The following is a 57,356-nucleotide window of genomic DNA, read 5'->3' as shown; positions in this document are numbered from 1 at the left end:
GCTTTCCGCCTCCGAGATCGGCGAGGCCGTTGCCGAGGCGGGCTACATGGTGGTGGCCAACGAGGCCTGAACAGCACCCCGCCACCAGCCGGAACCCCCACCGGGCACGCCACCAGGACAAGGAAAAACCGTGAGTAACGAGCAACTGCTGGACCAGCCCGGAGGCCGGGTGATCGAACTCGATATCGAGGGCATGACCTGCGCGTCCTGCGTCAGCAGGGTCGAACGCAAACTCGGAAAGCTCGACGGCGTCGAGGCCTCGGTCAACCTTCCCTTGGAGTCCGCCCACGTCACCGTCCCCGCGGGCGTCACCGACGAACAAGTCACGGCCACAGTAGCCGCCGCCGGCTACAAGGCCACAGTCCGTCCCAGCCGCAACCCCGCCCCTGTAACCGAGCCGGGCGAAACACGCACCAGCGCCGGGGCGTCGAGCGCCTCAAGCACCGGCGCAGACCACCTGGCCCACGGCGGAACTGCAGCCAGGCTCCGCCCGCGGCTCATCGTCGCCGCCGTCCTCACCATCCCGGTCTTGCTGATGTCGATGTTCCCGGCGTTCCAGTTCGCGAACTGGGGCTGGGCCGCCGGTGCCCTCGCACTGCCGGTGGTCAGCTGGGCTGCGTGGCCGTTCCACCGGGCCGCCGCCGTCAACGCCCGGCACTTTGCGTCCACAATGGACACCTTGGTGTCCATCGGTGTGACCGCCGCGTACATCTTTTCGGCCTGGCAGCTGCTCGCGGACCCGCGGATGACCGACCACCTGCCACGTATCGCCAGTATGGAGATGGGTTCAGGCGGGCTGTACTTCGAGGTCGCATCCGTTGTCACCACGTTTCTGCTGCTGGGCCGCTATCTGGAGGCCAACGCCAAGAGCAAGGCCGGCGACGCCCTGAAGGCCCTGCTGAACCTGGGCGCGAAGGATGCCACGGTCCTCCGCGACGGCAGCGAACACAAGATCCCCGCGGACCAACTTGAGGTGGGCGACGTGATCGTGGTCCGCCCCGGCGAGAAGATCGCCACCGACGGCGTCGTCGTCGATGGCTCCTCCGCCGTGGACGCCTCCCTCGTGACCGGCGAATCGGTACCGGTGGAGGTCGGCCCGGACAGCCTCGTCACCGGCGCCACCATCAACACCTCCGGCCGGATCCTGGTCCGCGCCACCCGGGTCGGCTCGGAGACAACCCTGGCCCAGATGGGCCGGCTGGTCTCCCAGGCACAGACCGGGAAGGCTCCGATCGCGCGCCTCGCGGACCGCATCAGCTCCGTGTTCGTGCCTGTCGTCCTGGCCATCGCCGCCATCACCTTCGCCGCATGGCTGCTCAGCGCCGGACCGGCCATCAGCGACGCCGAGCTCCGCGCCGCTTTCACGGCAGCTGTTGCCGTACTGGTCATCGCCTGCCCCTGCGCCCTGGGCCTCGCCACGCCCGTCGGACTCCTCACGGGCACCGGCCGGGGCGCCCAGCTGGGGATCCTCATCAAGGGTCCGCAGGTTCTGGAGGACACGCGGACCGTGGACACCATCGTGCTGGACAAGACCGGCACCGTGACCACCGGCCGCCTCGCCGTGGACCGCACCAGGTCGTTTTCCCCCTTCAGCCAGGCCGACGTCCTGCGCCTGGCCGGGGCCGTCGAGGCCGCGTCCGAACACCCCATCGCCCGTGCCATTGCGGCAGCGGCGCTTTCGGCGGAGCGGCAGAACGACGACGGCGGCCGGCTGCCCGCCGTCGTCGGCTTCCAATCCGCCCCGGGCGGCGGTGTCCAGGGCACCGTCAACGGTCGGCTGATCACCGCCGGCCGGACGGGCTGGCTGCAGGAAAACGGGGTCACCATCACGCCCGGGCAGCAGGACCTCCTCCGCGAGGCCGAGGAAGCCGGCGCCACCGCCATCTGGCTCGCCGTGGACGGCGAAGCGGCCGGCATCATCAGCCTGCGCGATACGCTCCGGCGCGGTTCCGCGGCGGCGATCGCCAGGCTCCGGGAACTCGGGCTGCGGCCGATCCTGCTGACCGGAGACAACGCCGCGGTGGCTGCCCAGGTGGCGGCCGCCGTCGGGATCAGCCCGGAAGACGTCTTTGCGGGCGTGCTTCCGGAAGGCAAGGTCGAGGCGGTGCGGAAGCTGCAGGCAGGAGGCGCCACCGTGGCCATGGCCGGAGACGGCGTGAACGACGCCGCGGCGTTGGCACAGGCGGACCTGGGCATCGCGATGGGCTCGGGCACCGACGTCGCCATCGAGGCCGCCGACCTCACCGTCATGGGCAACGAACTCGGGCAGGTGGCCCAGGCCATCGAGCTGTCCCGGCGGACCCTGGCCACCATCAAGACCAACCTCTTCTGGGCCTTCTTCTACAACGCCGTCGGCATCCCGGTGGCTGCCCTGGGCCTGCTCAACCCGATGATCGCAGGCGCCGCGATGGCCGCCAGCTCCGTGCTGGTGGTGGCCAACTCATTGCGGCTGCGCAGCTTCGGCAGGTAGGTCGGACTTCGCGCAGGCGCCCTCCCTCAGGCCGCGCCGAAACGGACGGCAGCTCTGGCCTTCGCCTTGGCGGCTTCCTCCGCGCGGTCCTTTGCCGGGGCGTGGGTCACCAGGGAGTCGAGCAGGTGCTGCGTGGCGTGGGCAATCTCATGCACAGCCCGATTGAAGGCCTCTTCGTTGGCCTTGGACGGCGTGGTGCTGCCGCTGATCTTGCGCACGTATTGCAGTGCGGCAGCCTCCACCTCGGCGCTGGTGGCGTGGGGTTCAAAATTGTGGAGGGTCCGGATATTTCGGCACATATCTCCATGCTAGGTGCCTTCGCGCCCGGGATCGAGGGCCCTGAGTGCGAATGGCACTGCCCCAGAGGAACCGGAACCAAACCCGTTGCCCTATCAGTTGTGGTTGCTTCCGGGCCCTGATAGGGACCGCAACTGATAGGGCATCGGGGTGGGGATGGGAGGGGTGCCCATCGACAGGTTTCGGCGGGGCCGTTCGTTTAAGTGCCGCTTAGGGAACCGGTTCGACGTCGTTCGCGTGGACCAGCGCCGCCGGCAGCGCAGCCGCACCGGCGATGGGCGGGGTCTTGAGCTCGTCCAGCCTGACCAGCAGCACGCCGCCGACAATCAGCAGCCCGCCCAGGAGCTGGATGGGTCCGGGCAGTTCGCCGAGCAACAGCCACGCCCAGATGACGGCGAACAGCACCTCCGTGAGCGAGACAAAAGACGCCACCTTGGATCCGAGCGCCCGCGCGGCGACTATGCCCGCGACATAGGCCAGAACGGTGGCCATCAACACGAGGCCGCCCAGCGCCACCCACCAGGGGGTGACCCAGGGGCCCAGCCGGGTGTCGGCGGTGCTGAAAGCCATCGGCAGCAGGCCGGTTGCCGCGGCGAGCCACATGACAACTGCACCCACCATGAGCCCGCCGGAGGCCAGGACAATGGGCGGCAGGGTGTCGTTCTCCTTGGCCGTGATGAAGAAGTAGATGGCCAGGCAGACGGCGGCCGCCATCCCCCACAGCACGCCGATGAGGTCGATTTTGACGGCTCCGGTGAGATCCAGGACCAGGGCCAGGCCACCCAGGGACAGCAGCGTACCGGCGATGGTCAGCGGGCTCGGCCGTTTCCGGCTGGCAGCCCAGAGCCAGAGCACAATGAGCACGGGGGCCAGGTATTCCAGCAGCAGGGCGACGCCGACCGAGAGCCGTGCCACCGCATTGAAGTAGAACAGCTGGCAGGCGGCGACGCCGATGAGGCCGAACAGCACTATGGTCAGCCAGTTGTCCCGGAGCTGGTGCCAGCGTCCGCGGAGGGCGGGAATGGCGGGGATTGCCAGGATCAGCGCCGCCCCCGTGAGGCGGGCCGTGACCGCGGCGCCGGGGGTCCAGCCCGTTTCCAGGAGCGCCTTTGCGAACGATCCGGAGAGTCCGAACACGGCAGAGGAAAACAGGGCAACTCCCAGTCCCGAGGCCATGAACCCTGAAGCTGCGCCGGCCGCCAGCTGGCCGCTTTTTCCGGGAGTGCGCGTTCCGGCGCCGTGGATATCCGCGGGATTCTGGACCGGTGCATCGGCGGAGCGGCGTGCGGCAGACACGGGCTGCCTCCTGTCAGGAGTAAAGTAGGGTTATGGTCATGACAGTACGCCAAGCGGCCGTAAGGAGTCAAGATGGTTTTTGCCCCTGACACGGAGGTTGCGCTGCGTTCCGTGGTCGACCTCATCAACACCTGCGCCAACGGCGACGAGCAGCTGGCCACGCCTGCGGACCTGGACCGCTTCCTGGCAGCCGAGGGCTTCACGGGCTCCCGGACCCGGGACGCCGCCGAACTGGCCAGTGTGCACCGGCTCCGCGGGGAACTCGCCGAGCTCTGGCTCGCCGGCGAGTCCGCGGCCGTGGAGACGCTGAACAGGCTCCTGCGGGAGGCCCGGGCGCTCCCCCAGCTGGTCAGGCACGATGAGTGGGACTGGCACCTTCACGCCACCACGCCGGAGGCTCCGCTGGCGGACCGGATGAGCACAGAGGCCGCGATGGCCCTGGTCGACGTGATCCGCAGCAAGGAGATGGACCGGCTGCTGGTCTGCGCCGCCGAGGACTGCGACGCCGTCGTTCTGGATCTCAGCCGGAACCGCTCAAAGCGGTACTGCGACACCGGAAACTGTGCCAACAGGGCGCATGTGGCCGCCTACCGGGCGCGCAAAGCAGCATCCTGAACCTCGACCGGCTCAGGACGCCAGGCGTGACGGGCTTGCTAGCGGGGGTCGTCCCGGGGCGTGCCGCCGGAGCTTTCGTCCGGGTCGTCGGAACCCGGCTGTGCACGGTAGCCGCCGTGGCCGGAAGCGGACTTCCTGGAGCTGAGGTTCACGCCGGATCCCTTGCCGAGGTCCTCGGCATTCTCCTTGTGGCTCATCGAAAGCATGGCGGCCAGGACCAGGGTGACGATGAAGGCGATGCCTGCGCCCGTGAAGGCCAGATCAAACCGGGGTGTTTTGGCGCTGCCGCCGGAGGCGAAGATCAGGACGGCGAAGAAGGCCAGCACTGCCCAGAATGTGGAGAACATGAGGGGTCCCTTGACCGAGGTCCGCAGGCTGCGCGGTTCGCCGGATTTCTGCTGTGCCAAGGTGCTTTCCTCCTGCTGCCGACGCGGGCCGGCGTGGCAGTTTTGATACCGCAATTGTTCTACGCAGGGTAGAACCTGTCCGTACTAGTTTACGGCCTCCGTGGAATCGCCCCGCGCATCGTGCCGCAGCGTCAGGCCGGCCAGCATCCACAGCACGCCGCTGATGATGGCTCCGCCGCCGGCGACGCCCAGGAGCGCGTGTGGTCCCAGCTCGATGAAGAAGGGAAGTGCCGCCGCCGTGCCGAGCCCGATCACGCCGGAGGCGATCCAGTCCCGGGCCAGCGCTGTGTGGCCCCGCCCGGTGAGGCCGAGGTAGAGTTCCGCGGCGCCGGCCAGACCGAGCCCGAGCGTCGCGATGACTGCGAACACGAGGCTGCCGGAGATCAGCCCGACGGCGGCGCCGGTTCCGGCCAGCACCGACCCCGCGGCGGAAAGGACCTTGCCGGAGCCGGCGCCGCCCCGGAATTCCGTCTTCTTGACGCTCCAGATCAGCACCGCTCCGGTGGCCAGCAGGTAGAGTCCGCCGGCCCAGCCCATTCCGGCGTCGGAGGGGGAGGCCCAGAAGACGGTCAGCGCACCGAAGCCGAGCGCGACGGCGGCCCGGACAAGCACCGGCTTCCAGAGGTCCGCGGCGGCGGGCAGGGCGGTGGACGCGTCAGGGCTTGCGGGGAGAGTCACGCATCCAGTTTAGTGCGAAGCGCCGAGCACCATCCACCGGTCCGTCCGCGCGCGCAGGCCCAGCGTGAGCGCCCGGGCCAGCATGTAGCCCAGCGAGAACGCCGCCCACAGCCAGAGCAGCCCCGCTCCGCCGTCGGCCCCGGACAACCGGACCGCGAACAAGAGCGGCAGGTAGAGGGCCAGATTCACGACGCCGGCGATCGCCAGGTATTTCGCGTCCCCCGCCCCGATCAGCACCCCGTCCAGCACGAAGACGTAGCCGGCGACGGGCTGGCCGGCCGCCAGCACCCACAGGGCGAGCGTGAGCGCGGCCTGGACGCCCGGGTCGGAGGTGAACAGCAGGCCCGCCCAGGGGGCGGCGGCGGCCAGCAGGACGCCGGTGAGCACCCCGAAGCCGAGTCCCCAGCGGACCATGGTGCGGGTGAGTTCGCGCGCCGCGGCAGGATGGGCCGCGCCAAGCTCCTTGCCGATCAGGGCCTGCGCCGCGATGGCCAGGGCGTCCAGGGCGAACGCCAGGAAGGTGAAGACCGTCATCGAAAGCTGGTGGGCAGCCAGATTGACCGGCCCCTGGGCTGTGGCCACCACGACGGTGGCCAGGATCGCGATGCGCAGGCTCAGCGTCCGCAGCATCAGCCACGAGCCCACCTTGGTCATGGCACGGATGCCGCGCCAGTCCGGCAGCAGCGGCACGCCGTGGCTACGGGCGTTGCGCCGGACCATCAGCACGTAGACCAGCGCCATGGCCCACTGCGCAATACTGGTGCCGATCGCGGAGCCGGCGACGGAGAGCTGCAGCCCGTAGACGAGGAAGAGATTCAGCCCGATGTTCAGCGTGAACCCGGCGGCGGCGACCGCGAGGGGGGTCCGGGTGTCCTGCAGCCCCCGGAGGACTCCGGTGCCCGCGAAGATCAGCAGCATCGCGACGAGTCCGGGCATCGACCAGCGCAGGTAGTCCACGGCGAAGGTCAGCACCTCGCCGCGGGCCCCCATCAGCTCCAGGAGCGGGCCGGCGGCAAGGAATCCGGCCAGGGCGAGGATGCTCCCGAGCAGCAGGGCCAGCCAGACGCCGTCGCGCCCGGCCGCGAGGGCCTTGGGCAGCTGGCCGTTACCGATCGCCCGCGCCACGGCCGGGGTGGTCGAGTAGGCAAGGAAGACCATCAGGCCCACCGCCGTATGCAGCACCGCGGAGGCCAGCCCGACGCCGGCGAGCTGGGCCACGCCGAGGTGTCCGACAATCGCCGAATCCGCGAGCAGGAACAACGGCTCGGCGATCAGGGCCCCGAAGGCCGGGACGGCAAGGCGGAGGATTTCCCGTCGCCGGAAGGCCGGAGACGGCAGCGTGGCGGGAGATGGGGACGAGGCGTACACGGAACAACCCTAACGGGACGCTTGCATCACACCGGTCGACATTTAGTTGACTTTTCAACTAAATGTCGCGAGACTTGAAGTTGAACCTTCAACTGATGTGTGGACGGCAACGCCCGCCCACCCCGACACGAAACGGCACCCACATGAATCAGCCCGCCCTCACCACCTCGGCCCGCACGATCCTGCGCATCGTCACCGGCTTCCTTTTCGCCGCCCACGGCTGGCAGAAATTCAATGAATTCACAATCGCCGGCACTCAGGCTGCCTTCACCCAGATGGGTGTTCCGGCCGCGGAACTGGCCGCGCCCGTTGTCGCCACCCTTGAACTGGCCGGCGGCGTCGCGCTGATCCTGGGCGTGCTGACCCGCATCTTCGCCGTCCTCCTGGCGGCGGACGTGCTGGGTGCGCTGTTCCTGGTCCACGCCCCGGCGGGAATCTTTGCCGCCAACGGCGGCTACGAGCTGGTGCTGCTGCTGGCTGCCGCCGCACTGGCCGTGGCCCTCGTCGGTGCGGGCAAAGTTTCCGTGGACAAGGTGCTGTTCGGCCGCCGCGGCTCAAAGCTCAGCGTCCTCGCCTAGAGAATCTCCGCAAAGAATCTTTGCGCCATCAGGCATGCGACGGCGGGCGGTCACCTCAGGTGGCCGCCCGCCGTCGTTCCTGCCCCTTTTATGGCGTCCCGGACTTATGGCGTCCCGGACGGCGTTTGTGTCGGCGCCCGCGACGGTTCCGCAGCCTGTCAGTAAACTCACAGCATGAGTGAGACTGCCGCCAATTCCGTGACCCTGCGCTTCCTTGCAGCCCCCACCGACGTGGGCCACAGCGGCTCGGTCGACGCCGGCACCGTGCTGGAGTGGGTGGACAAGGCGGCCTATGCCGCCGCCGTCGGCTGGTCGAAGTCCTATTGCGTGACGGCGTATGTGGGTAACATCCATTTCGCAGATCCGGTCAACAGCGGCGACATGGTGGAAGTGGAGGCCACCATCGTCTACACGGGGCGCTCCTCCATGCACATCCGCACCGTCGTGTCCTCGGGCGACCCGAAGGGCGGGGCCGCGACGATGCGCAGCCAGTGCATGGTGATCTTTGTGGCAGTGGGCGTGGACGGCAAACCCATACCGGTGCCGCAGTTTGAACCGGTGACGGCGGAACAGATCGAGCAGCGCGACCACGCGCTGGCGCGGATCAAGGTCCGCGAGGACATCGTCCGGGCCATGAGCGCCCAGGAATATACCGACGCCGGCACCGCCGAACGCGTGGTCCTGCGGTTCATGGCCGCCCCCACGGATGTGAACTGGGGCGGCAAGGTGCATGGCGGGATCGTCATGAAGTGGATCGACGAGGCGGCCTACGTCTGCGCCTCCCGCTACTGCGGGAAGGACACGGTGGCCGTCTTTTCCGGCGGCGTGCGGTTTTACCGGCCGCTGCTGATCGGCCACGTGGTGGAGGTGGAGGCCCGGCTGGTCTACACCGGCACCAAGGGCATGCACATCGCCGTTCATGTCCGCTCGGGGGATCCCAGGGGACGCGAACTGAACCTCACGACCTACTGCCTGACCGTGATGGTGGCCCGCGACGAGCACGGCACCTCGGTCCCGATCCCGCAATGGGTGCCGGTGTCCGAGGAAGACAAGCGGCTGCACGCCCACGCCCGCGAGCTGCTGGAGATCCGGGGGATGGCACCCGGAAACCGGCTGCCCAACCATCTGCTCCCGGCCGGCGGCCTGTAGCGGCCCAACACTGGCCTTCTACCCCCGGGCGGCTTGCCGCTGGAGGCCGGCTAGAATCCGCCTCCAGCGCCTCCGGCGTCGGCCGCCATGTTCGCAAACCGCGAGTAGTGGCCCTGGAACGCCACCACAATGTCCTTGGTCGGGCCGTTACGGTGCTTGGCGATGAGGATGTCCGCTTCACCGGCGCGTGGGGATTCCTTGTCGTAGACGTCCTCGCGGTGCAGCAGGATGACCATGTCGGCGTCCTGCTCGATGGAACCGGACTCACGGAGGTCAGAGACCATGGGGCGCTTGTCCTGGCGCTGCTCGGAGCCACGGTTCAGCTGCGAGAGCGCAATCACGGGCACCTGCAGTTCCTTGGCGAGCAGCTTCAGCGCACGCGAGAACTCGGAGACCTCCTGCTGGCGTGACTCCACTTTCTTGCCCGAGCTCATGAGCTGCAGGTAGTCGAGGATCACGAGTTTGAGGTCATGCTGCTGCTTCAGACGGCGGCATTTGGCGCGGATTTCCGTCAGCGACATGTTGGGGCTGTCATCGATGAACAGCGGGGCATCGTTCATCCGTCCCATGGTCGTGGCGATCTTGGACCATTGCTCGTCCTTGATGGTCCCCTTGCGGAGGTCTTGAAGGCCGATTGTGGCCTCAGCCGACAGCAGGCGCATGGCGATCTCGTTCCGGCCCATTTCCAGGGAGAACATAACGGTGGCGAGGTTGTTCTTGATGGCTGCGGAACGGGCGAAGTCCAGCGCGAAGGTGGACTTACCCACGGCCGGGCGGGCCGCGATGACGATCATCTGGCCCGGGTGCAGGCCGTGGGTCAGTTCGTCCAGCTCGTAGAAGCCGGTGGGCACGCCGGTCAGTCCTTCTCCGCGGTGGCCTGAGGCCTCGATCTCGTCGACCGTGGATTCCATGACGTCCTTGAGGACGACGTAGTCCTCGGCGGTGCGGCGTTCGGCGACGGCATAGATCTCGGCTTGCGCCTGGTTCACCAGGTCCTCGACCTCGCCGTCCGCGCCGTAGCCGAGCTGGACGATCTTGGTGCCCGCATTGACCAGGCGGCGCAGGACCGCGCGTTCGGCGACGATCTCGGCGTAATAGCCTGCGTTGGCCGCGGTCGGGACGGTCTGGATCAGCTCGTGCAGGTAGGCGGGACCGCCGATGCGGTTGATCTCTCCGCGCTTCGTCAGCTCATCAGAGACGGTGACGGCGTCGGCGGGTTCGCCGCGGCCGTAGAGGTCGATGACGGCCTCGTAAATCGTCTCGTGCGCGGGGCGGTAGAAATCCTGGCCACGCAGGATTTCGACGACGTCGGCAATGGCATCCTTGGACAGCATCATGCCACCCAGGACGGACTGCTCCGCGGGTATGTCCTGCGGCGGCTTGCGGCTTCCTTCGGATCCCCGCGTGCCCTCGACTGAGTCCAGATGCGTAACTGACAAAACTGCCGTCCTCCATTGTGTGCCGCGGCGGATATCCGTTCGCCGGCGACGCGTAAGCCATGTGCCTTGATGCCCACATGCTTTAACTGCCCGTGACGTTAACTGCTCGTGACGTCAACTGCTTGTGGCGTCCATCCCGGCGTATGCCGATTGGTTTAGTCCTATCAGCCGGCTCCGACAGTTTGCCTGCCGTCCTGCGCTGCCGTTATCCACAGCGTCGATGCCGGCGGGGCGCCGTTCTGAATTTGCGGAAGGCGTCGTTCGGCGATCATCCGATTTCCGTATCCACGGCTCCATATCCCGCTACGTTATCCCCCCATCGGGCAGGCACCAACCCGGCAGGACGGCGCCCCTGTGGATAAGCTGTGCACTACCGTCCCCTGCTTGTGCACAGCCTGTGGGAACAGCTGTGGATAGAAAATTTGTTGCCTCGGTAATGTGCCGCTGACCTGCGGAAACACAGGGTTCACCTTGTGGACACAAAACTAATTTCCGCAAGCTTCATCCACAGCTTGCACTCTGTGGCTGGGGATACACCGCGGGGCGGGTGCCACATTTGGGGCAAAATAGTCGCATTTCGTGAGGGGCATCACGGCGTCGACAGGATATTGACGCCTTAATCGGCCCACCGTCTGAGTCGTGCGGAATATGCTGTGGATAACCGCAATCTGGCATAAGCTCTAAGCATGGGCGATGTATTGCTGGTCATACTGCCTGCCCTCATCCTGGCGGCAGTCCTCTGGGCGTTCGTTACGGCCCTCAAACCACGGGATTTCGGCATGTCGGACGCGGAGCGATATCAGCTCGAGCTGTCCGTCCGCTCCCAGGCGCACTACGCGGCGCAGGTCCAGGCCGCCACCGCGGCGCGGGCACGGGTTAACGCCGTCACCCGGCCCAGCCAGAACGAACAGCAGCAGTCCCAGCAGGCCGACCACGCCCGCGCAGCCCTGCGCGCCCAGTCCGGCTCCGCGCCGGCCGTGGGACAGCCCGGCTACCAAGGGTCCGTGTTGCCGGGCGGACAGCTGAATCCCCAGTTCGCCCTCCAGCTGCAGTCGCTGGCCCGGAACGGCAAGAAGATCCAGGCCATCAGGCTGCTGCGCCAGGCAACCCATTCAGATCCCTTGACCGCCAAGAATTATGTAGATCGGCTGTAGTACATGGAATCCCTGATCATCCCCATTCTGATTCTGGCAATCGTCGGGGCCAGCGTGTTGCTGATAGCCCGCGCGCTCGCCCGGCGCGGGGCCGGGGCCCAGGCCCGGCCCGGGTCGGCCGCACCGCAGCCCGGTCGCGATCCCGTCGAGCGCGATCCCGTCGAGCTGGCCCGCACGGCGGCGGCCAAGCTGAGCCAGGAACAGCACCGCCGCCTGTACGCGCTGATCGCGCAGGGTCAGGCGATGGCTGCTATCAAGCTCTACTTCGACAGCACCGGCGATGGCCTGCGGGCCTCCCGCGACGCCGTCGGGGCGCTTGCAGCCCACCCCCAGCCGTTCCGGCCGGCACCCGCGCAGCAAGCCCCCCGGGACGAGGAAGACGACACACCGCAGCGTTTCCCGTACCGCTACCGGGCGATCGCCAGCAAGGGCGACGTGACCCGCGAGGTCAGCAGCAACATGCTCAACGATGAGATCTACGGCAGGATCCGCACGCTCGCCAAGAGCGGCGACGCCGAAGCGGCAGCGACCGCCCTGACCCGGCACTCGGACATCTCCATGAAGCAGGCCCGCGAGTTCATCGCTCTGCTTGACGACTGACTTCCCGACGGTCCCGGCGGGCGGCCGGAATCGTTCGGGCGCCCCGCTCGGCGCCCCGGGCTACTGTCCGCGGGAAATCCCCGCGAGCAGCTGTTCGAAAGGCAGCGACTCCAGCGCCGCCGGCTTCTGCTGCGGCTGGGTGCCCTGAAGCAGACGGGCAAACTCGGCCGCTGCGCGGTCGATCCGCGCGGAGAGGGGCGAGCCGCCGTCGTCGTTGGTTCCCCAATCCTGGGGACCCGCGAAGACCGCGGTGGCGGCAACCCGGGTGCGCAGGTAGGTGAACAGCGGCCGCATGGCGAAGTCCAGCACCATCTGGTGCCGGTCCGTGCCGGCGGTGGCACCCAGCAGGACAGCCTTGCCCTCCAGCGACTTCGGGTCCAGCACGTCGATGAACGACTTGAACAGACCGCTGTAGGACGCACTGAAGACGGGGCTGACGGCAATGATGCCATCGGAGCCCTCGACGCCAGCGATCACCTCGGCCAGCCGCGGGGCCGCGTAGCCGGTCACGAAGTTGTTGGCGATGTCCACGGCGAGGTCCCGCAGTTCCACGATGTCCACAGTCACGGCGTGGCCGGACGCCGCGAGCTGCCGTTCAGCCGAGGCTGCCAGCTGGTCCGCCAGCAGACGGCTCGACGAGGGGACGCCGAGTCCGGCGGAGAGGACGGTGATGCGGCGGGTTTCCACAGAGTGCTCCTTGGGTGAGATTGGTCCGTCAGACCGTACTACATGCGTTTGCATCTACCTTTAGAAGCAGCAGGCCGCACCGTTTATTCCCGCCCTCCGTTTGCGCTATCACTTTTGGGCCCCAAGGGGACGGAATGGCAACCACAACTGATAGGGCAACGGAGCCAGCCGATCCCCTGCCTCAGAGCGTGACGCTGCCCTCGATGCAGCTCACGGAGTCTCCGCCGACCCAGATGTCGTCCCCCTCGGCATCGATGTGGACCCGGCCGGCACGGCCCAGCACGGTTCCCTGCGCCGCGACGTAGGATTCCGGTGCCCGGCCGCTGCGGATCAGCCACTGGGCGGCTCCGGCGTTGAAGCTTCCGGTCACGGGGTCCTCGGCCGCGGCGTCGCCCGGGATGAAGGTGCGGACCTCGTAGTCGACGGCGGATCCGGCGGCGTGCGGAGCAATCACCCCGACCTTGAGTCCGGCCATGGCCGCGTAGTCGGGCCTGATGGCGAGCACCTGCGCGGCCGACTCCAGCAGCACCCCGATCCAGTCCGGCCCGTTGACCAGCCAGGAAGCATCCAGCAGCGCTTCCCGCGGCATCCCCAGGCCTGCGGCGATGAGGCCGAGGTCCTCCCCCGCCACCGGGCCGGAGCGGGTCAGCGGCGGGGCCGCAAAGGCCAGCCGGCCGCCGTCGCGCTTCACCCTGACCAGACCCGCCGCACACTCCTGGACCAGCAGTCCGTCCCGTTTGGGGATGCCGCCGGCCTCAAGCCAGGCATGCGCCGAGCCAAGGGTCGGGTGGCCGGCAAAGGGGAACTCCTCGCTGCCGGTGAAGATCCGGACCCGGTAGTCAGCGTCAGGGTGCGTGGGCGGCAGCAGGAAGGTGGTCTCCGAGAGGTTGGTCCAGTTGGCGAAGTGCTGCATCCGGTCCGCCGCGAGGCCTTCGGCGTCGACCACGACGGCCAGCGGGTTGCCGAGGTAGTGCTCGGCGGAGAACACGTCCACTTGCGTGAAGGGGCGGGGGCGAGGTTCGGGGGCTGGATTCGGAGTCACCGCAGCAGGCTATCACCGGCGCGCGCCGAGGCTGACATGGCGTCCGGCGTCTGCCAGACTGCCGTCATGACGGAAAACAAGACCCAGAACAAGATGCAGGCCATCCGGGCATCCGTGGAGGAGTTCCTTGCCGCCGTGGAGCATCCGGTCCGCCGTCAGGATGGTTACCGCCTGCTGGAACTGATGACGGGCATTACGGGCCAGGAGGCGGAAATGTGGGGGCCGACGATCGTTGGATTCGGCCAGTATCACTACAAGTACGGCAGCGGACGCGAGGGCGACTCCCCTGCCGTCGGGTTCTCGCCTCGGAAGGCAAGCCTCTCGCTCTACGGCCTGACATACGGTCCAGAAGCGGCCGAACTGCTGGTCAGGCTGGGCAAGCACAAGACCGGCGCGGGCTGCCTCTACGTCAACAAACTCGGCGACGTCGACGAAAGCGTCCTGGCCGAACTGATCCGGCTGGGCTACCGGCACGTGACCACGGTCCTGCACCACGGCTGATCCCCGGCGCAGTCCCGCAATGCGGGGTCACTTCTGGCCCGTCCCGGGGCCGAAATGGGCGGGGAGTGACCCCCGTTGGAGTTAACGGCAGAAGGCCCCCGTTTCCGGTTCCTCAGAGGAAACCGTAGGCGGGGGCCTTCCAGCAGTTCAGGACTGCATGGCCGGTAAGGGCTACTTGCCTGCGACTACGTCGAGTTCGATCACAGCGGCAACGTCGGCGTGCAGACGGACGTTGGCCTGGTAGGAACCAACCGACTTGATGTGTGCCGGCAGTTCGACCTTGCGCTTGTCGATCTTGCCAAGGCCAGCGGCCTCAACAGCGTCGGCTACGTCGCCCTGCTTGACGGTGCCGAACAGACGTCCGGTCTCGCCAGCCTTGACGACGAGCTTGACCGGCTTGGCGGAGAGTGCAGCAGCCTGCTTCTGAGCGTCTTCCAGGGAAGCGTGCTCGCGGGCAGCGCGGGCAGTCTTGATGGACTCAACCTGCTTCTCGCCACCCTTGGACCAGGTCAGAGCGAAGTTGCGGGGCAGCAGGTAGTTACGCGCGTAACCGTCCTTGACCTCGACAACATCGCCAGCAGCACCGAGACCGGTTACTTCGTGGGTCAGAATGAGCTTTGCCATGTTAGTTAATCCCTTCCTTAGCCGCGGCCAGCGCCGGAGTAAGGCAGCAGAGCAACTTCGCGGGCGTTCTTGATTGCCTGGGCGATCTTGCGCTGTTCCTGCACCGTGACGCCAGTGACGCGACGGGCGCGGATCTTTCCGCGGTCGGAGATGAACTTGCGCAGCAATGCTACGTCCTTGTAGTCGATGACAGTGATGTCAGCGGCCTTCAAGGGGTTGGACTTTGGTTTGGGCTTACGGAGTTCAGCCTTAGCCATCGTGGAGCTCCTATTCGATGGAGCCCGTGGATATTGATCCACGGGATGGTGGTGACCCGACGTCGGTCTGCACCCTTCCGCCTTGAGGCGTTCCGGCGGGTTCCGTCGTCGAACCTTAAATGTTGTTTAGAAGGGAGGTTCGGAATCCGGGCCGTTGCCCCAGGTGCCGCCTGCATTGCTGACACCGGGCGTGGCCCAGGGGTCATCCTGCTGTGCGGGCTGGTTGCCGCCCCAGGTTCCGCCGGAGTTGCCGCCCTGGTTTCCACCAGAGCCGCCACCGAAGCCGCCGCCGCTGTTGCCGCCGCCGAAGCCACCCTGGGCACCGTTGCCGGCACCCCCACCGCCGGAGCGCTGGGTGCGGTTGACCTTGGCGTTGGCGTAGCGCAGGCTCGGGCCGATTTCGTCGACCTCAAGCTCGATGACGGTGCGCTTCTCGCCTTCTTTTGTTTCGTAGGAACGGCTCTTCAGGCGGCCGGAAACGATCACGCGCATGCCCTTTGTCAGGGATTCGGCGACGTTTTCGGCTGCTTCACGCCATACCGACGCGCGGAGGAACAGGGTTTCCCCGTCCTTCCACTCATTGGACTGGCGGTCGAAGGTGCGGGGCGTAGAAGCGATGGTGAAATTCGCTACTGCCGAACCTGACGGTGTGAACCTCAGTTCGGGGTCATTGGTGAGATTACCGATGACCGTAATAGTGGTTTCGCCTGCCATCTACTGCCTCCTTGTTCGTTCCTGCGGGGATGAAGAGTGAAAATCGGGAGCTGAAATTACTCAGCAACAACCTTCTGTACTTCGGGGCGGGTGATCTTGGTGCGCATGATGGTCTCATTGAGACTCAGCTGGCGGTCAAGTTCCTTGGCGGTAGCCGGCTCGGCGGTGAAGTTCACCACGGCGTAGATACCTTCAGACTTCTTCTGGATTTCGTAAGCCAGGCGACGACGGCCCCAGATGTCAACCTTTTCGATGGTTCCACCATCGTTGGTGATGACACTCAGGAACTTCTGAAGCGTTGGCTCAACGGTACGCTCTTCGACCTCGGGGTCGATGATTACCATCAATTCATAAGGACGCATATGTGAACCCACCTCCTTTGGGCTAAGCGGTTACGGCATTTCCGTAACAGGAGGTTCATTTGCGGTGCCATGCGCCTCGCAACACCCCCGGAACGGAGGCAGGGCGCAGCACAGACTTCAATAGCTTAGTGCATCCGGGCCGGATTTCGCGATTCCGTGTCCCCACCATAAGGCCCCGCAACAGGCGGCGGAAGGGCACCGGCGGCCATGTGGACAACCGCCGGGACGGGGTGGGCGCCGGCGGCATGCCATGATCGGGGAATGAACACCGGATCCCCGTCCCGCGCTGTCCGCACCATCCGGCGCAGCCGTCTGCGTTTCGCCGTCATGCTGCTGGCCGGACTCCTTGCCGCGACGGCCGCCGGCCTGGCCGGGCACTGGGTGCAGGCTCCGGCAATCGGCTGGAGCAGTGCGGCGCTGACTTACATGGTCTGGATCTGGCTGGTGATCGGGCGGCTGGGATCCGCGGAGACCCGGGCCCACGCCACGGCGGAGGATCCGTCCCGCAGCACCACCGACCTGCTGATCCTGGCCGCGAACGTCGCCAGCCTGGCAGCGGTGGCAGCCGTCGTCGTCGACTCCCACACCAACACCGACGGCGCTTCACGGCTCGGCGGCGGCCTGCTGGCGCTGGCCTCCGTGGCACTGTCCTGGATGCTGGTCCAGACGCTCTTCACGCTGCGCTACGCCGAGCTGTACTACAGCACCGGCCGGAAAGCAGGTCCGGAGGTGGGCGGCATCGACTTCAACCAGAGCCAGCCGCCGCAGTACACCGACTTCGCCTACCTGGCCACAAGCCTCGGCATGACCTACCAGGTTTCGGACACCGCCCTGCAGAACCACGCCATCCGCGCCGAGGCCCTCAAGCACAGCCTGCTGTCCTACCTCTTCGGGACAATCATCTTGGCTGCCACCATCAACCTCGTGATCGGGCTCGCCGCGTAGTCCGGACGGAAAAGACCTTGGGCGTGCGCTAGTTGAGCACGCTTTCTGCGCGGCAGAGAGGAATGGAATTTCTAAGCTGTCATCGACAGTCCACCGCCCTCGCCGCAAGAGTCCAACAACATACAAACCCGACTGGGATGCTGGGATACTCACAAACCTCACAGAGCGAACTAAACTCACAAGATACACAAGCACTCACAAGGGAAATTCGTGGAGAACCCGTTTCGCCCCTCTGCCGGCGCCACGCCGCCGGAAATTATCGGCCGTGCAGGCCTCCTCGACGAGTTCGACTACGGATTGCGCCTCGGGTCTGGAGCGCCGGGACTTCTGACCATCTTCACCGGTGCGCGCGGCATCGGCAAGACCGTCATGCTCGGCGCCGCCCACGACATGGCCCGGGATCACGGCTGGGCCGTGATCTCCGAGACCGCAACGGCGGGCTTCATGGGCAGGATCGGCGAATCCATGCGTCAGTTCACCGAAGAACTAGGGACTGGACCGCAAGGTCGCCGTATCACAGCGATCTCTGCGGCCGGCTTCAGCCTTACGACACAACTCCCACCGGAACGCCAGGTCGCATGGCGGGGTATCGCCGAGGAACTCCTCGGAATCCTTCAGGCACGCGGCGCCGGCCTTGTCATCACAGTGGATGAAATCCATGCGGCTGACCGTACTGAGTTGGCGCAGTTGGCAGCCAGTGTCCAACATTTTATTCAGGACCGGCTTCCCATTGGGCTGGTCTTTGCCGGGCTGCCGGCTGCGGTGTCAGACTTGCTCAACGAGGGCGTGGCGACATTCCTCCGTCGGGCCGACAAGATCGATCTGCATGCGGCCGCAGTCCGGGACGTGGAGTCCTCGTTCGCGGAGACGTTCGCCGCGGCGGACTTCGATATTGCCCAAGGATTGGTCCGCCAAGCGGCCGAAGCCACCGAAGGATATCCGTTTCTTATCCAACTGGTCGGATACTTCCTCTGGAGGGAAGCAGAAAACAACGACGGAAGGGTCGAGCCAGAGGCGGTCAACAGGGCCATTGCTGCCGCCGAGCGGCGCAATGCACGCACCGTGATCGAAGCGGCCCTCTCCACTGCCTCACCCAAGGACATGGAATTCCTGCGTGCAATGGCCGAAGACGACGGACCGTCGGCCTCGGGTGACATCGGGCAACGGCTCGGAGCCAGGACAAACCTCGTCGCGAACTATCGGACCAGGCTCCTAGCCGCCGGACTCATTGAGTCGGCCGGGCACGGCAAAGTCGATTTCGCTATCCCAGGGTTGCGCCGGCACCTCAGGTCGCAACCCACAGCCTGAGCCGCCTGTATCGATTGGGCGCGTGCCCGGAACGAGCCCGCAAGGCCTACGCCGCCGTGCGGAAGAACAGCTCCGTCACCCTCGCCAGCCGGTAGGGGTCCTCGACGCCGCAGAGCTCACGCCGCAGAGCTCACGGGCGGAGTGCATCGAGAGCAGGGGCACGCCGACGTCGACCGTCCTGATCCCGAGCCGGGTGGCCGTCAGCGGGCCGATCGTGGAGCCGCAGGGCATCACGTTGTTGGAGACGAACTCCTGGTACGGGATGCCGGCGTCCGTGCAGAGCCGCGCCCAGACGGCGGCGCCGGGGCCGTCCGTGGCGTAGCGCTGGTTGGCGTTGATCTTCAGCAGCGGGCCGCCGTTGAGGGCCGGCCGGTTCGCCGGATCGTGCCGCTCGGGGTAGTTGGGGTGCACGGCGTGCCCGGCGTCGGCGGAGACGCAGAACGACCTTGCAAGAGCCTGCCGCCGCTGGCTCACCGAGGCCCCCAGCCCGTCGGAGATGCGCACCAGCACGTCCTCGAGGACTGGCCCGGACGCACCGGAGCGGGAGGCGGAGCCGATTTCCTCGTGGTCGAAGGCGGCCAGGACGGCGATCGGTGTGCCTTCCGGCAGCGGACCCTTGGCGTGCGCGATCAGTGCCTCGAGGCCGGCGTGCGTCGCGGAGAGGTTGTCCAGCCGGCCCGAGGCGAAGAACTCGCCCTTGGCGCCGAAGACGGCGGGCGCCTGCGTGTCCGCAATGACGACGTCGTAGCCGCCGATCTGCGCCGGATCGACGTTCTTGCCCTTGACGCGCCCGGCGAGCAGCGCCAGGAGGTCACCGTCCGCGGGCTCGCCGAGGCCGTAAACGGGGTTCATGTGCTGCTGCTTGTCCAGGGCCAGGCCCTCGTTCACGGAGCGGTCCAGGTGGATGGCCAGCTGGGGGAAGCGCAGCAGCGGTCCGGTCGCAGTGAGGTGCTGGGTGCCGTCGAGCATCACGAGGCGTCCGGCAAGCTGCAGTTCGCGGTCCAGCCAGGAGTTGAGCAGGGGTCCGCCGTAGACCTCGACGCCGGCCTGCAGCCAGCCGAACTTGCCGGTGGTGGGTTTGGGCTTGAGTTTGAACGACGGCGAATCGGTGTGGGCGCCCAGGATGTTGAAGCCGGCGGTGGGGCCGGCCGTCTCAGGCACCACCCAGGCGATGAGGGCGCCGTCCCGGATCATGTAGAACTTTCCGCCTGCGCCGGAGGCACCGTCCCAGGGCTGCAGTTCGTCCAGGCCGGTGAAGCCCGCCTCGTCCAGCCGGCGGGCGGCCTCGTGGACGGCATGGAAGCTGGAGGGCGAGGCGATGACGTAGGCGCCGAGGTCCTGGATGTGGGCTGCGGCACTGGGGTGTGAAGGCATGGCACCGAGTCTAGCGCCGCGGCCCCGGCCCCGCCCGGCCCCGGCTACACGGTCCACTGCACCGTTAGCTATACCGTGACATTGAGTCCGGCCGTGTAGCCCGCGGACACCGAGCCGGCCATCGTGGCCAGCTGGTAGATGCCGCCGTCATTGCCGAAGACGTTGTCCGATTTCAGTGTGGTGCGCGGGAAGTTCTGCGCGCTGGACTCGTAGCCGGCGGAGGCATAGACGTCCCTGCAGGCCGCCTCGGTCAGCGCGATCTGCGAGACGGCGAGGACCTGCCCCGCCGCCGTCGCGTTGCTCATGGACTCGAACACTTCAAAGTGGATGTGCGGCCAGCGGCCGCTGTAGGCGCCCGGGTAGACGGTCTTGAAAGTCACCTTGCCGTTGGCGTCGGCTCCTGGACGCCGCGGAGGTAGTTCTCGTTCCTGAGGCCGGAATCGTACATGGAGTACTTGCCGTCCTTGTCGCAGTGCCAGGCGTAGACCGCGGCACCGGCCAGCGGCGTGCAGCCATTGGAGTTGTCCAGGAGGGTCAGCGTGACGGTCAGGGGCACGCCGTCGGCCGTGCTGTTGGAGGTGCCGAAGCTGGAGGTGATGTCCTGGCGGACGACGCCGGATGCCGCCAGCACGTTGGGGCCGTTGGAACCGTCACCTGGGAACGGTCCTGCTGTTTCCTTAGGGACTTCGACGCCGCATTCGGCGATTGCCCGGGTCAGGGTGGGCGTGGAGGAGGCCGACGGCGTCGTAGTGGCTGTGCCGGCGGCGGCCGGAGTCGGCGCCGGGGACGCCGACGTCGTGCTTCCGGATCCGGCAGACCCGCCCGGGGTGCAGGCCGCGAGGGCGGCGGCCGCCGTGCCGGCCCCGAAGAAGATGCCCAGCGAGCGGCGGCTCATCAGGGTGGAGAGGTCGAACTCCAGGCCGCGGTCGTGATTGGGGTGCGGCTCGTGCGGCGGCTGGGTTGGCGTGGTCATGCACCCATGTAACCCCAGCGGACTATGCCTGGACTAAGGCCTTCCTGTGAGGGAGCTGTGCCCGGGACATGCCCTCCCCTGGCCGCGGGGACTGGACATATTGGCATTATGTCCATCCCTGGAACGCAGGACTGGGCATGTCCCTGGTCCGCCCACCGGACATGCCCTCCCCTGGCCGCGGGGACTGGACATATTGGCATTATGTCCATCCCTGGTATCGAGGGCTGGGCATGTCCGGGGGTGCAGTGCAGAGGGGCCGGGCGCCTACGACCCCGTGCCGGCGCCGACGCTGGCTTCCTCGGCGGCCACTTCTTCCCCGGGGTGGACGGCGGACTTCCCGCCGCCCGTCCGGTACCGCCAGAGGCCAATCCCAACGACGACGGCCGCGAGGGCGAGCGAGAGCAGCAGCGACTCCCGGGTCGATTCCAGGATCACCATGCCGATCAGCAGGGCGACGATGCTGACGATGGCCACCCAGGTCAGGTACGGAAAGAGCCACATTTTCAGCTGGAGGTCCTTGGCAGCCGCGCCCATCCGGCGGCGCAGGATCAGCTGTGAGCTGGCAATGACGAGCCACACGAACAGTGCGATGGCGCCGGAGGTGTTGACCAGGAAAAGGAACACAGTGTCCGGGGCTATGTAGTTCAGACCGACGGTGATGAAGCCGACCACCGTGGAGGCCAGGACCGCAGCGGCCGGGACACCGCGGTTCGAGATGCGCATCCAGGACTTGGGGGCGTCGCCGCGGCGGGAGAGCGAGAAGAGCATGCGGCTGGCCGTGTACAGGCCGGAGTTCAGGCAGGACAGCACGGAGGTCAGCACCACGATGTCCATGATGGTGCCGGCGCCGGGGATGCCGAAGAGCTCAATCACGGCGACATAGGGGCTCTTGGCCACGGAGGCGGAGTTCCAGGGCAGCAGGGTGACCACGATGGCGATGGAGCCGATGTAGAACACCAGGATGCGCCAGACGGTGGACTTCACGGCCTTCTTCACGGCATCGACCGGGTTCTCGGATTCACCGGCGGCAATGGTGGCGATTTCGGCGCCGAAGAAGGAGAACACCACCACGAGGATGCCCGCCAGGACAGCTCCCGGACCGTTGGGCAGGAACCCGCCGTTGTCGATCAGGTTGCTCAGTCCCGGGGCGGGGACACCGGGGACCAGGCCGAGGATCGCCGCGGCGCCGAAGAGCAGGAACAGCGCGATCGCGGCAACCTTGATGGAGGCGAACCAGAATTCGAACTCGCCATAGGACTTCACGGACCCCAGGTTGGTGAGCGTGAGCAGCACCATCAGGATGAGGGCCCAGACCCACTGGTCGATGCCCGGCACCCAGCGGTGCATGATGGCCGCCCCTGCCGTGGCCTCGATGCCGAGCACGATGATCCAGAACCAGGCATAGAGCCAGCCGATGCTGAAGCCCGCCCAGCGGCCCAGGGCCTTGTCCGCGTACGTCGAGAAGGAGCCGGTTTCCGGGTTGGCCGCGGCCATTTCGCCGAGCATGCGCATGACCAGGATGACGACGAGACCCGCCGCCGTGTAGGCAAGGAGGATGCCGGGACCGGCCTGCTGGATGGCGGCGCCGGAACCCACAAAGAGTCCGGCGCCGATCACGCCGGCGATGGCGATCATGGACAGATGCCTGGGTTTAAGGGATTTCGAGAGTTGCTGGTCAGCCTGCATTAAGCGACGTCCTTCGTGGGGGTGTCGGCCCGTCCGTCATGCCTGGCATGATGTGCGGCGGACCACAGTGTCGTTTCACCCTAGACCGGGCCGTCCCCCGCCTGTTCTGTGCAATCCCACAGTTTACGCTGGGCAAACCGGGCGGGACTCCAACATGGAGGCGCATCAGGCAATTAAAGTTTCCTCACAGGCAAATCCGGAATGTGCCTGAAACCACTGTTTCAGGCTCCTGGCGTCAGTAGTCCGGGTTGCTCGGAACCACGAGGCCGGTTTCATAGGCGTAGACCACGGCCTGCACCCTGTCGCGGAGGTGGAGTTTGGTCAGGATCCGGCGCACATGGGTCTTGACAGTGGCTTCGGAGAGGAAGTACCGGTGCGCGATCTCCGCGTTGGAGAGCCCCTCGGCCATCGCCCCGAGCATTTCCGTCTCACGCGGCGTGAGGTCATCCAGCAGCGGGTCCTTCGCCGGGCGCGCACCGGCTCCCGCCGCGGCCTGGCTGTCCGGGCCGCCGGAAACCCTGGCGGCTCCGCCCGCCCCGGATCCGAATCCCCGGACGTAGGTCTCGAGGAGCCGCTGGGTGATCCGCGGTGCCACCACGGCGTCGCCGCTCGCCACCACCCGGACGGCGCTGATCAGTTCGGCAGGGGCCACGTCCTTGAGCAGGAACGCAGAAGCCCCGGCCTGCAGCCCCGCGAAGGCGTACTCGTCCAGGTCGAAGGTGGTCAGGATGATGATTTTCGCGCAGGACCCGGACGCCGTGACGGCCCGCGTCGCCTCGATCCCGTCCAGCACCGGCATCCGCACGTCCATCAGCACGACGTCGGGGCTGAGTTCCCGGACCTGGCGCACCGCCTCGGCGCCGTCGGATGCCTCTCCCACGATGCGCAGGCATCCTCGCCCTCCAGGATCAGGCGGAAGCCCATCCGGAGGAGCGGCTGGTCATCGACCAGCAGGATGCGGATCGGTGGAGTTTCGCTCATCATTTTCCTTTGTGTCAATTCCCGTTGCCGCCGTTGCAGTTCAGGACGGCATGCACGCGCCAGCCGCCGTCGAGGGTGCGCCCGGCCTCCACGCTGCCTGCGTAGATGCGGGTCCGCTCCCGCATTCCGGCCAGACCCTGGCCGGTGCCCACGAACGCGCCGGACTCCACGGTCCCCTTCCCGTCGTCGAGCACGTCAATGCTGACGGTGCCGCCGTCGCGCACAATCTCCACATCCACGCGTCCCAGCGAGCGGCCGTAGCGCAGCACATTGGTCAGGGATTCCTGCACGATCCGGTACACGGTCAGCTGGAACGCCGCGTCCTCCGGCAGCGACGGGCCGGTGTGGGTGTAGTGCAGCGGCAGGCCCGCGGTGCGGAATCCTTCCAGCAGCTTGGCCAGGTTGTCGCCAGCCACGAGCGGCTCGCGCGGAGCCTTTCCCGCGGCCGAGTCGTCGCGCAACACCCCGAGGACGCGGCGCATGTCCGCCAGTGCGGTGCGCCCCGTGCGGGACAGTTCGCCGAGGACGTCGGCGGCCCGGTCCGGGTCCTTCCGGACCACGACGGCGGCCCCGTCCGAGAGACTGATCATGACCGTGAGCGAATGCGCCACCACGTCGTGCTTTTCACGGGCGATGCGGTTGCGCTCGTTGACGGAACCGAGCTGTGCGGTCCGCGCGGCCCAGGCGGCGATCTCGTGCTCGTGCTCACGCCGCTGCCGGACCGAGATGCCGATTCCGGTCGCAATGACGTTGGACAGCGTGATGCTGATCCCGGCCGCGATGCTCGTGACGAGCTGGAAGTTCTTCGGCGAGCTGACGGCCGTGTCCGGGAGGCGGCCGTCCAGCGGGCCCACCGCCATGAAGAAGTACAGGAGTGCCAGCGGGGCCGTGGCCGCGGCCAGAGTGATGAAGGCGAAGCGCCGGCTGCGGACGACGGCCACCGAGTACAGCGAGAACCACAGCCCGGCGGAGACGTTGGAGCCCCAGGGGTGCAGCAGGGTGACAGCCACCTCCAGCACCGCCACCGCCACCACGACCGGCACCGGGTGGGTCCGCCGGAAGACCAGGGCCGCGGCCGTCGCCGCGAGCAGCACGGCGGCCGGCCAGACGCCGTCGGTCACGGATTCCACCGCGGTGGGCGTGACGAGGACCAGGTAGCAAAGCACCACGACGGCGTCCATGATGCGGGGGTGCTGGAACAGGTAACGCCGGAGCCGGCCGCGCCGGCGGGCGGTAATTTCGGCGAAGGACGCGTCAGCCTGGCCGGCTGGCGCATCCTTCACGGGTACTGCATCGGTCATGCCCTGAGCCTAGACGGTGGGTCTGATGGCCCGCCTAGACGTCCCGTTTCTTGAGCAGGACCCCGGCGAGCACCACCGGGATGACCACCCAGGCGCCCAACACCATGGCGGCCTGCCAGGCTTCGAGGGTGTCCGGGACGTGCTGCACGGCCGTCAGCGGCTCCACGGTGTTGCCGGGGAGGTACTTCCGGGCCTCCACGAAGAAGTCACCCGGAATCAGCTGGAACGCGATCGGGGCCACGAAGAACAGTCCCACCAGACTCATGATGCCGCCGGCGGAGTTGCGGATCAGGGCGCCGAGGGACATGCCGATCGCGGCCACGGCTGCGACATAGAGGCTGTTGACCAGCAGGAGCTTGACCGACTGGGAGCTGCCGAGGTCCAGCTTGAGGTCGTAGTTGCCCAGGATCGGCAGGGACACCAGGCCGGCGAGGAACACCGAGACGGCGGTCAGGACGAAGGCGGTCACCATGACCACGAGCAGCTTGGCGACAAATGCGGGCGTCCGCCGGGGCACGGCCGCGAACGTGGAGCGGGCCATGCCGGTGGTGAACTCCGAGCTCATCAGCAGCACGCCGAGCGAGCCAAGGATCAGCTGGGCGAAGGCGATGCCGGAGGTGGGGACTCCGACGGCGAGATCCCCGCCCTGGGCGGCGAACGCGCCGGCCGCCTGCGGGTCCGTCGCCGCGGCTTGGGCGAACTGTCCGGTACCCCACGCGGAGAGGGCACCGAAGCCCACCACCACGAGGACGGTGGAGCCGAGCAGGATCAGGGTGGACAGCAGGGTGCGGAACTTGATGAATTCGGAGTTCAGCACCCGGAGGAAGGACGGGCCGGGACCGGTGCTCGTGCCGTTGCCGGACAGCTTGCCGGCAGGGGCGTCGCCAGCGCCGGTTCCGGCGTGGGCGCCACGGGGGGCGGGAGTGGGTTCGAGGGTGGTTGAGCTCATGGCTTAGTTGCCTCCGGACGTGACGGGGGCGGGTGCGCCCGTGGTGATCAGCGAGTGGTATTCGACCTCATCCTTGGTCAGTTCCATGTAGGCCTCCTCGAGGCTGGCCTGAAGCGGGGTGAGTTCGTAGATCATGACGTGGCTGTCGAGCGCGGCGCGGGCGATCTGCCGCGGATCAAGGCCCTTGACCTCCAGCAGTTCGTTTTCTTTCAGCTCCACGGACACGCCGGCGCCGGCCAGCAGGTGCATCAGCTGCTCCGGCTGGTCGGTGCGGACCCGGGTGCGGCTCTGGCCCTTGCCGGTGATGATCTCCTGGATCGGGGCGTCGGCGATGATCCGGCCGCGGCCGATCACGATCAGATGGTCGGCGGTGACGGCCATTTCACTCATCAGGTGGCTGGAGAGGAACACGGTGCGGCCCTCCGAGGCCAGGTACTTGACCAGGTTGCGGACCCACACCACCCCCTCCGGGTCCAGGCCGTTGACCGGCTCGTCCAGGATGATGGTCTGCGGGTCGCCGAGCAGCGCCGCGGCGATGCCGAGCCGCTGGCCCATGCCGAGCGAGAAGCCGCCGACCTTCTTTTTGGCGACGTCGGCCAGTCCGGTCATCTCGATGACTTCGTGCACGCGCTTCCTGGCGATGCTGTGCGTGGCCGCCATCGCGAGGAGGTGGTTGTAGGCCGAGCGGCTGGTGTGCACGGCTTTGGCGTCGAGCAGCGCGCCGACGGCGCGCCGCGGCGCGCCGCGGCGCGGCGTGACGGGCGAACGGGGCGCCGTTGACGGTGACGGTGCCCGACGTCGGCCGGTCCAGTCCCATGATCATGCGCATGGTGGTGGATTTACCGGCCCCGTTGGGGCCAAGGAAGCCGGTGACCCGGCCGGCTTCGACAGTGAAATTGACACCGGCGACGGCGGTCTTTTCGCCGTAAACCTTGGTCAGGCCTCGTGCTTCGATCATGGAAGCGTTCCTTTGGTAGCGGGTGTTGTCAGGACCGGGCGTTCATTCCAGGTCCGGGTGCACACACCACGCTACCGACGAGGACACGGGATTTCGCCGGTCTCAGGGATGATTCAGGGTCGAATCAGGGTAGTCCGGGAGGATGACGGCGGCTCAGGGGGCATGCCGCTCAGGGCGCGGGCGAGTAGTACGTCAGCACGGCCGGCTGCACCGAGAATTCGACGGCACGAACGGCCGGCATGACTTCGCCGTCGACCGCCATTACCAAGTTCGTGTCCGCTGCTTCGACCCGGATCCGGCTGCTTTCGCTCAGATGCGTGATCCGGGACGAGGCCACGGTTCCCGTCAGCACCGCCCACAGCAGGCGCAGCCGCGCGAACGACTCGTCGGCGGTGATCATCCGCAGGTCGAAGACGCCGTCGTCCAGCACTGGCCGCACGATCGGGGCGTGGTCGCGGGGGTAGTACCGGCCGCGGCCGATGTAGAGGATCCAGAGCTTGTGCCGCACCCCGTCCACGATCAGCGTGGTCGGGGTCCCCGCGGCGAAGGTCCGGAACATGGCGACGACACCGGCGAGCGGCTTCCCCAGCGCCGGCTGCAGATGTTCCCGGCGGCGGACCAGGTTGGGGTAGAGCCCGATGCTGGCCGTGTTCAGCATGCTGAGCTGCAGCCGCTCTGGGCTGTCCGAAAGCCCGCGCTCCACGGCCACCTGGCCGACGTCGGCCGCTGCGGCCTCGCCCCGGGTGGCTGCTTTGACGGCGTCCTCCAGTGCCGGCGTACCGGCGTCCCGGGCAAAGTGATTAAGAGTTCCGCCAGGCAGTACCAGCAGCGGAAGGGAACGTTCGACGGCGACCGCGGCCGCCGTGCCGATCGTTCCGTCGCCGCCCCAGATGCCCAGCGCCACGATCCCGGGGCGGCTGGCCACCGCTGTGATTTCTGCGGCGACGTCCTCGTTCTGGCCGATTTCCTTTATGTACGCCTCCGGGAATACATTCTGGAGGGCGGCGGCGGTCTCCGTGGAATAGGAGCCCCCGAGCGTGTTCACGGCGATCCCGAGGCCACGCCCCTGGGGCAGTTCCGCGGCTTTCACCGGTGTGCGACGGGTCTCCGGGAAGGGTGGCCGGACCGGCCACCACTTCCTCGCGGCCAGGGCTGCTCCAGCGCCGATGGCCGAGCCGAAGAGGACATCCGATGGCCAGTGCGCTCCCGTGTGGACCCGGGAGTAAGCCACTCCGGCCCCGACGGGGGCCAGTGCGGCGCCGAGCGCCGGGCGGACCAGTCCCACACCGAGTGCGAAGGCCACGGCCGAGGCGGAGTGGCCCGAGGGCATGGAGGAACTGGTGGGCTGGGGGTGGACAAACCGGAACGCCGGAAGATGCTCGGGAAGCGGCCGGGCCCGCGGCAGCAGTGTCTTGAAACCCAGGTTGGTGATGCCGGACGCAACGCCCTGCGCCAGCAGGCCGTGGAGGGCGGCGCGCCGGGTCGTGCCGGGAAACAGCGCCATCACGGCGGCGATGCCGAACCACAGCTTTCCCTTGTTCGCCGCGGCGGACAACTGCCGGAAGAACTCGTCATGGCCACCTCCCGGGAGGGCTGACACAGCCCGCACCAGTTTACGGTCGAACCTCGCCAGCCGCCCCGGCGCTTTCCTCAGCATGCTTCGCATCTGACCACCCTACTGCTCACCTGGCGCGCAGGGGCTTCGCGGCGCCGGCGAGCAGAAGCGCACCCAGAATCGGGATCCCGATCGCCAGCAGGGCCATCCTGATGCCGGTCACGTCGCCCAGGTAGCCCAGCAACGGAGGTCCGGCGAGGAAGGCGATGTAGCCCAGGGTGGACACCACCGAGACCCGGGCGGCGGCGTGCTTGGGATCATCCGCAGCCGCGGACATTCCGACCGGGAACGCGAGGGCCGCCCCGGTGCCCCACAGCGCGGCGCCGGCCGTGGCGAGCCAGATATCGCCGGCAAACACGAAGAGTCCCAGCCCCAGGGCCGCCGCGGCCATGCTGGCCCGGAGCACGGCCACCCGGCCGTATGCATCGATGGCCCGGCCGCCGAAGAAGCGCATGGCGGTCATGGCCAGGACAAACGCGGCAAACAGCAGGGCGCCGGTGGACTCGGTGGCGCCGAGCCCGTCCACCGCGGCCTTGGCGATCCAGTCGTTGCCCGCGCCTTCGGTGAGCGTGGCGCCGAGGACCACGACGCCGATCAGCAGGGTGCGGCCATCCCGCCAGGCACTCGCGGCCCGGGGCTTGGCTTCCCCGGCCAGCGGTTCGGCCGCCGGAACATGCTCGAGGAAGTACTTCGGCGCCAGCAGGGTTGCCGCCGCCACGACGGCAACGATCACCAGCAGGTGAGCCGGAAGCCCGACGCCGATGTTGGACAGCCCCGCGCCGATCAGGGCGCCGACGAAGGCGCCGCCACTGAAGGCGGCGTGGAACTGCGGCATGATCGTGCGGCCCAGCTTGTGCTCGACGTCGGCCCCTTCAATGTTCTGCGATACATCCCACAGCCCGATGCCGATGCCGAAGAAAAACAGCGAGATCGCGGTCCCCGGGACGGCTTCGGCTGCCAGCGACAGCGCGATGCCGACTCCGGCGGCCGCGGCCAGGAGCCCTGCGGCGCGGACGGTGTTCGCCGTCCCGATCCTGCCGACCACGTGGCCGGCGGTGGGCAGGGCGATCAGCGAACCGACCGCCACGCACAGCAGCAGTGTCCCCATCTGCCCGGAGGTGATGTGCAGGATCTCCGTGACCGCGGGAATGCGGGCGGCCCAGCTGGCGAACACGAGTCCGTTGATGCCGAAAATCAGGAATGTGGCGGCGGCCGCGGCCTTGAGCTGCGGGCGGGTTGCGGTTTGGGTCATACGATCACTGCTTCCACCGAGTGTTGGGCAAGTCGGGCGAGTTCTTCGGGGCTGAACGCCTTGTCCGTGACAATGGCGTCCACGGCATCGAGCGGCGCGACGAGGGCCACGGCACTGGCGTTCCATTTGGAGCCGGCACAGGCGACGATCACCCGGGCCGCGGATTCAAGTCCGGCGCGCTTCACGGCGGCGTCGTCGAGATCGTGGGCCAGCAGCCCGTCCTGGAAGTTCACCGCGCAGGGGGTGACCACGGCCGTGTCGAAGCGCAGCGAGCGGATATTGGCTTCCGCCATGGGTCCGCGGAAGGACTGCTCTCCGGGCACCAGGCTTCCGCCCGGCAGCAACAGCTCGGGGCGGCGTCCGGCCGGGGAATCCGCGGTCAGCGCGCTGACCGCGCGCAAGGACATCGGCATGATCGTCATCTCGCGCTGCTGCAGCTGGCGGGCGATTTCCGTGGCCGTGGTGCCGCTGTCCAGCCAGACGTGGCCGCGGTCCTTGAGCAGTGCCGCAACCCCCGCGGCAATCCGCACCTTGACGGTGTGATCTTCCAGCTCGCGTTGTCCGTATTCCGGGTTCTCGCCGCCGAACAGCAGGCTCCTGGCTCCGCCGTGGACCCTCCGCAGCACGCCGTGCAGGGCCAGGACGTCGAGGTCGCGCCGGATGGTGGCGCCGGAGGCGCCGCAGGCGGCCATCAGTTCGTCCACCGTCACTTGCTCCCGGCTGCGCAGCAGTTCGCCGATCAGGCGGTGCCGCTCATCAGTACTCATGCTCAAATGCTAACGCTTTGTGATCATTTAATCATCTTGTGCGCAGGTCAAGGCAGGCCGGCTGCCGGTGCGGGCATTTCGACGGCGAATGGGTCAGCAGCTACGCCCGGACGGCACCGAGACGAAGCGCAGGACCTTCAGGTGACCTAGTAGTACTTAGTTAGGTCGGCGTGGCGGCTTTTAATCCCTGACCGATCCTGTTAATTTTCGAGGCATGAAACCGGATGAGCTTGCCGAGACCAAAGCGGAACTGGAAGCGTTCGTTCAGGATGTGTTCGCGTCGCTTCCGCGTAAGGATCAGCGGAACAAGGGGAACCTGTATCTGCACGGTCTGATGCTGGACGGGCGGCGGAAATCGATGCAGCCGATGGGCGGCCGGCTCGGGGTCGATTACCAGCAGCTGCAGCAGTTCGTCTCGTCCTCGCCGTGGAAGCTCGAGCCGGTCCGCCGGGTCCTGGTGCGCAAGGCCGTCGAGGTGATCGGCCCCGACGCGTGGGTGGTTGACGATACCGGTTTCAAGAAGGACGGCGGCTCCTCGCCGTGCGTTGCCCGGCAGTATTCGGGCACCCTGGGCAAGATCGGCAACTGCCAGATCGCCGTCAGCATCCACGCGGCCACCGACCAGGCGTCCTGCCCGCTGGACTGGCGGCTCTATGTGCCGGAAGCCTGGGATGACACGTCCGCAGACACGAACGCCCACGCCGAAATGATCGCCGCCCGCCGGGCCAAGGCGCAGATCCCCGAGATGCAACGCCATCGTACGAAGTGGGCGATGGCGCTGGAAATGATCGACGAACTCGGCGCCTGGGGGTACCGGCCCCCGATCATGGTCGGGGACGCCGGCTATGGCGAGATCACCGCGTTCCGGTCCGGGCTCAGCGAACGAACGATCCCCTACATGGTCGCCGTCAAGCACTCGACGACCGCGCACCTCCAAGACGCAGCCATCGGCGTGGCCGAGTACGCCGGCAAAGGCCCCCGCTCAAACCAGCGCCGATACCTGGACGCCCCAAAGTCACTCAAAGACCTCGTCATGGACGCCGGCCGCCGGAAGCTACATCAGGTCACCTGGCGGCACGGCACCAAGTCCACCACCAGCAACAAACCCGCGTCGATGACCTCCAGGTTCATCGCACTGCGGGTCCGGGCAGCCAACCGCGATATCCCCCGCGCCGAGGACGGTTCCCTCCCCGCCGAGTGGCTGCTCGCCGAATGGCCCAAAGGCGCACCCGCGCCCACCGACTACTGGCTCTCCACCTTGCCGGAGACGACACCGCTGAAGGAACTCGTCCGGATCGCCAAAATCCGGTGGCGCATCGAGCACGACTACCGCGAACTGAAGACCGGTCTCGGCCTCGACCACTTCGAAGGCCGCACCTGGCTGGGCTGGCACCACCACGCCACCCTCGTCACCGCCGCCCACCTCTTCATCACCACGCTGCGCCTGACACGCCCAAAAGCGCCTGGGGCAGCCTGAGTCTCTACGGCATCCTCCGCGAGCTCCAACACCTCGTCGCCGTCCGGACCGGCTACTGCCCCTACTGCCAACCGCGAGCTCCAACCTAACTAAGTACTACTAGATGAGTGATTCCAATTGCCTGGGACGGTGTGGAGGCTTTTAAAGTCAGGCGGAGAGTGTTAAACCCGGTATGTGAACCCCGAACTAAACACTCTCCTGACCACACTCTATGTCCTTCTCACCGACCGTGTCCTGCCTGATCTTGGCGTGTCACGGGACCGGCGGCCCGGGCGCAAGCCCAGTCTGTCGGATGCGGAGCTGCTCTGCCTCGCGGTGGCGCAGCAACTGCTCGGATATTCCTCCGAAACCAGGTGGATCCGGTACGCCCGGACGCATCTGACCGGCATGTTCCCTGGCATCCCGCCACAGCCCGGCTACAACAAACGACTCCGGGCCGCCGGGACACTGATCTCGGCGACGATTACGGCCCTGGCCAAAGACACCCCGTCCTGGCATGACGTGCTCCGGCTGGTCGATTCCACACCGCTGCCCTGCGGGATGTCGCGGGAAACCGTCAAACGCAGCGACCTCGCAGGACATGCCGGCTATGGCTACTGCGCTTCCCATTCCCGCTACTTCTGGGGCTTCCGCCTGTACCTGATCAGCACGCCTGAAGGAATGCCGGTCATTTGGGGCCTGGCGAACCCGAAAATCGGGGAACGCGAAGTCACCCAGGCCCTGCTGGAAAAGGACCATCATCTCGTCCGCGCCGGCCAGGTCATCCTCGGCGACAAGGGCTTCGCCGGCAAAGACTTCGAACGGTTCATCACCGAAGACCTCGGCGCCCACCTCATCAGACCCGATCGCAAGGACGAGAAGCCACGCTTCGGCAAACTCGGCGGCATCCGGCAATGGATCGAGTCCGTCTTCGACACCCTCAAAGGCCAGCTCACCCTCGAAGATCACGGCGGGCGCACCCTTGAAGGCGTCAAAGCCCGGGTCGCTGCACGGCTCCTGGCCCTCGCTGCCGGGATCTGGCATAACTGGCGGATCGACGCGCCCCGCAAGCGCTCCCTGATCGCCTACGACCACTGAATCCAATAGGAATTAATCATCTAGCGGGCGCGCTCGACGCGTTTTTCGTCCCAGACCGGTTCGGCTGACTCGTAGACCTTTCCGTCGGAGCCGAAGACCAGGAAGCGGTCGAAGGTCCGGGCGAACCACCGGTCGTGGGTGACGGCGAGGACGGTGCCCTCGAAGTGGTCGATCGCCCGTTCCAGCGCCTCGGCGGAGTGCAGGTCGAGGTTGTCCGTGGGTTCATCGAGCAGCAGCAGGGTGGCGCCGGAGAGCTGCAGCAGCAGAATCTGGAACCGCGCCTGCTGGCCGCCGGAGAGGGACTCGTACTTCTGCTCCGACTGCGCCGCCAGTCCATAGCCGTCCAGCGCCCCGGCGGCGGCTTCGCGGCCCATCCCGGAGCGGTGTTCGTCGCCCCTGTGCAGGATTTCCAGCAGGGTCTTGCCCAGCAGGTCGGGGCGGACGTGGGTCTGCGCGAAGAAGCCGGGCCGGATCCGGGCGCCGAGTTTCACGGTGCCCTCGTGCGGGACTTCGGCGATCTCGACGTCAGACACCGGCAGGTGCTCGCGTTCCGGGTCGGTGCCGCCGGTGGCAAGCAGGCGCAGGAAGTGGCTCTTGCCGGATCCGTTGGAGCCCAGGACGCCGACGCGGTCGCCGAACCACACCTCGGTGGAGAACGGCTGCATGAGCCCGGTCAGTTCCAGTTTTTCGGCCACGATGGCCCGCTTGGCGGTCCGCCCGCCTTTAAGCCGCATCTGCACGTTCTGCTCGATCGGCAGGGCCTCGGGCGGGCCGGCCTCGAGGAACTTCGCCAGCCGGGTCTGCGCGGCGTGGTAGCGGTTGGCCATGTCGGAGCGGAACGCGGCCTTGTTCTTGTACATGTTGACGAGTTCCTTGAGCTTCACGTGCTCCTCGTCCCAGCGCTTGCGGAGCTCCTCGAAGCGGGCGTTCCGGTCCGCGCGGGCGTCCACGTAGGAGCCGAAACCGCCGCCGTGGACCCAGGCGCCGGCGCCGTTGATGCCCGGTTCAAGCGTCACGATCCGGCCCGCGGCGTTGTTGAGCAGCTCGCGGTCGTGGCTGATGAAAAACACGGTCTTTTTCGACTCGTTGAGCTTGGCCTCGAGCCAGCGCTTGCCTGGGACGTCGAGGTAGTTGTCCGGTTCGTCGAGGAGCAGCAGTTCGTCCGGGCCGGCGAAGAGCGCCTCGAGCACCAGCCGCTTCTGCTCGCCGCCGGAGAGGCTCGACGCCGGGCGGTGCTGCGCGCGGTCGAACGGGAGTCCCAGCGCGGCCATGCAGACCTCGTCCCACACAGTCTCGACGTCGTAGCCGCCGGCGTCGCCCCAGTCCACGATCGCCTGGGCGTACTTCATCTGGGTGGGCTCGTCGTCGTGCTCCATCATCGCCAGCTCGGCCTCATCCACCGTGCGGGCAGCGGCTGCCAGCGCTGGCGGCGCGGCCGAGACCAGCAGCTCGCGGACCGTGGAGTCGTCCCGGACCTGGCCCACGAACTGGGGCATGATTCCCATGTTTCCCGAGCGGCCGATCACGCCTTCGTCCGGGACGAGGTCGCCGGAGATGATCCGGAACAGCGTCGTCTTGCCGGTTCCATTGGGCCCGATCAGCGCCGTCTTGGTGCCGTCCGGGACCTTGAAGGTCACGCCGTTGAGCAGTTGCGTGCCGTCGGAAAGGAAGTAATCGATGTTGGAAACGTCAATATGAGCCACACTTCAATCCTCCCACGGCCCGCCACGCGGGCCGTGGGACGGGCGGCTAGCTGTTCACCAGGAGGTCCGGGCGGCGCCCTGACCAGGGCCGCACCGCCTCCACGGCGGCGCCCACGGTGAAGACTGTGGCGTCATCGAAGGGATGGCCGACGATCTGCACGCCCGTGGGGATGCCGCAGTCGGCCATGCCGCTCGGCACGGCAAGGACGGGGCAGCGGTTGTTGATGTTGAAGGGTGCCGTCATGTGCCCCTGCCAGTAGTGCTCGAGCCGCACGCCGCCGGCGTCGATGCCGTCGAGGTACATGCCGTCCGCATCCAGGGCGGCGACTGCCGAGGCCGGGCAGACCAGGGCGTCGAAGCCGGACATCGCCGCGGCAAGCCCGGCCTGGATGCGGGTTTCCGCCCGGACGCCGTCGATGAACCGGTTTTCCGCGGCGGCTTTCCGCGCGTCCGCCATGAACCGCCGCGTGTACGGGGCCAGCAGCTCCGGAGACTCTGCGGTCTCGTCCTCCATGGCCGGGCCGAGGAGGTACCCGAAGTGGGTGAACATTGTCCGGCTGATGTCCTCGGTGGTCCAGGGCAGCTCGATCTCCTCCACCACCGCTCCGGCGTCACGCAGGGCGGAGGCCACGGCTTGCGTGTTGGCCTCAATGTCGGCGGCGACGGGATAGTTCCCCAGCCGGATGCACAGTGCGATGCGCATGCCAGCCACTGCCGAGGCGGCGTCGGCACCCGGCGGGACGGACAGCGCCGGACCCCCGGCCAGGGAGGTGTGGTCGCCCGGATGACGGCCCGCCATGACGTTCGCCAGCAGGGCCGCGTCCGCCACAGTCCGTGCCATCGGACCGTCGCCGCGGTAGTGGTCCGCGGAGAGCGGGGCCAGGCCGGGAATCCTTCCGTAGGGTGCCTTATAGCCGACGGTTCCGGTGAACGACGCCGGCAGCCTGGTGGAGCCGGCGATGTCGGAGGCGGTGACGAGCGGCGCCAGCCCGGCGGCCAGTGCCGCCCCGGAACCGCCGGAGGAGCCGCCCGGGGAATACTGCCGGTTCCAGGGGTTGCGCGTGACTCCCCACAGAGGGCTGTGGGTGACGGTGGCGCAGCTGTATTCGGGCGTGGTGGTGCGGGCATGGATGATGCCGCCGGCGCGGCGGATCCGGTCGACGACGGGATGGTCCGCCTGCGCCAGCTCCCCCTTGCGGGCCACGAGCCCCTGCGAGAGCGTGCGGCCTTTGAGCCCGTGTTTTTCCTTTGCGGCTACCGGCAGCCCCAGCAAGGGTGTGAGGTCCCTGCCCCGCGCATACCTGGCGGCGGCCTGCCGGGCTGCCGGCATCGCTTCCTCGAACAGGGTTTCCGTCAGGGCGTTGATTCCCCCGTTGACGGCCTCGGTCCGGGTGATCACCGCGTCCATGAGCTCCACAGGCGAGAGCTCGCGGGAGCGGAAGAGCCGCAGCGCCGTGCCGGCGTCGAGGTAGTGCAGCTCGGTCATGCCACGGCCGCTGCCGGCAGGGAAGGAGCTTCGGCCAGGGCCCCGGCTACGAGCTCCCGGGCCACACCGGTGAGCATGTCCACCCCGGTGACCATGTCCTCGTCGGTGCTGAATTCCCGCTCGCAGTGCGAGACGCCGTCCACGCTGGGGATGAACAGCATGACGGAGGGCGCCACGGTGTTCATGGCAACGGAATCGTGGCCGGCCATGGTCTGGATCCGCCGCGCGGAGAGGCCCAGGTCTGCTGCCACCTTGTCCGCGAGTTCCAGGCCGGCTTCGGGGAAGCGGCGGATCGGCCGGATGTCGAAGTCCTTCACGTTGACTTTGATGTCGTGCTCACGCGCCAGCACGTCGATGTCCTCGATGAGTTTGGCGCGGGCCGCCTTGACGATGTCCGGATCGCCGGAGCGGAGGTCAGCGACGAGGTGGACCCTTCGGGCCACCACGATGGGCGAGTTCGGTTCGAGTGTCAGCTGCCCCACGGAGGAGACGAGGGCCTCCTCGGCGAATTCCCTCGTGACGTCGTGCACCATAAGAATGATCTTGGACGCTGCCACCAGGGCATCGTGCCGGTCGGCCATGGCCGTCGCTCCGGTATGCGACTGTTCGCCCAGCACCTCAATGTCCAGCTTCTGGGTGTACCAGCTGCTGTCCACCAGGCCGATGGAGATGCCCTCGCGTTCCAGGATCCGGCCCTGCTCGATGTGGATCTCGGCGTAGCCGGCGGCCTCGGGACCCGCGGACGTGCCGAGGTACCCGATGCCTTCCAAGGCCTCGCGGACCGTGATGCCCTGCAGGTCCGCTACATCCAGCATCTGTTCCCGCTGCAGGAGTCCCGCAAACACCGAACTTCCCATGATGCTCGGAGCGAACCGGCCGCCCTCCTCGTTGAACCAATTCACCACCGCCAGGTTGAACCGCGGCGCGGCCCCGCCCTCCGCAACCTCGGCGTCCAGCCGCCGCGCCGCGTGCAGCGCGGCGATGACACCGTAGGCGCCGTCGAACCGGCCGCCGAGCGGCTGGCTGTCCAGGTGGGATCCGATCAGCACATATGGCGCCCCCGGCGTCCACTCCAGCAGCCCGAACATGTTGCCGATCCCGTCAACCCGGAGTTCCCATCCGGCGTCGCGCACCCACCCGGCGAACCAGTGGCGTGTCTGCGCATCCTCCGGGGTGGCTGCCTGGCGGTCGACGCCGTTGTCGGGCGTGGCGCCGATGGTGGCCACGTGGTGGAAGTCTTCGAGGAAAGCTGCTGAGTTCATGGGAAGTCCTTTGTATATTGCGGTGGTGAGGGTGGGGCGGCGGGCTTAGCCCATGCGGCCGCGCGTCTCGGGAACCTTGGTGAACAGCACCAGGAGGAGCACGACGGCGGCAGCCGCGGCCATGTAGAAGCCGGGCGCGTGGGGAACCCCGGTGCCGCCGACGAGGGCGGTGCCGATGAACGGTGCCGTCCCGCCGAAGAGCGCGTAGGCGCCGTTGTAGCTGATTGCCGCCGAGGTGAAGCGGGTGCGGGTGGTGAATATTTCAACGAAGAAGGTGTAGCAGCCTCCGCCGTAGATGCAGAGCGCCACCACGAAGAGGGACTGGCCCAGGAGGGCGAGGGGGAGGCTTCCGCTGGTCACCAGCATGAAGCTCGGCACCGAAAGCAGGGCCAGGGCGGCTGAACCCGCAATAAGCATCGGTTTGCGGCCGAAGCGGTCGCCCAGCCGGCCACCGAGGGGAAGCAGGACGGCGTAGAGGGCGAGGGCGGCGGCGTTGACCAGGAGGGACTGCTCACGGCTCAGGTGGCCGGTGGTCTGGACATAGGAGACGAAATAGGCCGAGAGGAAGTAGAAGCCCATTGCGGTGAGGCCCATGACGAAGATGACCTGAACCATGCGGAGCCTGTTTTCGCGGAAGGCTTCGCGGACCGGGCTGAATTCCTTGGTCCGGGACGCCTTGGCCTCGTTGAACGCGTCGCTTTCCACCGTCCGGCTGCGGATCCAGACGCCGAACAGTGCGAGCGGCAGTGCCAGCAGGAACGGCAGGCGCCAGCCCCACGCCATGAAGGTTTCGTTGGGCATTGACTGGCTCAGGATGAGGATCATCGAGCCGGCGACGACGGAGGGCAGCGCGGTGGCGGCGATGGTGATGTTGAGCCAGAACCCGCGGCTTTTGACGGGGGCGTGCTCGAAGACGAACGATGGCGCCCCCACGGATTCGCCGCCGGCGGAGAAGCCCTGGATCAGCCGGCAGAGGACCAGTAACACGGGTGCCCAGGCGCCGATCTGGCCGTAGGTCGGGAGCAGCCCCATCAGCGCGGTGGCGCCGCCGATGGCGATGAGCGTGATGGTGAGCACCCGGCGTCGGCCGATCCGGTCGCCGAGAGCTCCGAAGAACAGGCCGCCGATGGGGCGGACCACGAAGGCGACGCCGAAGGTGGCGAAAGTGGCAAGCATGGCCGTGGCGGGGTTGCTGCCCGGGAAGAACAGCTGCGAGAAGATGACGGCGGTGAGGCCGTAAAGGGTGAAGTCGTAGAACTCGATGAACTGGCCGATGCTGCCGCCGGCCAGGACCCGCTTCTGCATTTTGGTGATGCGGGGGGTTCCGGACCGCGAAGTGTCCTTGTCCAGGGCCGTGGTCGTCGGGGTGGTGCCGGGGACCGGTGACTGGTCCTTGAGGTCGTTGATCGTCATGACAGCCACGCTAGTTTCGCGGTGTTTCCGAAGTTCCCTGCCGTGTTACGGGCCCGGGAAATGAAATCTGCTGATGTTGCCGCGGTGTTGCCGGCAAGCCACGCTCCGGACATAAGTCGGACACTTTGGACGTGAATCGGAACCATTGAATCTCCTTTGATCAACATGTTTGTCGCGCTTCGGGACTCGACCAGCGGCCGTCATTGCGCGGGATTTGCCGTTGGACTCCCGCCGGCACCACCGCACTGCACCAACTGTGTGTGATCCGGTTCACATCTGTCCAATTGATTGTTTTGGGCGGACCGATGGATTTTATCGATGCCAAATATTCCGAAATTGCGAGTCGCAGTCGTCGATGGGCCAGGGGAGTCCCCCGCGGTTACTGCCGGGCGGCACCGTAGAGACGGATGCAGGTCTCCTCAAAGGCGAGTGCCCTGCGGGTGGGCCGGACTCCCTCGGGCCGGACCAGCATCACCTCGATCGGCGGGAAGTCATCCGTCAGGGTCAGGGCCACCACCCTGCCGCCGGAATACGTCAGGTCACTGTGGAGTCTCTGGTTGAGCATGGCGTAGCCGTGGCCCTTCGCCACAAACGAGCGCACCGTTTCATAGCCGGCGAAGCGGTGCCGGACATTGGGCACCAACCCGGCGATGGCATAGAGCTGCTCGTAGTATTCCCGGCTGTGCGGAAGGTCCAGCACCACCGAGGGTTCGCCGTCGAGATCCTTCAGGGCGATGCTCCGCTCGGGCCGGGACGCCGCGGGGTGTTCAGCATGGACCAGCACATGAGGGGGCACGCGCTCGAGTACCGTGTGGGTGAAGCCCCGGCCCAGGCCGAGACCGTACATCAACGCGACATCGCACTGCCCCTCGAGAAGGGCCGCCTGCAGGCTCGCCAGATCGGACTCAAGAAAGGAGACCTCGACCCCCGGATGCTGGACTTCGAAGGTCTGCAGGATTGCCGGCAGCCGGAACGGCGCCAAAGGGGAAAAGACGCCCACCTTGAGCTCTCCGACCAGGCTGGTCGCCAGCCCCCGCGCCGACTCGTACAGCGAATCTGCGTGTTCCAGGAGGACCTTGATGTCCTGGGCAAGCTGCCGGCCGGACGGTGTCAGCCGCAGGCCGCGTGTCCTGAGCCGGACAAACAGCTGGGTCGCCAAGCTTGCTTCAAGCTGGGCCATTGCGGTGGACAGGGTGGACTGTGTCACGAGCAGTCTTTCGGCTGCCGCTGTCATGTTTTCGAGCTCGGCCACCACCGCGAAATACCGCAGTTGGGTCAAGGTAAAGGGCTTCGCCATTCGTCAATGCTCGCATTCTGCGCGGATCCGCGCGGTCACAGGCCCCGGAGCCGATGCAGGAGAAGGGCGACGTGCAGCGAGGTCCGGGATTCCGCGTCGTCAAGGTCCACGCCGAGGAGCTCTTCAAGGCGGGCCAGCCGTGCGTACAGCGTCGGCCGGCTGAGATAGCCGGTGCGGGCCAGCGCCGCTTTGTTGCCACCGGACTCGAGGTACTGGCCCAGCAGCTCCAGGTGCCCGCCGCCGTCTCGGGCGTCGGTTTGCAGGACACCCTCCAGTTCAGATTCCGCGAACTGTTGCACGCGCGGATCCTTGCGGAGCAGGGCCAGCAGCCCCCGAAGCCGGACGTCCGTCGCCCGGTAGAACGGCTTCCGATCACCCCGCAGCGTCGCCGCGGTTTCGGCGACGTGGGAGGCTTCGTCTATGCCCGCCGCCGCTTCCAGCAGGGAACCCCGGAGGTGACCGACGCCGATGCTCCATGACGCCCCCGGCGACCCGCCGGACACACCTCCGCCGGCCAGACCTCCGCCGGCCAGACCTCCGCCGGACACACCTCCGCCGAAGGGTGGGCCGGGTGGCATGTCGCTGCCCGCGAGGGCATCGGCGAGACGCTGCAGCGTCGGATCCTCCAGTTGCTTCGCGGGGATGGCCAGGATCATGCCGACCGACCCGGACCGGATGCTCGCGGTCAAGGCACTGCCTGACACGGATTTGAGGACCCGGGCGAGCTGCTCCAGCAGCGCCCGTTCCTCCTGTTGCCCGGCCAGTGGATCAGCGCCCGCCCCCGTTGCCTCTGCTGGGTTGCCATATGCTGTTGCGCGGCTCCGGAACACGATCGGCAGGTAGTACGGCGCCCGCCTGAGCCCCAAGGCAGCGGCCCTGGCCTGCGCCTCGTCCTCTCCCAGACCCCGGGGCTGACGCAGGGCATTGAGGAGCCCGGCTTGCGCCTGGTGGCTCAGCTCGCGCCGGTCCCGTTCCGCCAGCCGGTTGATAGCCAGTGTCTGCGCGGCGCGTTCCAGCACCATGGCCGCCGCATCGTCGTCGTCAAGCGGCACCGGAACCACCAGCCGGCCCCACAGCGGCTGCCGCACGCCGACCGGCGTCTGCAGCCAGGCCTCGGGCCCCGCGCGGCCCGTCTCGGACGGCGCAGGCGTGGTCCGCGATCGGCGCTCCCAGTCGTCCAGCAGTTCGGTGGTCCGGAGCTGCCGCGCCGAGTAGGCGAGCACGAGGTGCTGCAGGTCCTCCAGGACCACGGGCGCGCCGATCATCGTGGCCGCCTGCTCCACCACCTGCTGGGTCCCGGCGCTTTCCAGGCTCAGCACGGTGAAGGCCTCGTGGACGTCGCGGGCGCGCTCCACCCGTTCCAGCTGTTCGGCCACAATCATCCGGTGCACGATCTCCGTGATTTGGACGAACCGGACCCGGTGTTCCAGCACGATGACCGGCAGCGCGGAAGTCCGGGCCGCTGCCCGCAAGGCGTCGAGGCTGCGTTCCCGCCGGCCGACGAGTTCCACGATGAGGCCCGCCGCGCCTGCCTGCTCCAGCGAGCGGATGAACGACGCCGTGAGGCCGGGTTCCTTTTCCAGCTCCATGCCAGTGGTCAGCACGAGTTCGCCACCCGAGAGCAGGCCTGTCAGGTCCAGGATTTCGCTCACGTGCACCCAGCGCACGGGCGTGTCCAGGGCGTCGGCGCCGCCCAGGATCTGCGGCGCGGCGTCGCGGAGCAGCGCGAGATCAAGGATGGCGCGAAGAGTTGGCAGCATTTACACAGTGTAAATGCTGAAGCTGATTCTTTTACATACCGCACCTTATGGTGCGGGAACCGGGCGGACAGACTGGATCCAACGCATCAGCAACCACACTTCAGGAGAAACTTTGAACACCATCGAGCACTGGATCAACGGCAGCTACGTCCCGGCAGGGGAGCGCACCGCCGCCGTGACCAACCCCGCCACGGGCAAGGTCACCGCACAGGTCGCCCTGGCCAGCGTCGAGGACAGCAACGCCGCCGTCGCCGCAGCCAAGGCCGCGTTCCCGGCCTGGCGCGACACCTCCCTCGCCCGCCGCACGCAGATCCTGTTCTCCTTCCGCGAGCTGCTGAACTCCCGCAAGGACGAGCTCGCCGCCATCATCACCTCGGAGCACGGCAAGGTTCTGGATGACGCCCTGGGCGAAGTCACCCGCGGCCAGGAAGTCGTGGAATTCGCCTGCGGCATCCCGCACCTCATCAAGGGCAGCTACACGGAAAACGCCTCCACCAAGGTGGACGTCCACTCCATCCGCCAGGCCCTCGGTCCGGTTGCCATCATCAGCCCGTTCAACTTCCCCGCCATGGTGCCGATGTGGTTCTTCCCGCTGGCCATCGCCGCCGGCAACACCGTGATCATCAAGCCGAGCGAGAAGGTCCCCACGGCCGCCAACTGGATGGCCGAGCTGTGGAAGGAAGCCGGCCTGCCCGACGGCGTCTTTAACGTCCTCCAGGGCGACAAGGTTGCCGTTGACACCCTGCTGACCCACCCGGACATCAAGGCCGTCTCGTTCGTGGGCTCCACGCCGATCGCCAAGTACGTCTATGAGACCGCCACCGCCAACGGCAAGCGCGTCCAGGCCCTCGGCGGCGCCAAGAACCACATGATCGTGCTGCCCGACGCCGATCTGGACCTTGCCGCCGACGCCGCCATCAACGCCGGCTTCGGTTCCGCCGGTGAGCGCTGCATGGCCATCTCCGCGCTGCTGGCCGTGGGCGACATCGCCGACGAGCTCGTGGCCAAGATCGCCGAGCGGGCCCGGGGGCTCCGGACCGGCGACGGCCTGCGCGGCTGCGACATGGGTCCGCTGGTCACCTCCCAGCACCGTGACAAGGTTGCCGGCTACGTCGACGCCGGTGAAGCGGCAGGTGCCACGCTCGTCGTCGACGGCCGCAACATCGCGCCCGACGCCGAGGGTGACGGCTTCTTCGTGGGCCCCACCCTGTTCGACCACGTCACCACCGACATGTCCATCTACCAGGACGAGATCTTCGGCCCGGTCCTCTCCGTCGTCCGGGTGGACAGCTATGACCAGGCGCTCGCCACCATCAACACCAACCCGTACGGCAACGGCACCGCCATCTTCACCAACGACGGCGGTGCGGCCCGCCGCTTCGAGAACGAGGTCGAGGTGGGCATGGTGGGCATCAACGTTCCCGTCCCGGTTCCGATGGCCTACTACTCCTTCGGTGGCTGGAAGAACTCGCTCTTTGGCGACACCCACGCGCACGGATCCGAAGGCGTCAGCTTCTTCACCCGCGGCAAGGCCGTCACCACGCGCTGGCTGGACCCGAGCCACGGCGGCATCAACCTCGGCTTCCCGCAGAACGCCTGATCCACGCCATCCGAACAGGAGACAGTGACATGACTTCCACGATTGAAAGCGGCACCCAGCCGCAGGCCGGCGTCCACACGGCCGCCGCCAAGCGGGCGTACCAGCTCGACCGCAAGCACGTCTTCCATTCCTGGTCCGCCCAGGACCTCCTGGATCCGATGGTCATCACGGCGGCCGAGGGATCGCACGTCTGGGACGGAGACGGCAACAAGTACCTCGATTTCTCCTCCCAGCTGGTCAACACGAACATCGGCCACCAGCACCCCGCCGTCGTTTCCGCCATCGCAGCCCAGGCCACCAAGCTCTGCACCATCGCGCCGAGCTACGTCAACGACGCCCGCTCGGAGGCCGCGCGCCTGATTGCCGAACGAACACCGGGTGAACTGGACAAGATCTTCTTCACCAACGGGGGCGCCGACGCCAACGAGCACGCCGTCCGCATGGCGCGGCTGCACACCGCCCGGCACAAGGTCCTCTCGGCCTACCGCTCCTACCATGGCGGGACGCAGTTGGCCGTCAACCTCACAGGCGACCCCCGCCGCTGGGCCAGCGACAACGGCAGCGCCGGAGCCGTCCGCTTCTTCCCCCCGTACCTTTACCGCACAGCCTTCCACTCCGCGACGCAGGAGGAGGAAAGCCAGCGGGCGCTCGAGCACCTGGAGCAGCTGATCAGTTTCGAGGGTCCGTCCACCATCGCGGCACTGATCCTGGAATCGATTCCCGGGACGGCCGGCATCTACATGCCACCCCCGGGATATCTGCAGGGCGTGCGTGAACTGTGCACCCGGCACGGCATCGTCCTCATCGCCGACGAGGTGATGGCGGGCTTCGGCCGGACCGGCAAGTGGTTCGCCGTCGAGCACTTCGGCGTCGTCCCGGACCTGCTGACCTTTGCCAAAGGCGTGAACTCCGGATACGTCCCGCTGGGGGGCGTGGCCATCAGCCCCGAGATCGCGGCAACCTTCGGACAACGGGTCTACCCGGGCGGACTGACCTACTCCGGCCATCCGCTCGCGACGGCGGCGGCCGTGGCCACGATCAACGCCATGGCGGATGAGCAGATCGTGGAACATGCTGCGTTCCTCGGCGAGAACGTGATCGGCCCGGCCCTTGCCGGCTTCGCCGAAAACCACATCTCGGTCGGCGAAGTGCGCGGCACGGGCGTCTTCTGGGCCATCGAACTGGTCAAGGACCGCGCAACGCGCGAACCGTTGGCTCCCTATGGAAGCTCCAGTCCGGAAATGAACCAGCTCGTGGCGGCCTGCAAGTCGCGCGGCCTCCTGCCGTTCGCCAACTTCAACCGCATCCATGTGGTCCCGCCCTGCAACACCAGCGTGCAGGACACAAAGTCCGGCCTCGCCATTCTCGACGAAGTCCTGGACATCGCGGACGGCTTCGCCGCCTGAGACCCTCCCTCGCCTTCCGCGTGAGGATGGCGGACGCTCCTTCAGATCGGGGGAAGAAGCGTCCACCATCCTCGGCCGGCAGTGCCCGGGATCAGCCCGCGGCGGTGAGGAACTCCTTCAGCAGCGGGCCCGAGGTGGTGGCGCCGAGGCCACCGTCCTCCACGAACACGGCCACAGCGAGGTCGCCGTGCACGGCCACGATCCAGGCGTGGGTCTTGGGCGGGTCGTCCTTGCCGAATTCGGCCGTGCCGGTCTTGGCGCCTACCGGTGCGCCGGGCACGGAGGCCAGGAAGCCGGCATGGCCGGACGTCACGACGGCGCGCATCATGTCCGCGAGCGAGGCCGCCTCCGCTGCTGTCACCGGTGTTCCGGAGGTCTTCGCGGGGGGCTCGGCGGACACCGTCGGCGTGGCCCCTGCCGCCGCCGGGGACGGTGCGGACGTGGCAGCCGGGTCGGCGCCGCCGGCATTCGGGTTCAGGACGAGCTGCGGGGAGACGGGGGCGCCCTTGGCGACCGAGCCGGCCATGACGGCGGCGGACAGCGGCGACAGGAGCACCTTGCCCTGGCCGATCATCGAGGCGGCATGCTCGGTGCCTTCGGCCTCGCCGGGGACGGAGCCCAGGAACGCCGCGGCCCCCAGCGCAGGGGCTTCGACGGCGACACCCAGTGATGTGGCGGCGCTTTCCAGCTGGGCCTGGCTCACGCCGTCCCGCGCGTTGATGAAGGCGGTGTTGCAGGAGTGGGCGAAGGCGTCCCGGAGTGTTACCGAGCCCAGCGAGGAAGCGGGATAGCCCTCGGCGTTCTTGAAGGTCCGGCCGTCCACGGTGAGCGTCGCGGGGCAATCAACCTTGGATTCCGGGGTCATTCCGTTGCGGATCATGGCCAGGGAGTCCACGATCTTGAAGATCGAGCCGGGGGCGTACTGGCCCAGCATTGCGGTGTTGTAGCCGTTGCTGCCGGGACCGGAGGCGGCCGCGAGGACGGCTCCGGTGGACGGGCGCAGTGCCACGATCGCCGATGCCGGCCCCACCTTGGCCAGGACGTCCTCGGCAAGCTGCTGAAGGTTCAAATCCAGGGTGGTCTGCAACGGCGTTCCCGGTTTCCCCTGGACTTGGAACAGGATCCGGCGCGGATCGGGGGACGCCGCTTTGAGTTCCTCGGCTGTGAGCCCTGCTTTCTGGGCCCGGATCACGGTCGAATCCGTGCCCCGCAACTGGGCATCGTACTGCTGTTGGAGGCCGCCCGTACCGATGGTGTCTCCGGGTTTCAGCGCTCCATCGGATTTTTCGATCTGCTCCGCGCTGGCAGCGGCGGCCGTGCCCAGCAGGGCACGCGCAAACGTGCGGGTGGGTGCCAGCGGCAGCGAGTCCGGGATGGCCCGGCCGCCGGGAATCGCGGCAATCTGCTCATCGGTGACGGTGCGGCCGTCCGCGCGCAGGGTGATGGCGGCAACGAACGCCTGGGGTCCGGATGCCTCCACCTGCTGCGCATAAGCGGCGGGGTCCACCCCCACGAGCTGGGCCATCCTGGTGGCCGCATCCGCGGCGTCGGCCGCGCCGAGCAGAGGCTTGTCGATGCCGACGTTCACCACCGGCCGGTAGCTCACCAGGGGGACGTCCCCGGCGCCGAGGATCGCAGCACGCTGCGGCGATTCGGCCGACATGCTGAGGATTTCTCCGTCAGCCAGTTCAGGCACCAGGGTTGCCGGATTCCACACCGTGGGCCACTTGTCGCCGGACTTCTTGAACTGGGCGAAGGTGGTGTACTTCCACTCTTCGGAGCCGATTTTCCAGCTGTAGTTGAGCGGGACGGTGGCCGTGCCGGAGTCGAGGGTCAGCTCGCCTGACTGCACAGCCGGTTTGGCAGGCTCCAGTGCCTTGAACACCGCGTTTAGTTGCTCATTGGCTGCGCCGGATTCCTTGCCGTCGAACGGGACGGAGCCGACGTCGAGCGCGGCAACGGCGGACGCCAGCTGTTTCGCGGCATCCTGCGCGCCGGCCCGGCCGTCGTCGCAGCCCACCAGGGAGGCGCCAAGAATGAGACCGATAAGGACAAGTGAAAGTTTACGTAAGTTCCCCACCGCGCCATTATGCCCCGAGCCCCGGACAATTCCCCTGTCACACGGCGTTTGCCGGGGTTATTGCGCTGCCCAGGGTCCGCCGACCCACGGAACCGGGACTAGCTAGAGCCGCGGGGCCGGCCTGAGCTTCTTGAGCCAGGACTCCGTCTGGGCAATATGCGCAGCTGCTGCGGTGGCGGCCATCGTCGGGTCACGGCTGGCTATCGCCTCCACGATCGCGCGGTGGCCAGCAGTGCTGCCTGCCCTCACAGCCGGGCCCTCCTCACCGTCGAAGATATGGAAGTGGCCGCCGCGGGACCGGAAGAGATTGACCAACGCCGCGAGTGTTGAATTGCCGCTCGCATGGCAGATTTCCTCATGGAACCGTGAGTCAAGATCGGAATACTCGGATGGACTATCCGTGGCCTCCATGCTGGCCACCAGCCCCTCCAGCTTGGCCAAAACCTCAGGCGTGGCATTCGCGGCCGCAGCGGCGGATGCGTGGGATTCCATCAGCCTGCGGATCTCAAGGAGTTCCAGCAAGCCGTCCAGCGGAAGCAAGTCCACCAGCAGGGCGAAATTTTGCAGGATGACCGTCGGTTCAAGCGAGGAGACATAGGTTCCCGATCCGTGCCGGGATTCCATCACGCCAAGGGCCGACATGGCCCGTACTGCTTCCCGCAGTGAACTGCGCGACACGCCAAGCTGGGCGGAAAGCTCCGCCTCGGGTGGGCACTTCTGCCCTGCCGCGAGCTCGCCCGAGGCAATCTTGCTCCTTAGGCCCTGCATCGCCGTCTCGACTGCACCCAATTCGTTGCCTCCTTCAAATCCCAGTGACACGCTACCGCACTCTCAGTGCGCCGATGCCAGTGGATCACGCTGTCATACTTTGATTAAAAGTCATCATATCTCTTTGCTGGAATCTCGGGCGTATCACCGGTTATTGGGGTACATTTCCTGAAGTCATCTCATGACTTATCAAGATTGTCTGTTGTCTTGGTGTTGGCTGTGATGTAACTTACAGACAATTCAGTCCACTCCCCGAACGAGAAGGTCACCAGTGTTCTCAACACCCCTGACGGCACCGCACCTGATGATGACCCCTGAGGGCCTGCCCTCGATGTCCGACTGGACCCTCACTCCGTCGAAGGTCCACCTCAACCACGGTTCCTACGGCTCCGTTCCGCGCGCCGCCCAGGACATGCAGCACCGACTCAAGGCGCGCATGGACGACAACCCCTGCCCCTGGTTCATGGGGCAGTTCGCCTTGGTGGCCACGGCCAGGGCAGAGATCGCAGACTTCCTCGGCGTCCGGGCCCTTGACCTTGCTCTCGTGCACAACGCCAGCGCGGGCGTCAGTACCGTCTACAACTCGCTGGCTTTTGCTCCCGGCGCGGAAATCGTGACCACCAACCACACCTACGGTGCCGTGCTGGAGGGTGCCCAGCGCGTTGCACGAAAGTGCGGGGGCCTAGTCCGCACCGCCGACATCCCGCTCGACGCCGATGCAGAGACCGTCTGCACCCTTGTCATGGCGGAGGTCACCAGCAGGACGGCTCTGATAGTGGTTGACCAGATCACCTCCGCCACGGCCCGAGCCTTCCCCGTCGAGGCGATCGCCAAGGCGGCTGCCGCCCACGGCGTGCCCGTCCTGGTGGACGGAGCCCACGCACCCGGCGTCCTGGAGTCCCCCGTGCCGGAGTTCGACGGGTTCTGGGTGGGAAACCTTCACAAGTTCGCATGCGCACCGAGGGGAACCGCGGCACTCGTGGCGCGCGGCGCTCTGGCTAACACCCTGGAACCCCTGATCGATTCGTGGGGCTTCCCGCACGCCTTTCCCGAGAATTTCGACCACGTCGGCACCCAGGACGTGACGTCGTGGATGGCGGCACGGACCGCATTCGATACCATCGAGGATCGTTACGGCTGGGCGAGGTTCCGCAGCTACGCCAGGGAGCTCGGCGACTACGGCCAGTCCCTGATTGAAGGGGCCTTTGCCGATGCCACCGGCGAAGACGCCACGGCCGACGTCGGCATGCCAGTTGGCCCGCTGCGCCTGGTCCGACTGCCGAAGGGTCTTGCCACCACGCATGAGGCCTCCCATGCCATCCGCGGCTACATTTCGGACCGGCTCGACATCGAAACAGCCATCACCACCTTTGGCGGCCACGGCTTCCTCAGAATCTCCGCCCATCTGTACAACTCGCCGCGGGACTACGAAATCTTCGCCGAAAAGGCCGTCCCGGAGCTGGTCCGGCTCGCTCGCACCAGCTAAGCACCACCGTCGCCGCCGCCCTGCCGGCCCGATGACCACGCACCCCAACAAGTCAGTCAATGGAGGAACCCCCGTGAAATCCAGATTCACCACGTCCGCCGCCGTAGGCCTCGCAGTCGTTCTTGCACTCGCCGGCTGTGGCAGCGCCGAACCGGCGGCCAATGGCCACGTCACGCTGAAGATGGTGGAAAGCCTCACCAACCCGACGCGGACGGACACCATCAAGAAGCTGGTTGCCGGATTCGAGAAGGAAAACCCGAACATCAAGGTGGAGCTGATCTCCCCGCCCACGGACCAGGCCGACCAGAAGATCCAGCAGATGCTCCAGTCGGGCAAGGGGATCGACGTCGTCGAGGCCCGCGACATCACGGTGGGGTCCTTCGGCGCCAACAAGTGGCTCTACGACATGACCGAGGACCTCAAGGGCTGGGACGGCTGGAACAACCTGACGGAGAACGCCGTCAACTATTCCAAGCAGGACGGAAAGACGTACTACATTCCCTACGGCTTCTACGGCCTGTCGCTGTTCTACCGCACGGATACGGTCAAGGACGCCGGCTTCTCCGGTCCGCCGGCCAGCTGGTCCGACATGCTCAAGCAGGCCACCGCGCTCAACAAGCCCGCGGAGAACAAGTTTGGCTACGCATTCCGCGGCGGCGCCAACGCCAACTCCAACGCCGTCGCCATCATCGAGGCCCATGTGGCCGATGAGATCGACAAAGAGAACGCCTTCAAGCTGGCCAGCGGCAAGACCATCTTCTCCTCGCCCAAGGCCCAGGAGGCCATGGATCTCTACATCGACGTGTTCAAGAAGGGCTCCCCGCCCTCCTCCGTGGCCTGGGGCTACCCCGAAATGGTGCAGGGCTTCACCAACGGGTCGACGTCGTTCCTGCTGCAGGATCCCGAGGTCATCGCCACCGTCCGTGAGTCCAAGTCCATCACCGCCGACCAGTGGAACGTGGCACCGTTGCTGGTCGGCCCAACGGGCAAGGCCATCCAGCCCGTCGCCTCCGCCGGCTGGGGTATTGCAGCCAGCTCCAAGGCCAAGCCCGAGGCAGTGAAACTCATCAAGTACCTCTCCCAGGGCGACGCGGCCACCACCTTCGACAAGGAGAACAGCCTGGTGCCGATCCTGAAGTCCGCCGCGAAGGACAGCTTCTACAGCACCGGCCCCTGGGCCGCCTACGTCACCATGACGGATAACCCGCAGACGTACATCTCCGCCGTCCAGCCGCGCGGCGTGTCCTGGTGGACCGAGTGGATCAAGAAGTCCGACGGCGAACTCCAGCGCGTCCTGACCGGGCAGATGACCACCAGAGAGCTGCTCGCCAGCTGGGACACGTACTGGTCCCAAAAGATGGCAGGCTAGCCAACAGTGGCTCTCGACACCGAGCGCGCGGTGGTGCGTCCCTCCGTACGGAGGGACGCACCGTCCGGGTCGCGCAACAGGAATGAGTCCAAGAAGCGCTTCAATTCCAGGACAGCCCTCACCCTGCTGGCCTTCCTGGCACCGGCGGCGGTGTTCGTCGGCATCTTCACCTACTATCCGATGATCGCCGGCAGCCAGATGGCGTTCCGCAACTGGAATCTGAACGACCTCTCCGACACCTCGTGGGTCGGGTTTGGCAACTTCAAGTCTCTGCTGGATGCACCGGAATTCTGGGGCATCGTCCGCAACACCGTGGTGTGGGTTGTTGGTTCCATCGTCCCTCAGGTGGTCATCGGCTTTGCCGTGGCGCTGTTCCTGAAGCGGCGGTTCAGGATGCGCGGGGCCTACCAGGCCATGATCTTCTTCCCCTGGGCCGTGTCCGGCTTCCTGATCGGCATGCTCTTCCGCTGGATGTTCAACGCCGAGTTTGGCGTGGTCAACGATCTGCTCATGAAGGCCGGGCTGATCGGCTCGCCCATCCCGTGGCTCGCTCAACCCGGCTTCGCCATGACCGCCATCATCATCGCCAACATCTGGTACGGCGTCACCTTCTTCGCCATCATGATCCTCGCGGCCCTGCAGTCCGTCTCGGAGGAGATGTACGAGGCCGCGGCGCTGGATGGTGCCGGCAAGGTGCGGACGTTTTTCCACATCACGCTGCCCAGCATTGCCACCACCTTGGCCTTGACCATCCTGCTGCGGGTGATTTGGATCTTTAACTTCCCGGACATCATCTTCGCCATGACCGGCGGCGGTCCGGCCGACCAGACGCACATCATCACCACCTACATGATCAAAATTACGCAGGAGGGCGACTACGGCAAGGCCTCGGCACTGGGCCTGATCGTCGTCGTCACCCTCATGCTTTTCGCCGCCTTCTACCTCATGGCGGTCCGCCTTCGAAAGGGAGACAAATGATCAACCGACAGAGTCTCGCTGGGCGGGTCGCGAAGATCGTCTTTCTGGGGCTGTGCCTCGTCGCCACGGTCTTTCCGCTGTACTGGATCATCATCACCTCCTTGAAGGAACCGGGCGCCATCTACGCACTGCCCCTGGACTACTGGCCGCGGAAGCTGTCCCTGGAAAACTACATCGGGCTTTTCACGAAGTCGGACTTCGGCCAGTACATGGTCAACAGCCTGGTCGTGGCCCTGGTGGCATCGTCCGTGGCCACCCTGATCTCGCTGCTCTCGGCCTATGTCCTGGCCCGGTTCCAGTTCGCCGGACGCGGCGCGGTGCTGGGGGCCTTCCTCATCACCCAGATGATTCCGGGATTCATTGCCCTGGGGCCGCTGTACCTCATGATGAGCAACTTTGGGCTGGTGGATTCCAAGACCGGGCTGATCCTGATCTACATTGCGATCTGCATCCCGTTTTGCACCATCATGCTGCGCGGATTCTTCGAAAACGTCCCCGATGCACTTGAGGAAGCCGCCATGATCGATGGCTGTTCCCGGCTGGGTGCGCTCTTCAGGGTCCTGGTTCCGGTCATGCTGCCGGGCGTGGCCGCAAGCTTCATCTTCAATTTTGTGAACTGCTGGAATGAGCTGTTCCTGTCGGTGACATTGATGAACAGCGATTCCAACAAGACAATTCCGACGGCGCTGGCAGGGTTTATCTCAAGTTTCAACATTGATTGGGGATCGATGTCTGCAGCCGCGGTTTTGACGGTTGTGCCGACGCTGGCCATCTTTGCCTTTGCCAGCAAGTTCATCGTCCAGGGGCTGACTGCCGGCTCCGTCAAGGGCTGAGCCCGGGGAACAGAGAAATGCTCCGGTTGTGTCGCGCTTAGCTAGAAGCGCCTGATGATCCTGCGCTGGGTGGCCACCGCGATCGCGGCGGTGCGGTTGTCCACGCCGAGCTTGCCGTAGATGTGCACCAGGTGCGTCTTGACCGTCGCTTCAGAAATGAACAGCTGCTTGGCGATGCCCCTGTTGCCCAGGCCGGTGGCGAGCAGTTCGAGGAGCTGGATTTCGCGGCCGGACAGGGCCGGTGCCGGGTTCCGGATCCGGCCCATCAGCCGGGCTGCGACCTCGGGGGCCAGCGCCGTCTGCCCTGCTGCCGCCGAGAGCACGGCCTGGCGGATCTGCTCCGGCGGCGCGTCCTTGAGCATGTACCCGCTGGCGCCGGCCTCGACTGCCGCCAGGATGTCGGCGTCGGAGTCATAGGTGGTGAGGATGAGCACCGGCGGCGCCGGCTGCCCCGCCTCGCCCGCCTTGATCCTGCCGGTCGCCGTGACGCCATCGATCCCCGCGCCCATCTGCAGGTCCATGAGCACGACGTCCACCGGCTCACCCAGGGTGTTGAGCCGGGCCAGCGCCGCCAGCGCGGCACCCCCGTCGGAAGCTTCGGCGGCGACCGTGATGCCGTCGAAATCGCCCAGCATGGCTCTCAGCCCGGCCCGGACCACCGGGTGGTCGTCAACGAGCAGCACCCGGATGTCGCTCACGGCTGTTCCTTGTCCGCGTGTTCCTGGGCCGGTTGTTCCTTGTCCGCGTTCGCGCCGGTTGCGAGGGGGAGCCTGATGGCCACCACGGTCCCTTCGCCCGGTGTGGACTCGATGTCCAGGCTGCCGGACAGCGCGGCCACCCGTTCGCGCAGGGATCTCAGCCCGTAGCCGGAGCCGTCAGGGCGCCCGGCCGGGTCGCCCGGAGCGGCCGGATCGAAACCGACGCCGTCGTCGTAGACGTCCATCGCGACTTCGCTGCCCAGGAAGGACAGGGTCACGACGGCGGTGCCCGCCTTCGCATGGACCCACACGTTCGCGAGACTGGCCTGCGCAGCGCGGAGCAGGGTGGTCTGGTACGGGCTGGGGAGTTGCACGGGAGTCCCTTCCAGGTCGAAGCGGCAGCGGATCCCGGTTCCGCGGGCGGCGGCCTCGGTTTCGGTTTTTTCGCAGAGCCGGCGCAGGCTGTTCACGAGCGAGTTCTCCGCCAGGGCGGGGGACTGCAGCCCCCGGACGAAGTTGCGGGCCTCGGCCAGGTTGGCCGATGCGGTCTCCTGGACGGTGCGGAGCCGGTCCCGGACGGTGGCTGTGTCGCCGTTCTCGAGGGCTTTCTCGGCCGCGCGGCCCATCAGCAGAATGCTGGAGAAACCCTGGGCGAGCGTGTCGTGGATTTCGCGGGCCAGCCGGGAGCGCTCGGCGAGGGTTCCGGCGTCGTGCTGGCTCCGGGCGAGTTCGGCGCGGGTACGGCGCAGCTCTTCGGCGGCCAGCCGCTGGTTTTCGGCCTCCTGGTACAGCGCCCGGTAGGCGAGTCCCGTGACCACGGCAAACGCCGCTCCGAACACCGGCCCCAGCACCATCGGCAGCTCGAGTGCGTTCCCTTCCGGTCCCCGGTTGTGGAACCACAGCGCAGCGACCAGCAGGCCCGTGCTGAGGGCGATGGCCGGCAGCGCGAGCCGCCGCGGCAGAATGTGCAGCTGCAGGAAGAAGAGCGGGAACGCCAGCCAGACGAAGTCGGCGCTGGCCCAGATCAGGAGCAGCCAAAGGAGGGACACGGCGCCTAGCCACCACACGGCATACGGCTTCGGATCGAAGCGGGACGGGTCGGCGGAGCGGCGTTTCTCCAGCACCGTCCCGAGCAGGTAGACGGCGGCGAGGACCAGGGCGAGGCCCAGTGCGAGCCAGCCCGGCCCCCGCAGACCCGCGGCCAGCAGCCGGACCAGCGCCACGAAGAGCAACACGGCGAAGCCGACGTGGAGGCTCACCCGCAGGATCCGCAGAATCACGGCGGCCCCGGTGGACTCCGCATCCGCGCCCGTAAGTTTGCCGTCCATAGATTCAGCGTAGTGCCGGGCCGGGCCGATTCCGGCTGGAACCGGGGCCGCGCAGCCAGGATCACCCTTTTGGTTGATGCTGCCTGACAATTGGCGGCTAGGGGCGGAGCCCGGGGACGGGCAGGCCGAATATTTCCTTCAGGGCATATCTTGCGGCGTGGAACCCCGGCATGCCGGTCACTCCGGGGCCCGGAGGGGTCGAGGAGGAACAGAGGTACACCCCACGGAGCGGGGTCCGCCACGGCACGGGACCCAGCACCGGACGCCGCACCAGGCCCCGGAGGTCCATCAGGCCGGCGCCGAAGTCGCCGCCGACGTAGTTCTCGTTGTACGCCGCCAGCCCGGCCGCAGTGGTCACCCGGTATTGGACCACCACGTCCCGGAATCCCGGGGCGAAGCGCTCCAGTTGGGCAATCACGGCCTCGCCCATGTCCACGTGGGAGCCGGCGGGAACATGGCAATAGCTCCACAGGACGTGCCGGCCCTCCGGTGCGCGTCCCGCGTCGAAGCGTGACGGCTGGGAGACCAGTACGTAGGGCTGCTCGGGATGCCGTCCCGCTGCGACGAGGTTCTCTGCCTCGGCCATTTGGGCCCGAGTGCCGCCCACGTGCACCGTACCGGCGTCGGCGAGCCCCGGGGCGGCCCAGGGCACCGGGCCGGAGAGGATGAAGTCGACCTTGCAGGCCCCGTTCCCGAACCGGAACGACTCGAGGGCGCGCCGGTACCTGTCGGGGAGCCTTCCATCCGCCAGCCGGATCAACCCGGGAGGCGCCACGTCCAGCAGGGTGGCCCGCACCGGAGGAAGGTCCGCCAGGGAGCCGATCCGCGCCTCCGTTTCCACAACTCCGCCGTGGGCCTCGAGGTCCGCCATCATGGCCTGGGCGATCGCCGCTGATCCGCCGAGCGGAACCGGCCAGCCGTCGGCATGCGCCAAAGCCCCCAGCAGGAGTCCCGCGCCCGCCGCGGCCAGGGCGGGCAGCGGTGAGACGGCGTGGGCCGCGACCCCGGTCAACAGGGCGGGCGCCAGCTCTTCCCGGAACCTGGCGCCCCACAGCCGGGAGCCTTGTTCCAGCGTGCGGAGGCCGAACAGTCCGGCAGCGACGGGGTCCCGCGGCACCCGCAGCAGCTGGTTCAGGGTGAGATCCGCTATGCCCTCCACCCGGTCCACGAGCGGGGACATCAGGCGGCGGAATGCTGCGCCGTCCCGCCCCAGCCCGGCGGCGGTCCGTTCGAGCGAGCGGTACGCCAAGGCCGCCCGGCCGCCGTCGAGCGGTGAACCGTACGAAACCTCCGGCATCTCAAGACGGATCCGCCGGGACAGCCCGAACTCGCGGAAGAAGGGGGAAGCCAGGGCCATCGGGTGCACCGCCGAACAGATGTCATGGAAGTGGCCCGGTTCCATCAGTTCGGCGGTGCGCAGGCCGCCACCTGGGGTGGGGGCCGCCTCGTAGACATGGACCTTGAGCCCGGCCCGGGCCAGCGTCACTGCGGCGGCGAGTCCGTTGGGGCCGGAGCCGACGACGGCGACGTCAGGCATCTGCCGCGGCTTTCCGCCAGGGCAGCAGGGACGCCGACGGCCGGGCCGGGTCAAGCCGCAGCCAGTCCGGGGCGTGTTCGAAGGGTCCGCCGTGCGGGTCGTCCATGTCGTGGCGCCGGATGACGTCATAGCCGGGGTCCCAAATATCCCAGGCCACCCGTGCCATCAGGTACGCAGTGGCCAGCATGTGGAACACGACGGCCAGGACGTAGTAGGGCATGTCGATGTTGTGTTGGGCCACTCCGCCGCTCGTCACCTGCCCAAGATACATCCAGATGGCGGCCCAGTGCAGGCCCTCGATGGTCTGCCAGATCAGGAAGTCCCGCCAGCGGGGCCGGGCGAGGGCCAGCAGCGGAATGAGCCACAGTACGAACTGGGGCGAGTAGACCTTGTTGGTCAGGATGAAGGCTGCCACGATCAGGAAGGCGAGCTGCGCGAGTCTGGGCCGCCGCGGTGCGGCCAGGGCGAGTGCCGCGATCAGGGCGCAGGCCAGGACGAAGAGGTTCAGGGCCAGGGTGTTGATGGTGTCGGCCTGCAGGGGTATCCAGCCGAGGCGTCCGGCCACGAGGTTATAGGCAAACCATGGCGAGCTGTACCCGGCGGGCCGATCCTGGGTGAACTGGTAGAAGTACTTCCAGCCGTCCGGGTTGAGGGCGGCCACCGGCAGGTTGACGGCCAGCCAGGCCGCGGCGCCGGATCCGGCAGTGACCAGCAGCGGCCGGAAGCGGCCCGTGCGGAGGGCAAGCAGCAGAATGGCACCGAGGATCAGTAGAGGGTAGAGCTTGGTGGCCGTGCCGAGGCCAATGAAGATCCCCGCGAGCACCAGCTTGTTCCGCGAGAAGAAGTACATGCCCAGGGCCAGCAGAGCGACCGCCCACATGTCCCAGTTAATGGTTCCGGCCAGGACAATGCCGGGGGCGACCGCCACCATGGCGGCGTCCCAGGGGCGCCGTCGGGTCATCCGGGCCGTGGCCAGCACCGTCACGATCCATACGGCGGCGATCAGGGCGGCATTGACGTCGAAGTAGGCCAGAATGCGGTCGCTGCTGACGCCCTCGCCAGGCACCAGGAGTGCGGTGACGCCGGCGATCAGTCCCATCAGCACGGGGTACTCGAAGAATGTTTCCCTGGTCACGAACGGGAAAGCACCCTCGCCAAGGCCGCGGTTCCTGAATAGTTCGGGGAAGTCCGAGTAGCACGTGGCATAGAACTGCCCCGGCGTTTCCCAGCCGTTGCCGCGGCAGTAGGACTTGAGGAGAATCCCCGCCAAGGCTGCCAGCACGGTGAGCATGATGAGAACGCGTTCCACGGTAAAGAATCCGGGGGAGACGACCCCAGGGGCCGCACGGTGGCCCATGGGGCCCCCAATGAGCTCCGTGAAGTTCCTCAGCAACGGGTCGCTGCGGCTCGGGATGACCAGTCGGACCCGCTTGCGGTGCTCCGGCGGCTTT

Annotated in this window: 49 protein-coding genes and 3 pseudogenes (2 of these 52 cut by a window edge); 18 read left to right on the top strand and 34 right to left on the bottom strand. The window is 67.2% G+C overall.

The features are described from left to right. Together ACVWZ8_RS08470 and ACVWZ8_RS08465 are read left to right on the top strand one after the other, a co-directional pair. On the top strand, positions 1 to 70 hold the end of the coding sequence (locus tag ACVWZ8_RS08470; protein ID WP_456504361.1) for a heavy-metal-associated domain-containing protein. Its footprint begins 161 nt before the window's first position; the window shows 70 of its 231 coding nt (coding positions 162-231); the start codon falls outside the window, past its left edge; its stop codon occupies positions 68 to 70. Between the two features lie 123 nt (positions 71 to 193). After that, positions 194 to 2,470, top strand: a complete 2,277-nt coding sequence (locus ACVWZ8_RS08465; protein ID WP_456505921.1) for a heavy metal translocating P-type ATPase — start codon at positions 194 to 196, stop codon at positions 2,468 to 2,470. A gap of 26 nt (positions 2,471 to 2,496) precedes the next feature. Here the strand turns inward: ACVWZ8_RS08465 and ACVWZ8_RS08460 are convergent, their stop codons facing one another. Then, positions 2,497 to 2,769, bottom strand: coding sequence for a DUF2277 domain-containing protein (locus tag ACVWZ8_RS08460; RefSeq protein ID WP_426975262.1), 273 nt, complete (start codon positions 2,767 to 2,769; stop codon positions 2,497 to 2,499). Positions 2,770 to 2,977: 208 nt separating this feature from the next. Next, complete coding sequence (locus ACVWZ8_RS08455) at positions 2,978 to 3,943, bottom strand: EamA family transporter (protein ID WP_426979763.1); 966 nt, start codon at positions 3,941 to 3,943, stop codon at positions 2,978 to 2,980. A gap of 192 nt (positions 3,944 to 4,135) precedes the next feature. Between ACVWZ8_RS08455 and ACVWZ8_RS08450 the strand changes: the two genes are divergently transcribed. Further along, entirely contained in the window at positions 4,136 to 4,678 is a 543-nt protein-coding gene (locus ACVWZ8_RS08450) for a CGNR zinc finger domain-containing protein (RefSeq protein WP_426975263.1), read from the top strand. A gap of 38 nt (positions 4,679 to 4,716) precedes the next feature. Here the strand turns inward: ACVWZ8_RS08450 and ACVWZ8_RS08445 are convergent, their stop codons facing one another. From ACVWZ8_RS08445 to ACVWZ8_RS08435, 3 genes are all read right to left on the bottom strand, one after another. Further along, positions 4,717 to 5,085 (bottom strand): hypothetical protein, encoded by a 369-nt coding sequence (locus tag ACVWZ8_RS08445; protein ID WP_456504360.1) that lies wholly within the window; start codon positions 5,083 to 5,085, stop codon positions 4,717 to 4,719. Positions 5,086 to 5,169: 84 nt separating this feature from the next. Continuing rightward, positions 5,170 to 5,763, bottom strand: coding sequence for a hypothetical protein (locus ACVWZ8_RS08440; RefSeq protein ID WP_456504359.1), 594 nt, complete (start codon positions 5,761 to 5,763; stop codon positions 5,170 to 5,172). 9 nt (positions 5,764 to 5,772) lie between these two features. Then, positions 5,773 to 7,131: an MATE family efflux transporter gene (locus ACVWZ8_RS08435; RefSeq protein ID WP_456504358.1), complete on the bottom strand. Its 1,359-nt coding sequence runs from the start codon at positions 7,129 to 7,131 to the stop codon at positions 5,773 to 5,775. A gap of 143 nt (positions 7,132 to 7,274) precedes the next feature. Here ACVWZ8_RS08435 and ACVWZ8_RS08430 point away from each other — a divergent pair, with 143 nt between their 5' ends. Further along, on the top strand, positions 7,275 to 7,709 hold the full coding sequence (locus tag ACVWZ8_RS08430; protein WP_456504357.1) for a DoxX family protein: 435 nt from the start codon (positions 7,275 to 7,277) through the stop codon (positions 7,707 to 7,709). 174 nt (positions 7,710 to 7,883) lie between these two features. Beyond that, the gene (locus ACVWZ8_RS08425; RefSeq protein ID WP_426975268.1) at positions 7,884 to 8,858 is read left to right on the top strand and encodes an acyl-CoA thioesterase; all 975 of its coding nucleotides are present in this window, start codon (positions 7,884 to 7,886) and stop codon (positions 8,856 to 8,858) included. Positions 8,859 to 8,908: 50 nt separating this feature from the next. Here the strand turns inward: ACVWZ8_RS08425 and dnaB are convergent, their stop codons facing one another. After that, positions 8,909 to 10,297 carry a replicative DNA helicase gene (gene dnaB / locus ACVWZ8_RS08420; protein ID WP_456504356.1) on the bottom strand — a complete coding sequence of 463 codons (1,389 nt, stop codon included), beginning with the start codon at positions 10,295 to 10,297 and terminating at the stop codon, positions 8,909 to 8,911. 686 nt (positions 10,298 to 10,983) lie between these two features. Here dnaB and ACVWZ8_RS08415 point away from each other — a divergent pair. After that, the gene (locus tag ACVWZ8_RS08415) at positions 10,984 to 11,451 is read left to right on the top strand and encodes a hypothetical protein (protein WP_426975270.1); all 468 of its coding nucleotides are present in this window, start codon (positions 10,984 to 10,986) and stop codon (positions 11,449 to 11,451) included. A gap of 3 nt (positions 11,452 to 11,454) precedes the next feature. After that, positions 11,455 to 12,051 carry a hypothetical protein gene (locus tag ACVWZ8_RS08410; RefSeq protein ID WP_426975271.1) on the top strand — a complete coding sequence of 199 codons (597 nt, stop codon included), beginning with the start codon at positions 11,455 to 11,457 and terminating at the stop codon, positions 12,049 to 12,051. A gap of 60 nt (positions 12,052 to 12,111) precedes the next feature. On the opposite strand, the gene ACVWZ8_RS08405 is transcribed toward ACVWZ8_RS08410, so the two are convergent. Continuing rightward, a complete protein-coding gene (locus tag ACVWZ8_RS08405) occupies positions 12,112 to 12,738 on the bottom strand; it encodes an FMN reductase (protein WP_456504355.1) in 627 nt (208 codons plus the stop codon). A gap of 181 nt (positions 12,739 to 12,919) precedes the next feature. Beyond that, positions 12,920 to 13,780 (bottom strand): PhzF family phenazine biosynthesis protein, encoded by an 861-nt coding sequence (locus ACVWZ8_RS08400; protein WP_426975273.1) that lies wholly within the window; start codon positions 13,778 to 13,780, stop codon positions 12,920 to 12,922. A 66-nt stretch (positions 13,781 to 13,846) separates the two neighbouring features. Between ACVWZ8_RS08400 and ACVWZ8_RS08395 the strand changes: the two genes are divergently transcribed. Next, positions 13,847 to 14,281 carry a DUF1801 domain-containing protein gene (locus tag ACVWZ8_RS08395; RefSeq protein ID WP_426975275.1) on the top strand — a complete coding sequence of 145 codons (435 nt, stop codon included), beginning with the start codon at positions 13,847 to 13,849 and terminating at the stop codon, positions 14,279 to 14,281. A 171-nt stretch (positions 14,282 to 14,452) separates the two neighbouring features. Here the strand turns inward: ACVWZ8_RS08395 and rplI are convergent, their stop codons facing one another. The 4 genes from rplI to rpsF form a co-directional block, all read right to left on the bottom strand. Next, complete coding sequence (gene rplI, locus ACVWZ8_RS08390) at positions 14,453 to 14,905, bottom strand: 50S ribosomal protein L9 (protein ID WP_354238982.1); 453 nt, start codon at positions 14,903 to 14,905, stop codon at positions 14,453 to 14,455. Positions 14,906 to 14,922: 17 nt separating this feature from the next. Beyond that, positions 14,923 to 15,162 (bottom strand): 30S ribosomal protein S18, encoded by a 240-nt coding sequence (gene rpsR, locus ACVWZ8_RS08385; protein WP_003800144.1) that lies wholly within the window; start codon positions 15,160 to 15,162, stop codon positions 14,923 to 14,925. Positions 15,163 to 15,288: 126 nt separating this feature from the next. Next, entirely contained in the window at positions 15,289 to 15,876 is a 588-nt protein-coding gene (locus ACVWZ8_RS08380) for a single-stranded DNA-binding protein (RefSeq protein ID WP_426975276.1), read from the bottom strand. A 56-nt stretch (positions 15,877 to 15,932) separates the two neighbouring features. After that, a complete protein-coding gene (rpsF, locus tag ACVWZ8_RS08375; RefSeq protein ID WP_232084085.1) occupies positions 15,933 to 16,238 on the bottom strand; it encodes a 30S ribosomal protein S6 in 306 nt (101 codons plus the stop codon). Positions 16,239 to 16,499: 261 nt separating this feature from the next. On the opposite strand from rpsF, the gene ACVWZ8_RS08370 reads away from it, so the two are divergent. Together ACVWZ8_RS08370 and ACVWZ8_RS08365 are read left to right on the top strand one after the other, a co-directional pair. Beyond that, positions 16,500 to 17,183: a DUF1345 domain-containing protein gene (locus ACVWZ8_RS08370; protein WP_456504354.1), complete on the top strand. Its 684-nt coding sequence runs from the start codon at positions 16,500 to 16,502 to the stop codon at positions 17,181 to 17,183. A gap of 210 nt (positions 17,184 to 17,393) precedes the next feature. Next, a complete protein-coding gene (locus ACVWZ8_RS08365; protein ID WP_426975278.1) occupies positions 17,394 to 18,491 on the top strand; it encodes an ATP-binding protein in 1,098 nt (365 codons plus the stop codon). Between the two features lie 46 nt (positions 18,492 to 18,537). Here the strand turns inward: ACVWZ8_RS08365 and ACVWZ8_RS08360 are convergent. The 10 genes and pseudogenes from ACVWZ8_RS08360 to ACVWZ8_RS08315 form a co-directional block, all read right to left on the bottom strand. After that, a pseudogene (locus tag ACVWZ8_RS08360) lies at positions 18,538 to 19,865 on the bottom strand (M18 family aminopeptidase). Positions 19,866 to 19,933: 68 nt separating this feature from the next. After that, a pseudogene (locus ACVWZ8_RS08355) lies at positions 19,934 to 20,838 on the bottom strand (intradiol ring-cleavage dioxygenase). Between the two features lie 264 nt (positions 20,839 to 21,102). Beyond that, positions 21,103 to 22,524 (bottom strand): amino acid permease, encoded by a 1,422-nt coding sequence (locus tag ACVWZ8_RS08350; RefSeq protein ID WP_426975282.1) that lies wholly within the window; start codon positions 22,522 to 22,524, stop codon positions 21,103 to 21,105. Positions 22,525 to 22,759: 235 nt separating this feature from the next. Further along, on the bottom strand, positions 22,760 to 23,404 hold the full coding sequence (locus tag ACVWZ8_RS08345; RefSeq protein ID WP_456504353.1) for a response regulator: 645 nt from the start codon (positions 23,402 to 23,404) through the stop codon (positions 22,760 to 22,762). 115 nt (positions 23,405 to 23,519) lie between these two features. Further along, positions 23,520 to 24,806 (bottom strand): sensor histidine kinase, encoded by a 1,287-nt coding sequence (locus ACVWZ8_RS08340; protein WP_456504352.1) that lies wholly within the window; start codon positions 24,804 to 24,806, stop codon positions 23,520 to 23,522. Positions 24,807 to 24,840: 34 nt separating this feature from the next. Next, on the bottom strand, positions 24,841 to 25,755 hold the full coding sequence (locus tag ACVWZ8_RS08335; protein WP_426975285.1) for an ABC transporter permease: 915 nt from the start codon (positions 25,753 to 25,755) through the stop codon (positions 24,841 to 24,843). Between the two features lie 3 nt (positions 25,756 to 25,758). Further along, positions 25,759 to 26,713, bottom strand: a pseudogene (locus ACVWZ8_RS08330) (ABC transporter ATP-binding protein). 169 nt (positions 26,714 to 26,882) lie between these two features. Then, positions 26,883 to 28,379, bottom strand: coding sequence for a bifunctional phosphatase PAP2/diacylglycerol kinase family protein (locus ACVWZ8_RS08325; protein ID WP_456504351.1), 1,497 nt, complete (start codon positions 28,377 to 28,379; stop codon positions 26,883 to 26,885). 16 nt (positions 28,380 to 28,395) lie between these two features. After that, on the bottom strand, positions 28,396 to 29,580 hold the full coding sequence (locus ACVWZ8_RS08320) for an MFS transporter (RefSeq protein WP_426975288.1): 1,185 nt from the start codon (positions 29,578 to 29,580) through the stop codon (positions 28,396 to 28,398). After that, positions 29,577 to 30,347: a DeoR/GlpR family DNA-binding transcription regulator gene (locus tag ACVWZ8_RS08315; RefSeq protein ID WP_426975290.1), complete on the bottom strand. Its 771-nt coding sequence runs from the start codon at positions 30,345 to 30,347 to the stop codon at positions 29,577 to 29,579. Before ACVWZ8_RS08315 ends, ACVWZ8_RS08320 begins: the two co-directional genes overlap by 4 nt. 214 nt (positions 30,348 to 30,561) lie before the next feature. Here ACVWZ8_RS08315 and ACVWZ8_RS08310 point away from each other — a divergent pair, with 214 nt between their 5' ends. Next, a complete protein-coding gene (locus ACVWZ8_RS08310) occupies positions 30,562 to 31,824 on the top strand; it encodes an IS701 family transposase (RefSeq protein ID WP_456504078.1) in 1,263 nt (420 codons plus the stop codon). A gap of 174 nt (positions 31,825 to 31,998) precedes the next feature. Continuing rightward, positions 31,999 to 32,901: an IS982 family transposase gene (locus ACVWZ8_RS08305; protein ID WP_456504350.1), complete on the top strand. Its 903-nt coding sequence runs from the start codon at positions 31,999 to 32,001 to the stop codon at positions 32,899 to 32,901. A gap of 20 nt (positions 32,902 to 32,921) precedes the next feature. On the opposite strand, the gene ACVWZ8_RS08300 is transcribed toward ACVWZ8_RS08305, so the two are convergent. The 6 genes from ACVWZ8_RS08300 to ACVWZ8_RS08275 all read right to left on the bottom strand — a co-directional run bounded on the left by ACVWZ8_RS08300 (position 32,922) and on the right by ACVWZ8_RS08275 (position 41,822). Further along, a complete protein-coding gene (locus tag ACVWZ8_RS08300; protein WP_456504349.1) occupies positions 32,922 to 34,604 on the bottom strand; it encodes an ABC-F family ATP-binding cassette domain-containing protein in 1,683 nt (560 codons plus the stop codon). A gap of 46 nt (positions 34,605 to 34,650) precedes the next feature. Beyond that, positions 34,651 to 36,090 carry an amidase gene (locus tag ACVWZ8_RS08295; RefSeq protein ID WP_426975292.1) on the bottom strand — a complete coding sequence of 480 codons (1,440 nt, stop codon included), beginning with the start codon at positions 36,088 to 36,090 and terminating at the stop codon, positions 34,651 to 34,653. Next, the gene (locus ACVWZ8_RS08290) at positions 36,087 to 37,352 is read right to left on the bottom strand and encodes a M20 family metallo-hydrolase (RefSeq protein WP_456504348.1); all 1,266 of its coding nucleotides are present in this window, start codon (positions 37,350 to 37,352) and stop codon (positions 36,087 to 36,089) included. The genes ACVWZ8_RS08295 and ACVWZ8_RS08290 overlap by 4 nt, the downstream gene beginning before the upstream one ends. Before the next feature lie 45 nt (positions 37,353 to 37,397). Further along, positions 37,398 to 38,765: an MFS transporter gene (locus ACVWZ8_RS08285; RefSeq protein ID WP_426975294.1), complete on the bottom strand. Its 1,368-nt coding sequence runs from the start codon at positions 38,763 to 38,765 to the stop codon at positions 37,398 to 37,400. Positions 38,766 to 39,144: 379 nt separating this feature from the next. After that, a complete protein-coding gene (locus ACVWZ8_RS08280) occupies positions 39,145 to 40,062 on the bottom strand; it encodes a LysR substrate-binding domain-containing protein (RefSeq protein WP_456504347.1) in 918 nt (305 codons plus the stop codon). Positions 40,063 to 40,097: 35 nt separating this feature from the next. Further along, a complete protein-coding gene (locus ACVWZ8_RS08275) occupies positions 40,098 to 41,822 on the bottom strand; it encodes a PucR family transcriptional regulator (RefSeq protein ID WP_456504346.1) in 1,725 nt (574 codons plus the stop codon). A gap of 112 nt (positions 41,823 to 41,934) precedes the next feature. Between ACVWZ8_RS08275 and ACVWZ8_RS08270 the strand changes: the two genes are divergently transcribed. Continuing rightward, entirely contained in the window at positions 41,935 to 43,422 is a 1,488-nt protein-coding gene (locus ACVWZ8_RS08270) for a CoA-acylating methylmalonate-semialdehyde dehydrogenase (RefSeq protein WP_456504345.1), read from the top strand. A gap of 29 nt (positions 43,423 to 43,451) precedes the next feature. After that, complete coding sequence (locus ACVWZ8_RS08265; protein ID WP_456504344.1) at positions 43,452 to 44,828, top strand: aminotransferase class III-fold pyridoxal phosphate-dependent enzyme; 1,377 nt, start codon at positions 43,452 to 43,454, stop codon at positions 44,826 to 44,828. Between the two features lie 91 nt (positions 44,829 to 44,919). Here the strand turns inward: ACVWZ8_RS08265 and ACVWZ8_RS08260 are convergent, their stop codons facing one another. Together ACVWZ8_RS08260 and ACVWZ8_RS08255 are read right to left on the bottom strand one after the other, a co-directional pair. Beyond that, positions 44,920 to 46,908 carry a penicillin-binding transpeptidase domain-containing protein gene (locus ACVWZ8_RS08260; RefSeq protein WP_456504343.1) on the bottom strand — a complete coding sequence of 663 codons (1,989 nt, stop codon included), beginning with the start codon at positions 46,906 to 46,908 and terminating at the stop codon, positions 44,920 to 44,922. A 102-nt stretch (positions 46,909 to 47,010) separates the two neighbouring features. Then, complete coding sequence (locus ACVWZ8_RS08255; RefSeq protein WP_456504342.1) at positions 47,011 to 47,697, bottom strand: FadR/GntR family transcriptional regulator; 687 nt, start codon at positions 47,695 to 47,697, stop codon at positions 47,011 to 47,013. 250 nt (positions 47,698 to 47,947) lie between these two features. Between ACVWZ8_RS08255 and ACVWZ8_RS08250 the strand changes: the two genes are divergently transcribed. From ACVWZ8_RS08250 to ACVWZ8_RS08235, 4 genes are all read left to right on the top strand, one after another. Beyond that, a complete protein-coding gene (locus tag ACVWZ8_RS08250) occupies positions 47,948 to 49,162 on the top strand; it encodes an aminotransferase class V-fold PLP-dependent enzyme (protein WP_426975302.1) in 1,215 nt (404 codons plus the stop codon). Positions 49,163 to 49,235: 73 nt separating this feature from the next. Beyond that, positions 49,236 to 50,531: an ABC transporter substrate-binding protein gene (locus ACVWZ8_RS08245; protein ID WP_456504341.1), complete on the top strand. Its 1,296-nt coding sequence runs from the start codon at positions 49,236 to 49,238 to the stop codon at positions 50,529 to 50,531. A gap of 6 nt (positions 50,532 to 50,537) precedes the next feature. Further along, on the top strand, positions 50,538 to 51,509 hold the full coding sequence (locus ACVWZ8_RS08240; protein ID WP_426975304.1) for a carbohydrate ABC transporter permease: 972 nt from the start codon (positions 50,538 to 50,540) through the stop codon (positions 51,507 to 51,509). Continuing rightward, entirely contained in the window at positions 51,506 to 52,342 is an 837-nt protein-coding gene (locus ACVWZ8_RS08235) for a carbohydrate ABC transporter permease (protein ID WP_426975306.1), read from the top strand. Before ACVWZ8_RS08240 ends, ACVWZ8_RS08235 begins: the two co-directional genes overlap by 4 nt. A gap of 41 nt (positions 52,343 to 52,383) precedes the next feature. On the opposite strand, the gene ACVWZ8_RS08230 is transcribed toward ACVWZ8_RS08235, so the two are convergent. From ACVWZ8_RS08230 to ACVWZ8_RS08215, 4 genes are all read right to left on the bottom strand, one after another. Further along, positions 52,384 to 53,040, bottom strand: a complete 657-nt coding sequence (locus tag ACVWZ8_RS08230; protein ID WP_456504340.1) for a response regulator — start codon at positions 53,038 to 53,040, stop codon at positions 52,384 to 52,386. Next, entirely contained in the window at positions 53,037 to 54,368 is a 1,332-nt protein-coding gene (locus ACVWZ8_RS08225; protein WP_456504339.1) for a sensor histidine kinase, read from the bottom strand. The genes ACVWZ8_RS08230 and ACVWZ8_RS08225 overlap by 4 nt, the downstream gene beginning before the upstream one ends. 97 nt (positions 54,369 to 54,465) lie before the next feature. Beyond that, positions 54,466 to 55,905, bottom strand: a complete 1,440-nt coding sequence (locus ACVWZ8_RS08220; protein WP_456504338.1) for a phytoene desaturase family protein — start codon at positions 55,903 to 55,905, stop codon at positions 54,466 to 54,468. Further along, on the bottom strand, positions 55,898 to 57,356 hold the 3' portion of the coding sequence (locus ACVWZ8_RS08215; protein WP_456504337.1) for a glycosyltransferase family 87 protein. The gene runs 11 nt beyond the window's last position; the window shows 1,459 of its 1,470 coding nt (coding positions 12-1,470); its start codon lies off the right edge, out of view; it ends in the stop codon at positions 55,898 to 55,900. Before ACVWZ8_RS08215 ends, ACVWZ8_RS08220 begins: the two co-directional genes overlap by 8 nt.

The sequence above is a fragment of the Arthrobacter sp. UYCu723 genome, assembly GCF_054059215.1.
Note: the sequence above shows the minus strand (reverse complement) of the source record. Positions and strands in the feature narration are given on the sequence as shown.

Bases quoted from the DNA above. Each gene is read 5' to 3' on its own strand.
- ACVWZ8_RS08235 (WP_426975306.1), top strand. From the start codon at position 51,506: ATGATCAACCGACAGAGTCTCGCTGGGCGGGTCGCGAAGATCGTCTTT.
- ACVWZ8_RS08455 (WP_426979763.1), bottom strand. From the start codon at position 3,943: ATGGCCTCGGGACTGGGAGTTGCCCTGTTTTCCTCTGCCGTGTTCGGA.
- ACVWZ8_RS08320 (WP_426975288.1), bottom strand. From the start codon at position 29,580: ATGACCCAAACCGCAACCCGCCCGCAGCTCAAGGCCGCGGCCGCCGCC.
- ACVWZ8_RS08380 (WP_426975276.1), bottom strand. From the start codon at position 15,876: ATGGCAGGCGAAACCACTATTACGGTCATCGGTAATCTCACCAATGAC.
- ACVWZ8_RS08285 (WP_426975294.1), bottom strand. From the start codon at position 38,765: ATGACGATCAACGACCTCAAGGACCAGTCACCGGTCCCCGGCACCACC.
- rpsF (WP_232084085.1), bottom strand. From the start codon at position 16,238: ATGCGTCCTTATGAATTGATGGTAATCATCGACCCCGAGGTCGAAGAG.
- ACVWZ8_RS08310 (WP_456504078.1), top strand. From the start codon at position 30,562: ATGAAACCGGATGAGCTTGCCGAGACCAAAGCGGAACTGGAAGCGTTC.
- ACVWZ8_RS08410 (WP_426975271.1), top strand. From the start codon at position 11,455: ATGGAATCCCTGATCATCCCCATTCTGATTCTGGCAATCGTCGGGGCC.
- ACVWZ8_RS08340 (WP_456504352.1), bottom strand. From the start codon at position 24,806: ATGACCGATGCAGTACCCGTGAAGGATGCGCCAGCCGGCCAGGCTGAC.
- ACVWZ8_RS08350 (WP_426975282.1), bottom strand. From the start codon at position 22,524: ATGCAGGCTGACCAGCAACTCTCGAAATCCCTTAAACCCAGGCATCTG.
- ACVWZ8_RS08315 (WP_426975290.1), bottom strand. From the start codon at position 30,347: ATGAGTACTGATGAGCGGCACCGCCTGATCGGCGAACTGCTGCGCAGC.
- ACVWZ8_RS08465 (WP_456505921.1), top strand. From the start codon at position 194: ATGACCTGCGCGTCCTGCGTCAGCAGGGTCGAACGCAAACTCGGAAAG.
- rpsR (WP_003800144.1), bottom strand. From the start codon at position 15,162: ATGGCTAAGGCTGAACTCCGTAAGCCCAAACCAAAGTCCAACCCCTTG.
- ACVWZ8_RS08415 (WP_426975270.1), top strand. From the start codon at position 10,984: ATGGGCGATGTATTGCTGGTCATACTGCCTGCCCTCATCCTGGCGGCA.
- ACVWZ8_RS08275 (WP_456504346.1), bottom strand. From the start codon at position 41,822: ATGCTGCCAACTCTTCGCGCCATCCTTGATCTCGCGCTGCTCCGCGAC.
- ACVWZ8_RS08220 (WP_456504338.1), bottom strand. From the start codon at position 55,905: ATGCCTGACGTCGCCGTCGTCGGCTCCGGCCCCAACGGACTCGCCGCC.
- ACVWZ8_RS08265 (WP_456504344.1), top strand. From the start codon at position 43,452: ATGACTTCCACGATTGAAAGCGGCACCCAGCCGCAGGCCGGCGTCCAC.
- ACVWZ8_RS08325 (WP_456504351.1), bottom strand. From the start codon at position 28,379: ATGCGAAGCATGCTGAGGAAAGCGCCGGGGCGGCTGGCGAGGTTCGAC.
- ACVWZ8_RS08290 (WP_456504348.1), bottom strand. From the start codon at position 37,352: ATGAACTCAGCAGCTTTCCTCGAAGACTTCCACCACGTGGCCACCATC.
- ACVWZ8_RS08295 (WP_426975292.1), bottom strand. From the start codon at position 36,090: ATGACCGAGCTGCACTACCTCGACGCCGGCACGGCGCTGCGGCTCTTC.
- rplI (WP_354238982.1), bottom strand. From the start codon at position 14,905: ATGGCAAAGCTCATTCTGACCCACGAAGTAACCGGTCTCGGTGCTGCT.
- ACVWZ8_RS08460 (WP_426975262.1), bottom strand. From the start codon at position 2,769: ATGTGCCGAAATATCCGGACCCTCCACAATTTTGAACCCCACGCCACC.
- ACVWZ8_RS08430 (WP_456504357.1), top strand. From the start codon at position 7,275: ATGAATCAGCCCGCCCTCACCACCTCGGCCCGCACGATCCTGCGCATC.
- ACVWZ8_RS08370 (WP_456504354.1), top strand. From the start codon at position 16,500: ATGAACACCGGATCCCCGTCCCGCGCTGTCCGCACCATCCGGCGCAGC.
- ACVWZ8_RS08335 (WP_426975285.1), bottom strand. From the start codon at position 25,755: ATGAGCTCAACCACCCTCGAACCCACTCCCGCCCCCCGTGGCGCCCAC.
- ACVWZ8_RS08395 (WP_426975275.1), top strand. From the start codon at position 13,847: ATGACGGAAAACAAGACCCAGAACAAGATGCAGGCCATCCGGGCATCC.
- ACVWZ8_RS08425 (WP_426975268.1), top strand. From the start codon at position 7,884: ATGAGTGAGACTGCCGCCAATTCCGTGACCCTGCGCTTCCTTGCAGCC.
- ACVWZ8_RS08280 (WP_456504347.1), bottom strand. From the start codon at position 40,062: ATGGCGAAGCCCTTTACCTTGACCCAACTGCGGTATTTCGCGGTGGTG.
- ACVWZ8_RS08225 (WP_456504339.1), bottom strand. From the start codon at position 54,368: ATGGACGGCAAACTTACGGGCGCGGATGCGGAGTCCACCGGGGCCGCC.
- ACVWZ8_RS08450 (WP_426975263.1), top strand. From the start codon at position 4,136: ATGGTTTTTGCCCCTGACACGGAGGTTGCGCTGCGTTCCGTGGTCGAC.